Source organism: Amycolatopsis sp. NPDC089917, assembly GCF_040684635.1.
In the GTDB taxonomy this organism is placed as follows: Bacteria; Actinomycetota; Actinomycetes; order Mycobacteriales; family Pseudonocardiaceae; genus Amycolatopsis.
Genome location: NZ_JBFBGL010000004.1, coordinates 112,626 through 169,034, shown reverse-complemented (window position 1 = coordinate 169,034; position 56,409 = coordinate 112,626). Strand labels below are relative to the sequence as shown.

Sequence of the window (56,409 nt, the reverse complement as noted above, 5' to 3'; positions counted from 1 at the left end):
CACGGAGGCCTGGCATCTGCGGATGATGCTGATGTCGTGCCGCGTGATGTCGCGCGGCGTCGGCACGGTCCTGCTCAACCACATTATGGGGCTGGCTAAGGAGGACGGCGCGAAGCTGCGCGCGGACTTCGTCGAGACCGGGCGCAACCGGGTCATGTACGTGACCTACGCCTTCGCGGGGTTCTCCGAGATCTCGCGCGAGGACAACCGCCTCGTCCTGGAATCCGACCTGAGCACGATCCAGCCCCCACCGCCGTATCTGACGATGGAGCTGCGATGACCGCACCGATCACGGCGCGGCCCTGGCTGCCCGGCGGGATCCCGCCGGGCGGCGCGACCAGGCTGTTCTGCTTCCCGCACGCGGGAGCGAGCGCGGCCGTCTACCGGGAGTGGGTCACCGCGGCCGTCGGCGACCTGGTCGTCCTGCCGGTCCAGCTGCCCGGCCGGGCCGAACGCGGCCGCGAGACGCCGCACGCCGACGTCGAAAGCCTGGTCGAGGCGGCCATCGACGGCCTCGGCGACGCGCTGACCGGGGATTTCGCGTTCTTCGGGCACAGCGTCGGCGCCCTGACCGCGTACCTGCTCACCCGCAGGCTCGCCGAACGCGGCGCCACACTGCCGAAGCACCTGTTCGTGTCGGGAAGGGCGGCGCCGCAGCTGCCCGACACCCGGCTCCAGCTACGGGACCTGCCGGACGAGAAGCTCGCCGCCGAACTCCACGCCCTCGGCGGGCTGCCGGACGTCCTGCGGCGCGAACGGGAACTGCTGGCGATGTTCCTGCCGCTGATGCGGGCCGACCTGGCGGTCAACGAGACCTACCGGCACGTGCCGGGGGAGCGGTTGCCGGTTCCGCTGACCGTGTTCGGCGGAGATCGCGACCCGCGGGCCGATCTGGACGAACTCGCGGCGTGGCTCGAACTCGCCGCCGACTCGACGATGGTCACCTACCCGGGCGGGCACTTCTACCTCGAACAGCGCGTACCGGAGCTGCTCGCGGTGATCCAGCGGAAACTGCGCCGATGACCACGCAGTGGTTCTCGGCCTGGAAACAGCCGTCGGGCGCACTGGGCGAACGGCTTCGCCCCGGCCGGGACGCGCACGTGTGGCGGATCCCCCTCACTCGCGTGCTCGCCCCGGGCTCGGCCGACGTCTACGGCCTGCTCGGCGCGCTGTCGGAAGACGAGCTGCGCCGGGCGGCAGCCATCACGGTGGACGAGGAACGAGCCCGATTCCTGGCCTCACACGTCGCTTTGCGCGACATCCTCGCCTCCTACCCGGGCGTCGCCCCGTCGTCGTTGCGGTTCACGCGCGACGGCGATCGCCCGGCGCTGGCCGGTGAGACGGGGATCGAGTTCAGCCTGTCCCGCTCCGGTGCGCTGGCGCTGGTCGCGGTCACGTCCGGCGTCCGGGTCGGCGTGGACGTCGAAGAGGTCCGCGAGGTCGACCACGACGGCCTGGCCGCGCGGACGCTGCGTCCGGAGGAGGCGGCCGCCGTGCGCGAGCCGCTGACCTTCTTCCGATACTGGACCTGCAAGGAGGCCTATCTCAAGGTCGACGGCACCGGCCTCGCCGGATTGCCGGGCCCCTCGTTCACCCTCACCGGCGGCGACGTCGTCTTCGACGACCGTCCTGAGTGGACGATCACGGAACTGGACGCCGGCGCCGGCCACGCGGCCGCGCTGGCCGTCCCGGCGCGCCCGGTCACCGTGCGCGCCTTCGACTGGCTTCCCGGCAGGCGGCGCGCGGCCGGGGAGCACCGGAAAGGCGGAGTGAAATGAGCGACCCGAAAGCGGAGCTCGAAGCGTTCATCCAGACCACGGAGTTCAGCTGCCTCGGCGCTCGCGCGGCGTTGAAGAAGGGCTCGATCGTCCACGGCCACTACCCGGCGCTGGGGGACCCGGAGTCGGCGCGTGCCCACTACCGCGACATGCTCGGCTATGCCCGCGGCATCCGGTCCACCTTGTCGGACAAGAGTTTCCGCACGTTCGTGTCCACGTTCGAGGAACCCGGCGGGGTTCTCGACGAGGAAGAGTACGAACGCCTGCTGTGGCGCCATCTCCAGCTCATCCACGACATCGACAGCCGCACCTACGGCCTCGACGAGGGTGCCACCTCGGACCCCGGCGAACCTAACTTCGGCTTCCACGTCGCGGGTCATTCGTTCTTCGTCGTCGGCATGCACCCGGGCTCTTCCCGGGCGAGCCGCCGGTTCTCCCGGCCGGCGATCGCGTTCAACTCGCTGATGCAGTTCATGCTGCTGGGGGACAAGTTCTTCTCGATGCAGGACGCGATCCGCAAACGCGAGACGACGAACAACGGCTCGGTCAACCCGAGCTTCACCACCTACGAGTACCAGATGCCGTCCCGCCACTTCTCCGGGCGGATGACCGAAGAGGACTGGAAGTGCCCGTTCACCTCGCGGCACGAGCCTTCGTCGGTCAAGTACACCTCGGACGTGATGCAGCGCCCCACCGGCTGATCCCGGTCGCGCCGTCAGCCCCCGGCCGCTTCGGCGACCGGGGGCTTTTCGTTGTGCCAGGCAGTAATCGAATGGTCCGTGAAGGCCTCCTTGAGGGACCCAGAGTCCCTCAAGGAGGCCTTCACGGACCGGACCAGCGAGTCAGGCGAAGGCTTCGACGCGGCGCGGGACCGGGCGGCGGAGCAGCGCGGTGCGGGTCGCGCGCGGGATCCGCTGGTAGACCAGCTCCCGCAAAGTCGCGCGGCGGAACGTGTAACCGGCGTCGTCGTCCTCGCGGCGCAGCACCGAGAGGCTCGCGAGCCGGGAAAGGGTCCCTTCGATCTCGGCGGTGTCCCGGCCGCAGACCGCGGCGACGTCCTCCGCGGTGAACGCGTCCCCGGTGAGGCTGGCCGCCTTCAGGAGGGACTTCTCGGCGGCGGGCAGGTTGTCCAGCTGAGCGGCGAGCGTCCGGCGGACCAGCGGGGGCGTCATCGCCTGGCCCAGTCCCGGAAACGGGGTGGTCTTGCCGTGCACCCCCTGGGCGTACGCGTGCGCGAAGCGGGGGTTCCCGCCGATCCGGCCGATCAGTTCCTGCCTGCCGCGGATGAGCCGGGCGGTGCCGGGCAACAGCTTGTCGAGCAGTTTGCCGACGGCGTCGTCGGAAAGCGGGGCGAGACTGACCGTCGTCCCGCAGCGTTCGCCGCTTTCCGCCTCCAGCAGCCCGGGCCGGGCGGACGCGACGATCAGGACCGGCAGCCCCGCGCAGGCTTCCCCGAGCCTGTCGACGGTGTCGCGGGTTTCGAGATCGGCGCGGTGCAGATCGTCGGCCAGCACCACCAGCGGCCCGAAAGCGGTCAGTTCGCCGGCGGCGGCCCGGAGTGCCGAGTCGCCGCCCTCGGTCCGCAGCCGCGAGGCGGTCTGGGGAAGCAGTCCCGGGACGACGGCGAAGGCTTCGGCGACGTCGGCACCGGCGTCCAGCACCCGGATCCGGGGCTGCTCGGACAGGGTCTCGGCGAACTCGGCGAGCAGCCGCGTCTTGCCGATCCCGGGCTCGCCCAGCACCGTGACCCGGTGCGGGCGGCCGCCGCGCTCGACGAAACCGAGAAGATGGCTCAGCAGATCGAGATCGTGCTCACGGCCGACGAAGCTGCCCGGGTCGGCGGGCTCCGCGACCGGATGCTGGCGGACGGAAACCGCGTGCCACCAACCAGGTGAGTCCTCCGACGCCTCGTGCACCACGGTGGGCTCGGAGGCCTCGCGGACCGCGTCCGACACCCGGACCCGGCCTTCGGGCGCGCGCAGCGCCGAGCGGACACAGCGGTCGAGCACGGGGCCCGCCACCTGGCCGGGACCGGCGGCGGTGAACTCGACGAGGACATCGCCGCTGTCGACGCCGATCTGGGTGGCGATCCCGGCCGTGGCCAGCCGGTCGTGGATCCGCAACGCGGTCCGGGTCGCGTGGACGGCGTCGTCGTCATCGGTGCGGGGGAGACCGAACAGGGCCAGCACGACCGGTCCTGATTCGCCGGGCAGGTGCGCACCGGAGGCGAGAGCCTCTTCCTCGACGACGGTCCGCAGCCGCGCCTGCACCTCGACGGCCTCTTCGGGATCGTCGTCCGGGGTGGCGGCGAGGGCGACACCGATCGCGACGACCGGCTTCCGCTCACTCTCGACGGGCTCCGTGCGGGGCAGGGCGATCACAGGGGCGGGCGTGAACGACAGCGGCTCGGCCACCGGGGCGGGCGCGGCCGCCGGCTCGGGGGCGGGCCGCGGCGCCGGGTCCGGACGCCGGGTGAGCAGGGCTTCGTCGTGCTGGAGGATCGCGCGTTCCAGCTCGCGCAGCTCCTTGCCCGGCTCCAGGCCGAGGCCCTCGGCGAGGCTGGCCCGCGTCGCGCGGTAGACCTCGAGGGCGTCGACGTGGCGGCCGCAGCGGTAGAGCGCGGTCATCAGCTGGGCGTTGAGCCGCTCGCGGTTCGGGTTGGCCTCCGCCATCCCGCGCAGGTCGGTGAGCACCTCGTGGTGGTGGCCCCGGTCCAGTTCGAGCCCGAAGAGATCCTCGTGGACGGCGATCCGCTGGTCCTCCAGCGCGACCAGCTCGGGCCACACGACACCGGTCTCGGTGAGGTCGGCGAGCACCGGACCGCGCCACAGTGCGAGAGCGTCACGGTAGGCCGAGACGGCCTGCTCGACGTCGCCGCCCGCCTGCGCGGTGCGGCCTTCGGCGGCGAGCCGCCGGAAGCGGGACACGTCGACCTGGTCGCTGTCGACGCGCAGCAGGTAACCGGGGGCGTGAGTGAGCAGCATGGCCTGCTCGGCGGCGCCGGTGCGCTGGGCCAGCGTGGCGCGCAGTCCCGAAACGGCGTTCTGCACCATCTTGCGGGCGGTGGCGGGGATCTCGTCCGCCCAGATCGCCTGGAGCAGGGTGCTGGTGGCGATGACCTCGTTGTGGCGCAACAGGAGATAGGCGAGCACCGCCCGCTGGGTCGCCCCGCGCAGCACGACCGGACGTCCGTCGTGCACGACGTTGAAGGGGCCGAGGAGATCGAAACGCACGGGGTCACCACCTTGTTCGGGACTTGCGAAGACGATCTCCACCGTGGCCCCGGACCCCGCCTCCCGACAACGCTGTGGCGCGGATACTGGCTCGGTGCCAGTGGCACCCGAGAACGATGCCAGTTACCGCCCGATGTGTTGACTGTGGACGTCCCCACTGCTAGACGCGCGCGGCCCCTCACGCGTTTGGTCCTCTGAACGCGTGGGGTCAGGTGCGGTATTCGCCGGTCAGGATGCCCGCCGCGAGTTCCACGCGGGACGTGTACCCGGTCCGGGAGAACAGCCTGCTGAGCCTGCCTTCGACGCTCTTCTCGCTGGTTTCGAGGACGACCGCCAGCTGCCGGTTGGTGAGGCCTTCGGCGACCAGGATCGCCAGCAGCCGTTCGTTCTCGGCGGTCGTCTCCGTCCGGCCGGGCCCGGCCAAGCCGTTGTCGCGCAACAGTTTCCGTACCTTGCCGCGCCAGAACCAAGCGCCGACCTCGCCGAACAGTTCGTACGCCTCGGTCCACGACTGCTCCGGCCGGTGTCCGGCGAGGCCCGCGTGCAGGAGCGTCATCGCCGACTCGTATGGGACGTCCCGGCGTTCGCGGGCGATGGTCGCGGCGCGGCGGGCGGCGGCGGGCTCGCGGTGGACCACCGCACGGGCCAGGTGGTGGTTCTGGTGCGCGCGGGCGGTGTCGAGCTGGGTGGCGGTGCGCGCCGCGCGCCGGACCCAGTGCTCGCCTTCGCGCTGCTTGTTCCGCGCCAGCGCGGAGCGCGCGAGGTCGGCCCAGAGGTCTTCGGTGCCCAGGACGTAGCCGCCCGCGTCGGCGTTGCGCGCGGCCGAGTACAGCAAGGCGTCGGCGCCTTCGGTGTCGCCGAGCTTGCTGAGCACGGTGAACTCGGCGTGATCGATCGTGTGCCGCATCCCGGGCTGACGGCTGTCGGCGGCGAGCGCCCTGGCCCTGGCGAGCCAGCCCTGCGCGCCGAGGATCTGGATCGCGCACTGGGTCAGCAGGAAATGCAGTGGCCGCGCCGGATCGGTGCCGCCCAGCATCGTCCGGCGGGCCAGTTCCATCGCCTCAGGCCAGTCCCCGCCCAGGTAGTTCAGCGCGAACCGGTTCGCCACGGGCAGCTCGCTCACGACCAGGCCGGACTCGCTGATCCGCTGCCGTACTTGCCGGAGTTCGCCCAGCTGCAACAGCATTTCCACTTCGAACCGGCGCTGTTCGACCTCGTACTGCGGCAGATGCGCCGACCGCCACAGCTCCGGATGCGCCACGAGGGTGTGCAGCTGGGACGTGTCGCCGAGCACGACGCCGCAGGCCGCCAGGAACATCGTGCCGAAATCGGCGGTGATGTGGTTGCTGCCGGTCCACACCGCGCGTTCCCGTTCGAGCAGGTCGCGCGTTTCGATCCAGCGATGGCTCAGCAGCAGGGCGTACGCCCGGTTGATCACCATCAAGGCGGGATCGTCCGGCAACACCGGTGACGCGCCCGCGGCGATCTCGGCGAGCTCACCGAGATCCTTGCGGGCGGCGAGCCCGGAGATGAACACGGTCGACAGCTCCTGCGCCTGCGCCGGTTCGAGGTGGGCGAGGTGTTTGCAGAGCACCTGCCGCGCGCAGTCCCCGGCCTCGGCCGCGCGGTAGTGCAGGGCCTTGGCCGAGCTCAGCAGCATCAGCACGACCGTCCGCTCGGGTGGTTCGGTCACCCAGGACAACGTCGCGTGCAGCCAGCGTTCCGCCTTCGCCCCGTCGGTGAACAGGACGCGCTCGCCGTTCGCGAGGAGCTCGGCCGACGCGCGGCGCGTGTCGACCAGCGATCCGGCCTGGGTGATCCAGTCGAGCACCAGATCCGGATCGGAGACGGACGCTCTCCCCGACCACACGGCGTGGACCGCCTGTGCGGCCAGGCTGCGTGTGGCGTGCGGGCCGATGCCGGTCAGCAGGGCGTCCCGGACGGCGGGGACCCGGAAACGGTGCCCGCCGTCCCGGTCCCGCACCAGGACCCGTTCGGCGACGAGCCTGTCCAGCACCGCGCGGAGGTCGGCCTCCCGCCACCCGAGCGCGGTCGCGGCCAGCCCGGGGGCCGACGTGCCGAGCGGGCCGAGTGCCGCCATCGTCTCGGCCACCTCGCGCACGCCGCCGCCCGCCTCGGTCACCGCCCGCAGGAGCGGATGGTCCTCGGTGGCCACCGGCTGGTCGATCCGGTCGACGCGGTAGGCGGTGCGGTCGACGATCCGCAGGGCACCGGCGGACCGGTAGCCGTGTACGAGCGCGGTCAGCGCGGCGGGGTTGCCCCGGGCCGCGGTGTGCAGTTCGGTCACCAGGCCGTCGTTCGGCAGGGCGGAGACCAGTCCCGTCAGCAGCGACCGCGACTGGGCCCGTGAGAGCGGCCGGAGGAACCGCAGCTTCGCGTTCCCGCTCGCCCGCAGCCTGCCGAACGCGCCGAGCAGTGCGGGACTCCCGGACAGGTCGTCCCCCGCGCCGGTCCGCAGCGTCGCGACCACGCTGATCGACGTCTCGGCCGAACACCGGTGCAGGAGCGGGCTCACCAGCCGGGCCGTGTGCTCGTCGAGCCACTGCGCGTCGTCGACCAGGATCACCAGCGGGGTCTGCGTGCGCAGCAGGGCGAACACGGCCGTCGCGATCTTCGCGACGGTCTCCGGGGTCGGCATGGTCTCGCCCGCCCTGGCGAGCATGGCCAGCACGGATCGCCGCGCGGGCTCCTCCTCGGCCCGGTCCGCGCCGAGGAGGACGAGCAGCCGGAAGATCGCGCCGTAGGGGAGTGACCGGTCGAGTTCGGCCAGCCGCAGCACCAGCACCTTGGCCGACGGGGTGAGTTCTTCGGTGAGCCTGTCGAGCACCGTGCCGCGGCCGCAGCCTGGCTCGCCCGCGAGCACCGTCAGCGGGGTCGCGCCGGGTCCGGCGTCGTCCCTCAGGACCCTGACCTCCTCGGTACGGACATCGGCCCGCAGTCCCGTCCCGGCGCCCGGGTGCCTGGTGCTCATGCGCCCAGTTCACCAGGACGGAGCCCGGCTGGCCGTCACCCAACCGTATGAACCGTGCCGTCGATGCCGTCCCCGGCGACCAGTGACCGGTAATTCGTGCCGGGTACCGGCGGTTCTCCGGCCGTCGACAAACCGGCCGGTATGCTGAAAGCCCGCACGAGAAGGAGCCGGCCATGACACGAGCGACCACCAGGAAGGCCGAGGCGAGCGGCGAAGATCAGGCCGCCGTCCCGCGCCGTCTGTTGTCGCACGCCACGAAGCTCTTCGCCAAGAAGGGTTTCGACCGGACCTCCGTGCAGGAGATCGTCGAGGCGGCCGGGGTCACCAAGGGTGCGATGTATCACTACTTCGGCTCCAAGGACGACCTCCTTTACGAGATCTACGCCCGGGTGCTGCGCGCGCAGACCGAGCAATTGGAAAAGGTGGCTTCGAGTGAGGCGCCGCTGCGGGAGCGGCTGCGATCCGCCGCCTCCGACGTCGTCGTCAGCACGATCGACAACCTCGACGACAACACGATCTTCATGCAGTCCATGCATCAGCTCAGTGTGGAGAAGCAGAAGGCCGTCCGCGCGGAACGCCGCAAGTACCACGAGCGGTTCCGCACGCTGATCGAAGAAGGCCAGGCGTCCGGCGAGTTCCGCGCGGACAAACCGGCCGACGTGATCGTCGACTTCTTCTTCGGTTCGGTGCACCACCTCGGTTCCTGGTACCGGCGTGGCGGCGCGCTCTCGGCCCGCCAGATCGGCGACCACTTCGCCGATCTCCTGCTGGCCTCTCTGCGCCCCGAGTAGCGACGAGGGCTCAGCCCGGCGGCGCCGGCACCAGGCGTTCGACGAACAAGTCGCACCGGCGTTCGAGCACCGTTCCCACTTCCCAGCCAGAGGCGAAGGCGAGCAATCCCGCCGCCACCTCGCCGGCGGCTTCGGGAGGCCAGCCCTGGGCGGCCAGGCTCGACCGCAACGCCTCGGCGTAGTCGGAATAGGTGAAGCCGGGCAGGTCCGCGACGAGCGCCGTCGTCGTCCCGAGGTGCGAGTTCAACCCGCCGAACGACCGGCCGCAGCCGCATTCGGAATCGGGCGAGCTCTCGCCGTCGCCGCAGCACGGCGCGATCCAGAGCAGTTCGCCTTCGACGCAGTGGTCGAAGTCGTTCGCCCGCTCGCCCTGGGTCTGCGAGGTGGCCACGAGTAGTTTCATGATGACTCCCTGTTCGCTCTGATGTTCGAACAGGTTGTACCGGCGGGGTCCGACACTTTCCGGGGCGGACCCCGCCGGGTGGATCAGGCGGGCAGGTCGATCAGCGGCGCGAGGGCCGCGCGATGCCTGCCTGGAGTGCCCAAGGCGATCTCGTCGCTCTTCGCGCGCTTCAGGTACAGATGCGCGGGGTGCTCCCAGGTCATGCCGATGCCGCCGTGCAGCTGGATCGCCTCTTCGGCGGCGTGGACGGCGATGGGGGAGTTCCGGGCCTGTGCCACCGCGACGGCGATCGCGATGTCGTCACCGGTGGCCAGGCAGTCGGCGGCGTAGCGCGCGGTCGCCCTGGCGTTGACCAGATCCGTGTACAGGTTCGCCAGCCGGTGTTTCAGCGATTGGAAGGACCCGACCTGACGGCCGAACTGGTAGCGCTCCTTGAGATAGCGCACCGTTTCCGTCAACGCCCAGTCGGCGATCCCGAGCTGTTCCGAAGCGAGCAGCCCGGCGGCCGTCACGAGTGCCGAGTCCAGTGCGGACGCCGCCGTCGAGGAGTCCGCGACGCGCTTCGCGGCCACGTTCTCCAAGGTGACGTCGGCGATGCGCCGGGTCAGGTCCAGGGAGATCGCCTCGGTGATCGTCACGCCCGCCGAAGCCGCGTCGACCGTGTACAGGCCGGGACCGTCGGGACCCACCGCCGGGACGACGAGCAGTTCGGCCACCGAAGCGTCGACGACACTGCGGACCGCGCCGTCGAGCGTGCCGTCCGCGGCGGCGGTGACCGTCGAGGGGAACGCGGCGCCGGGCGCGGTCGACAGCGGTACGGCCAGCGCGCCGACGAGCGCGCCCGCGGCCAGTTTCCCGAGCCTTTCCGCCACTTCCGCCTGCGCAGTGTCGGTCGCCAGCAGGGCCGACGTCGCCAGGACGGCGCTGCCGAGATAGGGGACGGGGGCGACGCTGCGCCCGAGTTCCTCCATCACGACGGCGACCTCGCGCGCCGAGGCGCCATGCCCGCCGAGCGCCTCCGGGACGGCGAGACCGGCCGCGCCGAGGTCGGCGGCGAGCGTGCGCCACAACGACAGGTCGTACGGTTCCGCCGTCTCGGTCCTGGTGATCAGGGACGCCGCTTCCGCACGGTCGGAGAACAGGTCGCGGACGCTGGCCCGGAGGTCCTCTTCGACCTCGGAGTACAACAGGTCGCTCATCGGGGCAGGTCCTTCCAGGCGACGTCCTTGTCGATCCGCGGCTCGGACGGCAGCCCGAGCACGCGTTCGGCGATGATGTTGCGCAGGACCTCCGAGGTGCCGCCCTCGATCGAGTTCCCCTTCGCGCGCAGATAGCGGTACCCGGCTTCGCGGCCGAGGAAGTTCACGCCGTCGGGACGCCGCATCGTCCAGTCGTCGTAACGCAGGCCTTCGTCGCCGAGCAGCTCGATCTCCAGTCCGGACGCGGCCTGGTTCAGCTCCGAGAACGCGACCTTGACCGCGGAACCCTCGGGCCCCGGCGCGCCGGCGGCGAGTTGCTGCCGCAGCCGCGAACTCACCAGGCGCAGGCTCTCACCCTCCACCCACAGTTTCAGCAGCCTGTCGTGCAGTTCGGAGGTCCGCAGTTCCGGACGCTCCCGCCAGGCTTCCGTGACGACGCCGACCATCCCGCCGTCGCGCGGGAACTCGGTGCCGCCGATGGCGACCCGTTCGTTCATCAGCGTGGTCTGCGCGACCTTCCAGCCTTCGCCGACCGCGCCGAGGCGGTGCGCGTCGGGAATGCGGACCTCGCTGAGGAAGACCTCGTTGAACTCGGCCTCGCCGGTGATCTGGCGCAGCGGCCGGACCTCCACGCCCGGCGCGGTCATGTCGCACAGGAAGTACGTCATGCCGCGGTGTTTCGGCACATCGGGATCGGTGCGGGTGACCAGGATGGCCCACTGCGACTGGTGCGCGCCCGACGTCCAGACCTTCTGGCCGGTGACCACCCAGTCGTCGCCGTCGCGCACCGCGCGGGTGCCCAGCGCGGCGAGATCGGAGCCGGCGCCCGGCTCGCTGAACAGCTGGCACCACACCTCCCGTTCGGTCCACAGTGGACGCAGGAAGCGCTGGTGCTGTTCGGGCGTGCCGAAGGCGAGAATGGTCGGCGCGGCCATGCCGAGACCGATCCCGATCCGCCGTTTGTCGTTGTCCGGCGCGCCCGCCGCGGCGAGCTCTTTGTCCACGGCTGACTGGAGCGAACGCGGCGCGTTCAGGCCGCCGAGTCCCTCGGGGAAGTGGATCCACGCGAGCCCGGCGTCGAACCGCGCGTCGAGGAAGTCCTGGCGCGGCGTGCTTTCCGGCGGATACGCGGCCAGGAGCCCGGCCACGCGCTGCTTGAGGTCGTCGACCGTGGTCACTTCTTGGCCTCCCCGCGGTACTTCTTCAGTTCACGGTGCGCCAGCGAGCGCTTGTGCACCTCGTCCGGGCCGTCAGCGAGCCGCAGCGTCCGCACCTGCGCCCACATCTCGGCGACCGGGAAGTCCTGGCTGACCCCGCCCGCGCCGAACAGCTGCACGGCCTTGTCGAGGATCCATTCGACGGTGATCGGCGTGGAGATCTTGATCGCCTGGATCTCGGTGTGCGCGCCCTGGTTGCCGACGGTGTCCATCAGCCACGCGGTCTTGAGCACCAGCAGCCGCTGCTGCTCGATCTTGACCCGTGCCTCGGCGATCCAGTCCTGCACCACGCCCTGCTCGGCGATCGGCTTGCCGAAGGTCTCGCGCGAAAGCGCCCGGCGGCACATCAGTTCCAGCGCGCGTTCGGCCATGCCGATGGCGCGCATGCAGTGGTGGATCCGCCCCGGTCCGAGGCGGGCCTGCGCGATGGCGAACCCGTCGCCCTCGCCGGCGATGAGGTTCTCCGCCGGCACGCGGGCGTCCTCGAAGATCACTTCGGCGTGCCCGCCGTGGTCGCCGTCGGTGTAGCCGAACACGTGCATTCCGCGTTTCACGGTCATGCCGGGGGTGTCGCGGGGGACCAGGATCATGCTCTGCTGCTTGTGCGGCGGACCGTCCGGATCGGTCTTGCCCATCACGATGAAGATCTTGCAGTTCGGGTTCATCGCGCCGGAGATGTACCACTTGCGGCCGTTGATCACGTACTCGTCGCCGTCGCGGCGGATGCTGGTGGCGATGTTGCGCGCGTCGGAGGAGGCGACGTCGGGTTCGGTCATCGCGAACGCGGATCGGATCTCGCCGTCCAGCAACGGCCGCAGCCACTGCTTCTTCTGCTGGTCCGTGCCGAACATGGTGAGGACTTCCATGTTCCCGGTGTCCGGCGCCGCGCAGTTCAGCGCGGTCGGCGCGAGCCGCAGGCTGCGGCCGGTGATCTCGGCCAGCGGCGCGTACTGCAGGTTCGTCAGCCCCGCGCCGTGGTCACCGGGGAGGAAGAAGTTCCACAGCCCGCGCTCGCGGGCCTCGGCCTTGAGTTCCTCGACGATCGGCGGCTGCGACCATTCGCTGTCGCGTTCGGCCAGCTGAGTCTCGAAGACGGCCTCGGCCGGGTAGATGTGCGAATCCATGAATTCGAGGAGTTTTCCCCGCAGTTCCTTGGTTTTCGCGTCGAAGGCGAAGTCCATCCTTATGCCTCTTCCTTGTTTTCGGGGGCGCGCGGTCGACGAATGCGTAGCCAGGCCGCGGCTTTCAAAGGCTTCTCTCGTCCGTGATGAGGGCGGCCCGCCTCCACATTCGCGAGGCCTTCGGTCAAAGCGCGCGCCGCTTGGCCGTCTTTCGGATAAGTCATCGCACGTCCCTGTCAACCATCCTTGAGAGTCTCGATTCCGTGCGCGATCAGCGGGACGACGCCCGAGCCGATGCCGTCGAATCCGGCGCCGACGGTCTGACCCTTGCTGTAGCGGAGGTGGATGCCTTCCAAGATCACCGCGAGTTTGAAGAAGGCGAAGCTCACGTACCAGTCGAGCCGCGAGACGTCGCGGCCGGACCGCTCGGCGTACCGCGCGATGACCTCGTCGTTGCGCGGGTAGCCCGGCGCCGAACTGGCGTTGGACACGAACTGCAAGGAGACTTTGTCGCGTTCGGCGTAGGCGACCAGCAGCGCGAGGTCGGTCAGCGGGTCGCCGAGGGTGGACATCTCCCAATCCAGCACCGCGGTGATCCGGTCGTCCGCGTTCACCAGCACGTTGTCGAGCCGGTAATCGCCGTGGACGATCGACGGCCTGCCCGATTCCGGCACCGACGCCGCGAGCCGGTCGTGCAGTTCGTCGACGCCGGGCAGATCGCGGCTGCGGTTGCCGTCGAGCTGCTTCTTCCAGCGCCGCAACTGGCGTTCGAGGAAGCCTTCCGGACGGCCGAAGTCGCCGAGCCCCACCGATTCCGGATCGACGGCGTGCAACTCGACGAGGGTGTCGACGAGCTCGTCCGCGATCGCCTTCGTCCGGGCGGGGCCCAGCGCGGTCAGTTCGGTGTCCGAGCGGAAAGGCGTGCCCGCCACGAACTCCATCACGTAGAACCGCGAGCCGATGACGTCGGTGTCCTCGCACAGCAGCACCGTTTCCGGGACCGGGACGGCCGTGCCGCGCAGACCGGAGATCACCCGGAACTCGCGGCCCATGTCGTGCGCGGTCGGCAGGACGTGGCCCAGTGGCGGGCGACGGACCACCCAGCGGGACCGGCCGTCGCCCACGACGTAGGTGAGGTTGGACCGGCCCCCTTGCACGACCTCGCCGCTCAGGTCGCCCTGGACGAGCCCCGGCCGGTGCGTGTCCAGATGGGACTTGAGCCTGGCCAGGTCGAGGCCCGGCAGGTCGGACTGGTTCATGGTGCCTCCAGCAGCTCGCTTTCCGGTTACAGTACCGACCAGTCGGTATGTCGGGTAGTGGTGCCCCGGCGAGGTGCCGGAGGTCACCCGGTCAGGCGATCAGCCGGACGACCATCTCCGCGACGCACGCCGGTTTCGGCTCGCCGTCGATCTCGATCGTCCACCGCACGACGGCCTGCTTGCCGCCGGCGACGTCGGTGACCTCGACCAGTTCGGCGCCCGCCCGGATCTTCGAGCCCACCCTGACCGGCTGGGGGAACCGGACCTTGTTCAGGCCGTAGTTGATCCCCATCTTGAGCCCGTGGACCCGGTAGAGCTTGCCGACGAAGCCCGAAATGAGCGACAACGTCAGGAAACCGTGCGCGATCGGCGCCCCGAACGGGCCATCGGCGGCCTTCTCGACGTCGACGTGGATCCACTGGTGGTCGTCGGTGGCGTCGGCGAACAGGTTCACCCGTTCCTGGGTGAGCGTCAGCCAGTCGCTGTAGCCGAAGTGCTCGCCGACGGCGTTCTCGAACTCCTGCAGGGAGGCGAATTCGCGCATGGCTCAGTCCTTCGGTCCGCCGGCGACGTAGATGACCTGGCCGGAGATGAACCCGGCGCCGTCGCTCACCAGGAACGACGCGAGGTTGGCGATGTCGTCGGGGGTGCCGACGCGCTGCACCGGGATCTGCGACGCGGCCGCCGCCTTGAAGTCCTCGAACGTCATGCCGATCCGCTCGGCCGTCGCCGCGGTCATGTCGGTGGCGATGAAACCGGGGGCGATGGCGTTCGCGGTGACGTTGAACTTGCCGAGTTCGATCGCGAGCGTCTTGGTGAAGCCCTGCATGCCCGCCTTGGCCGCGGAGTAGTTGACCTGGCCGCGGTTGCCCAGCGCCGAGGTGCTGGACAGGTTGACGATGCGGCCCCACTTCTCCTGCGTCTGGTACTTCTGCACCTCGCGGGTCATCAGGAACGAGCCCTTCAGGTGCACGCCCAGCACCGAGTCCCAGTCCTGTTCGGTCATCTTGAACAGCAGGTTGTCGCGGGTGATGCCGGCGTTGTTGATCAGCACCGTCGGCGCGCCGAGTTCCTCGGCCACCCGGGTCACCGCCGCCTCGACCTGCGCGGCGTCGTTGACGTCCAGCGCGACGCCGACGGCCTTGCCGCCCTCGGCGACGATCGCTTCGGCACCCTGCTTGACGCCCGCCTCGTCGAGGTCCAGCAGACCGACGGCGAACCCGTCGGAAGCGAGCCGCTTGGCCACGGCCGCGCCGATGCCGCGGCCGGCGCCGGTGACGATCGCTACGCGGGAGGGATGTTCGGTCACGGGTGACTCCTCGTCGTCGAGTGGAAGTGACGCCGAGTCTGCCGTACTAAGCAGTTGCTTTGCAGGGTCTCCTCGTGTGACCGGGGTCACCCGTCAGCTGCTCAGCTGTAGACGGTCACCAGGTCGACGCCGTCCGCGACCGCCTTGCGCACCGCCGCGAAGACGGTGCCGACGATCATGGCCTCCTCCAACGGGAGTTCCCCCGCCGGATCTTCGCCGAGCGCGTCGAGCCTGGCGACGGCGTCCAGCAGTTCGGCGTTGTCCGCCCAGCCCACGCTCGGGTACTCGTCCCAGACGATGCCTTCGAGCGGCCTGTCCAGGAGGTGCTCGGCCAGGTCGGCACCGATCGCTTCGGCGACCAGCCCACCGAAGACCTCTTCGCGGAACCAGTCACCCCCGGAGGAGGAGTGCTCCACCATGTCGATCGGCTCCGAGAGCTCCCGTATGACCTGGACGACCTCGACAGCGGCCTCCTCGTCCACCTCGCCGCCACCCGCGATGATCAGGCGGGCGGCCGCCTCCGTCGAAGCGCGCAGCCGTTCTCCGAGCACGTTCAGCGAAAGCCCGTGGAATTCCAGTCCGTAACCCACCGCGACTCCCTCTACTGCTTGATGACACTGACGACGGCGTTGCCGCTGCTGTCGATCTTGGTCCCGATCGGGACGTAGTTCACGATGCCGGTCTTCTGCCCATTCCAGACCAGACCGCCGATCAGTTTACGGCCGTCCTGCTGAGGCGAGTTCCGCATCGCGTGCGCGATGTCGGTGAGGTACTCGGAGCTGCCCTGATCCATCTTGTTGGGGTTGTTGGTGCGATCCGATATGGGCCGCATGGCGCCGGTGTCGGGATCGAACCACTGGGTCCGGCCGTGCATCGGCCCGCCGACCAGCTTCGAACCCCCGCCCTTCGCCTCGATGACGTGCAGCTTGTTCCCGTCGAAGTACGCCACGTCGACCACGCCGGAGTTGTTGAACTTGACCGCGTTCGGCCACGGTTTGCCCTTGTTGGTCGTGTAGTCGTTCTTCGAGAGCGGATTCTTCTCCGAGGGGGTGTGCAGTTTCAGATCGTCCTTGCCGGTGGTCTTCTTGATGTAGTCGAGAGCACCGGCCTCGCCCATGTCCTCGGAACGGTTCTTCTTGGTCTTCCCCTTGGTGTCCTTCTTACCCGGCTTGCCGTTCTTGCCGATCTTGCCCTTGAACTTCTTGTACGCGTCGACCGCGGCATCCTTGAGGTTCCGGTTCACGACGCTGCCGGGCTTGAAGATCCGGCCTCGCTTGGCCTTCGAGCCGCTCGCGTTCGTCTTGTCGTTCTTGCCGTTCTTCCGGCCCCCGATCCCGCGGGTGCCGCCGCCACCGCTGTTCTTGCACGGGCCGAGGCCGAGGGGATCGCTCATCTCGAGCGGGTTGGGGACATAGGTGACCGGGTTCGGGGCCGGTTCCAGGCCGAGCGGGTCCGGGCTGAGATAGCGCCCGGTTTCCGGGTCGTAGTACCGGTAGACGTTGTAGTGCAGCCCGGTTTCGGCGTCGTGGAACTGGCCGGGGAACCGCAGAGGCGTGCCCGCGGCCACGCCTCCCGCGCCCCACAAGGTGCTCTGGTCCCGCCAGACCGGACGGCCGTCGGCGTCGATCAGTTCGAGCGGGCTGCCGACCCGGTCGGTGATCACCGTGGCGAACCGTACGGCGTCGCGGGACCGGTCGAACTGGGCGACCGGCCGGTCGTCCTCGGGATGATGTTCCCAGGTGGTCACCTCGTCGCCGGACCACTGCTCGACGATCATCGTGCCGTCCCAGACGAAGGTGACTTCTTCGGCGATCACGGGCGGCGCGCCGGGAGCGGGGGAGACGAGGTGCTGCTTGGCGATCCGCCTGCCCATCGGGTCGTAGCGGTACACCCAGAGCGAGCCGTCGGGGGTGGTCGCCGAAGTGAGCCTGTCGAGGGCGTTCCAAGTGAAGCGCCAGACCAGTTCCCGGCCCGTGAGGTCGCGGACGCGGCGGACGACCAGCCTGCCCTGTCCGTCGTATTCGTAGGCCGACGTGGACGTACCGAGGAGCCTCGTCCCCTGGTAATGCCGCTGGTCGGCGCCGGCGGTCACGATGTTGCCGCATCCGTCGTACCGGTAGTGCTCGAGCCTGCCCGGCCCGCTGACCTCGGTGATCCGGTCCTCGGCGTCGAGCTGGAACCGCACGGCGCCGGTCCCGTCCTCCACCGCGGCCAGCACGCCGTCCGGGCGGTACTCGAAGCGGCGCCTGCCGATCTCCTGCCCGGCGATCGTGGTGACCTGCTCGGTCAGCCGCCGCTCCTGGTCGTAGGCCTGGGCGAGGACCGGGCCGCCGTCCACCTGCCGCCGCACCTCGACACCGGAGTCGTGGTCGAAGGTGACCTCGTGCCCGCCCATCTCGAGCGCCGCCGGTTCGCCGTCGTCGGCGTGGCGCCACACGCTGTCGACCCCCGACGGCGTCCGGCGGGCCAGGGCGCCGGTCTCGTCGTCGTAGCGGAAGCCGAGCGTCCGCCCGTTCACCGTGTGGCTGACGACCCGGCCCCGGTCGTCCCGTTCGACGGAGACCGTCGCGTCCGGATTGGCCGCGGTGACGAGCCTGCCCACCGGGTCGTAGGCGAAGGTCGCGACCTCGGTCGGGGTGCGGCGCCACACCACGTTGCCGAGGACGTCGTAGCCGTACTCCACCGTCTCGCCCGCGCCGTTGACCGAGCGCACCAGCTGCCCCGCGGCGTCGTGCTCGTACCGGGTGATCCGGCCGTCGAAGTCGATCTCCTCGACCACGCGTCCCGCGGGATCGTGGACGTAACGCCAGGTCTGGCCGTTCGGATTGGTGACCGCGACCAGGCGGAGCTCGGTGTCGTAGCCGTAGGTCGTCCGCGCGCCGGTTCCGTCCACGGTGGCGGTGATCAGGTCGAAGGCGCCGTACTCCCGGCTCGCGGACTGGCCGAGCGCGCGGACGTGGCCGATCTCGTTGCCCTCGTTGTCGTACCGCCACTGTTCCCGCGCACCGGACGGCCCGGTACGGGACAGCATCTTGCCTTCGACGTTCCAGGCCAGCCGGGTGTGCCCGCCCGCCGCGTTCACCACCGTGTGCGGCCGGCCGAACAGGTCGAGCTCGGCCCGGGAATCGACGGCAGGCTCGCCGCCGGAGGACCCGGGGGCCCCGGCCGGAGTGGTGCCGGATTCGGCCTCCGGGGTCTCACCGGACACGCCGAGCTGCGCGGTCATCGGATCGGGAGCCGTGCCTGCCGGATACGTGCGGCGCCAGACGCGGCCGTCGGCCTCCACCTCGACGTCGAGAGCGCCGTCCGGGTGCCGCGTGGTGCGGACGCGGCTGCCGTCCGGCCGGATCACCGCCGTGAGTTCGCCGAGCTCGTCGTACTCGTAGCGGGTCGTCCGGCCGAGCGGGTCGGTGCGGGACAGCTGCCGGTCGTAGCGGTCCCAGGTGTAGGCGGTGACGTTGCCGAGCGGGTCGCGTTCGCTCAGCAGCTGATCGGCCGGGTTGAGCCGGAGTTCGCTGGTGTGGCCGAGGGAATCGGTGAACGCGGTGACCAGCCGCTCGCTGTCGTAGACGAACGATCCGTCGTAGAAGCCGCGGTCGCCGACGGTGCGGACGCAGCGTCCGGCGGCGTCGTAGATGTAGCGGTACCAGACCCCGTTGCGGTCCTGCCAGCCGGTCATCCGGCCGACGCCGTCGTAGTCGAACTGCTGGGGAAGGCCGGTGGAGTCGACGACTCCGGTGAGCCGCCCGAGACGGTCGTAGCGATACCGCACGGCGACCACCCGGGAGCCGGTGTCCTGGTCGGCCACGCGGACCTCGGTGACCCGGCCGTCGGCGGAGGTGAACTCGACCAGATACCCCACCGAATGGCGCAGCAGGAGCGGTGCCCCGAGGTCGTCGTATTCGACGTCGATGGTGTCGCCGCCGCTGCCTTCCGTGCGGATCAGCGGCAGCACGGCGCCGCCGCGGCCCGGCAGCGGGGCGAAGACCAGTGACGTGCCGGTCTGCGGGTCGGTCAGCCGGTAGCCGCGACCGGTGCGCAGAAGCGGGCGGCGCGGGCCTTCCAGCGGCAGCGTGGCCGCACCGGGTCCCGGCAGCGGGTAGACCAGCCGCATCCCGTCCGCGGAGAACCAAACGGCGTGCTCGTCGTCGAGTTCCAGCCGCTGGTCCAGCGTCGACGCCCAGGTCGTGCCGAACCAGAGACCGGCCCGGTACGACGAGGTGTGCGTGCGTTCCAGGATCAGGTCGAGGGTGTGGGGCAGCGTCAGGTCCCGCTGGACCAGCAGCACGTCCCCGGTGGCGACGTCGACCGGATCCGTCTTGCACTTCTTGTTCTTGGTCTCGACCGCGCCCTTGCGCGGCGGATTCGGCTTGTGCGGCGAACCGGACGACCCGGACGGGTTCGTGGAGCCATTGTCCGGCCCCTTCGTCACGGGCGGCGGACCGTTGGGGGTGGGATCGGGGGAACCGTGGGTACTCGACGGGCCGGTGCCACCACCGTTGCCGGACTGCGAGCCGCCGCCGGGCCCCTTGGCGCTGGACGCGCTGGTGCCTTCGTCGATGTCGGTCTTCTTGGCGGACTTCGTGCTGCCCGGCGTCAGCTTCTTGAGCGACTTCGCCGCGTCGGCGAACAGGTCGTCGGCGCGTTTGAGCAGCGGCATCAGGGCTTTGAGCGCTTTGACCAGTTTCTTGGTGAGACCGGCGATCTTGTTCGCCGTCTTGGTGACCGCGGCGACCACCTGGGGGACGACCCAGGTGAGCCCGATGCCGAGGGTGAACACCACCTGCAGCGCCCAGCTGACCAGGTGCCCGACCAGTTCGGCGATGATGTCGCGGACCAGCGTCCGTACCGCGGCCACGACCTCGCCCGCGGTCTGCACCCCGCTTCCCGCGCCCTCCGCGCCCTTTTGCGCCGCGGTGATCAGCGTCGCGGTGTCTTCGGCGCGCTTGCGGTAGTTGTCGCCCGCTTCGCCTTTCCAGCTCCCGGTGTCGGCCTTGACCATGGCCACGAGCTCGGTGCCGACGTCGCCGAGTTCCTTGGCGACGTTCTTCCAGGTCTCGGCCTGTGCCTTGACCTCGTCGGGGTTACCGGCCAGCGCGTCGAGCGCCTGCTTCAGCGGGCCCACGTGTTCCATCAGCCAGCCGACACCCGCCGAGAGGATCGCGCCGAACGGGTCCATCGCCATCGACAACGCGTCGAGCGCGGTGCCGACCGCCCCCATCGCGACCGAGGCCCAATCACCGCTCTCGATCGCGGATTTCAGATCGTTCGCCGACTCCAGCAACGGAATACCCGAAAACGACTGAGTCGAACTCTTGGTTTCCGCGACGAGCGGGTTCCCCACGGACCGTTCCCCCTCCCCATTTCACGGCACGGTCTTCCTTCCGGAGGCTATCCATGAAGCGAGACGGCCGACTTCGCCGGTTCGATCTATGCCCGAACGGGCACGCCGGATGACCCGAACGCTCAAAAAGTGGCGTCGCGCACCGTTCTCCGCAATTCCCGGCGCGTCCGGCGGGGTGCATTGTCCGAATATAGTCCATTGTAGACAGTGATGGAGGAATGGACGGAAAGTGCTTCATGCGCCGAAGAACTCACGTTTTGGCCGGTTCGCTCCTGGTGCCGTGCTCGGGGCGACCAGCGCGCAGGTCCGCGCACCCTCACCCTGCTCACCGTCGGCGCGGTGGACCGGGCCGACGCTGCTGGCCTGAAGTCCGTGAAGGCCTCCTTGAGGGACTCTGGGTCCCTCAAGGAGGCCTTCACGGACTGGAAACCCTATGCGCGGCGTGAGCAAAGGCGTGACTCGCGTGACGGGACGCCGCACTCACGAGCCCGGGCCGCGCCGCGTCTCTCTTGCAAGGTGTGAAAGTCGCGTGAGGGGGCCTTCACGGACCTGACCCGCGACCAGCGTCAGCCCGCGCGTCTGCCGAGGACCTCGGTGATCAGCTTCGGAAGCTCGCCACCGTGCCACGAACTCGGCGAGAACCGCTCCTGCGCGATCCCTTCCCAAGGTTCGCCGTCGTCCAGCGAGATGCCGTCCTCGCGGGGGACGAGAGTGCCGATCTCCTGCGCGGCGACACCTTCCGCGGCGAGGGTCTTCTTGGCGAGTTCGACGTCGTCCGGCCGCACGGCGACCACGAGCGTCCAATCGCCCCAGGCCTGCGCGAGCTCGAACCGGCCGAGTCCCGCCTGCGCGCAGACGTCGGCGGGCGCGTCGTCGAGCCGGATGTCGGTCATGATCCGCGCGCCGAGACCGTTGGCGCCGCAGAGGGTCCGTACGGTCGGGAAGAGCCCGTCGGACACGTCCATCGCCGCGCGCGCCAGTCCCGCCGTGGCGAGGGTCTTCCCGGCCGCCACCTGGGCGATCGGACGGCAAGCGCGGTCGCGGATCTCGGCGACGAGATGTCCGGGCAGCCGTGCTTGCTTTTCGACGAGCAAGGCGTACGCCCAGAGATAGCCCGGCGAACCGACCAGCAGCAGACGATCGCCCGCCTCGGCGCCCGCGCGCCCGAGCCTGCTCCCGGGAACGCAGCGGCCGATCGCGGTCGCGGTGAGCTGCCGGACCGGACCGTCCCGGAGATCACCGCCGACGACCTTGGTCCCGTGTGTCGCCGCGCACTCGTCCACGCCGTCGAGCAGCCGCCGGAACTCGCCCGCCGTGGTCGTCTTCGGCAGCGTGTAGTTGACGACCAGCCCGAGCGGGGTGGCGCCGGCCGCCGCGAGATCGGACAGGTTGATCGTCGCCAGCAGCCAGCCCGCGTGGTACGGATCCATCTCGCCCAGGATGGTGACCAGCGGGGTGGGGCAGCTGTCGGTCGTGGCGACCAATTCGCCGCGAAGCCCTTCCTCGGCGTCGAGGACCGCGCAGTCGTCACCGAAACCGCGGACGCCGCCGTAACGCGGCCGCAGGATGTGCTCCAGGATCGCGCGCTCGCCGAGCTCGCCCAGGTGGACGTCGTCGCCGACGGGCGAGAGTTCAGTTACGACCGACATGGTCCGCCAATCGGGACGGGGCGACGGTGTGGTCGCTGGAGTAGTTGTTCGGCATGGCGCCGTAGGGCTGATCGCTGCCGGTGGAGGCGAACAGCATCAGATTGCAGATCCGCGTGCCGGGATGCAGGAGCACCGGATGCCGTAGATGGTTGACGATCTCCAGGGTCAGCACGGCGCCTTTCTCGCTGCCGAAGCCGGGGCTGACCTGACCGCAGAGGACGACGCTGATGCCGAGCCGCGCGTAGTCGCTCGTTCCGTCGACGAGCCCGGCGAGTTTCTCCGAAAGCCCGATTTTCTCCAGTGTCGGCGCGAGAACGACCTCGCCGGGCTCGACGCGCAGCCTGCCTTCGGCGTCGAGTTCCTTCGGCCGCAGTTCCGGATACGTGCTCCGGTCGGCGATGTCGACGGTGCCGGTCGATTCGAGCGCGAACGCCTCACGCCCGAGCCGCAGGCTGATCGCGGCGGGGCGGACAAGGGCGGGGTCGAACGGAGAGAGGGAGAGTTCCCCGTTCCGGTGCGCGCGCCTGATCGCCCGGTCGGTCAGGATCCCGCGGCGCAGCGCGGGCCGGATCAGGGGCATGGTGCCACCGCTTTCGCGACGGCACCGACGAGGACGCGGAAATCGGTCTCGGTCAGTTCGCCGTTGGGCTGGTCGTCGGTCTGGCCGGGTTCGCAGTACACGACGGTGGTGCTGCTGCGATGCGGGCCCTGGACCACCACCGTCGCGGTCAGGCCCGCCGCGATCGGCCGGACGGTGTGCACGACGGCGGTGTCGCACGAATAGACGTCGCCACGCCGGACGTGCGGGGTGGCGACCACCGCGAGCCGGGCTCGGCCGTCCGCGAGCAACGCGGCGGGATTCGCCGGATCGGCGCCGTAGCGGTACCGGTCGTGTTCCTTGCCGCCTTCGGTCGTTTCGCGGTACTCGACCATGTGCAGGCCTTCGCCCGCGACGATGGCCGAAGCGAATTCCCAGCGGTGGCTGTGCGGATTGGATTCACCTCGGGACGGTTCCTCGGATTCCGGCCAGACGTGGAGCCGGATCCGGTAGTCGGCCGAGGCGTGGAGGACCATTTTGGCGAATCCGTTGGGATGCCAGTAGGAACGCTTGGCCGCGGCGCGCACGGCCTCGTCGTCGCCGAGGATTTCTTCGAGCCACGCGAGAAAAACGCCCGGGGCGTCCTGGACCCGGTGCGCAACCGTGCGCAGCCAGGTCAGATCCGCGTCGCCGTCCGGAGCGGCGGCGAGGGTCGAGGGCGGGGAGTCGATCATGGAGTTCCTGGAGGACTGAGCGGGGGAGCGGCGGCCGCGAGGGCGGCCGCGCGGAGGGCGGTGACGGCGTCGAGCGTCTGCCAGATCGGGAGATCGCCGCTGCCCCAGACCCACAGTCCCTGTTCGGCGTCATAGCGCTCCCAAAGGGTTCCGAGCGCGCGGTTGAGCCGGGGGAGTGGCAGGTGAGGGGCGGTCGCGAGCGCTTGCACGACCCAGGCGGCGGTGAAGTGACGGATGATGATCCGGGTCGTTCCTTCACCGTCGGGCCGGGGCCTTTCCAGGTCCTCGGCCACGCCGTCGTCCGAGTGCGATCGCTCGATGAGCCATTGTGTGGCTTCGTCGGCCGCTTCCCGGACGTCGTTGCGATCTTCGCGGCTGAGCAGGACGTCCCGCAGAGCGACGACCGACCGCGCGGTGTGGACCACCGAGGCCTCCGGGGCGACGAGGCCGGCCTCGTTCTTCTCGGGCCACAGGCGTGAGCCGTCGAAGTCGAGCCGGGCCGCCAGGAGGGCGTCGATCAGCCGGTCGGTCAGCGGGGCGTCCGGCCGCAGCCGGACCGCCGTGTGCAACACGGCGGACAACAGGTACGGGCGGGTGCGGCTGTACGGGTCGAGCGACCCTTCGAGCCGTTCCAGCCCTTCGTCGGCGGACATGGTGCTGGTGCGGAAAAGGGCGTCGACCACGGACGCGGTGGTCTCCGGTCGTTTGCCGCCCGCACGGCCGCGCCAGTCTTGGGCCGACTGCAGCCGGTAGAGATCTTCGGCGAGGGTGTGTAGGTCGATGTAGGGATCGCCTACCACCAGCATCGTGTTGATCCCGTACGCGGTGCTCAGCGCCTTGGGGCCGGTGTTCTTCTGCAGGTTGTGCCGCCAGCCGAGCGGTTTGCCGTCGGCGTCGCGGATCAGGTGCTCGGTGAGTTTGGCCCCGACGGTGTGGAAGACCCGCAGGAGCGAACGAGAGGTGTCGACGACGCCCGCGTCGCCGACGGACGGCGGGGCGTGCTCCTGGGGTGACCGGGCCTTCTCCACCAGCTTGAACAGCTTGTTCGCGGCGCGGAAGTGGTCGTCGAGCTGGCGGGCGTTGTGCGCCGACGGCAGGTACTTCGCGGTCTCCCACTGGGTCAGGTTCGCCCTGGTGACACCGATGATCCGGGCGGTCTCCGCCTGCGTTTCGCCCGCGGCTTTGCGCAGCCGCCGCAGCTCACGGCCGACATCCGACGCGGTAACGGTTTCCGCATCAGGGCTTACCGGCCGGCCGCCGTCCGATGTAGGCTTCATGTAGGCACTAGACACGGGCTTACCTACCTCTGGTAGGCAATGTAGGGCGGTGACTGAACGTGCACACAACGGCGAGAGTACAGCAAGCGAATCGGACCGTGCTGGCGCGTGGGTCAACGTCGTGTCACAACGTGCGAAAGACCGCGAAGGACCCTGTTGTGCCAGGTCCGAGGGTGCGTGACCCGCCCGGTGAGCCGGGCCGGTGCGACCCGGGCCCGATCGGAAAGTGGATGCTGTCAGCCATCTGATCGTGACGCTGAGCATCCGATTCGGTTCGAGCCGTCTGCGGGCCACACGAATGCCGGAGTAGGCGTCGTGTGTGCCGACCCGAGTCCGCGCTTCGCAGTATCGGGGGTGAACTTCATGTCCCACCACGAGAACCACACGGCAACACCCCGATCTTGGTTCGATCGGCTTCTCGAGCGCTTCCACGAATGGCTGTTCGCGGCCGGGGAAGACTCCCGCGCGGCCGCACGCGGCTGGCAGGTGACCCGGGTCCCGGGGAGCAGGCGCCACGTCTACCGCGATCCCCGCTGGGACACCGTGCACGCGTGCGAACCGTGCGGGGGCACGGGGTGGTGGCCCTACGAGGACGCCGTTTGCCCGGACTGCGCCGGTGACGGCGTCGTCCACGCCATTCCCGCGGCGGCGCTGGCCGCCGAGCACACCGCCGGACGGACAGGAGGAAGGTCATGAGCCGCTGGCAGGAACCCCAGGCGATCGCCGAACTGGCCAGGGAGGTCACGGTGGTCAGAAGGCCCAATCCGTTCGCCGCCCTCTATCACTGGCGCTACGAAATCGGTGCGCTGCTCGTCCTCCCGTACGCGTTGTTCACGCTTTTCCAGGCCGTCGGCCCGATCTGGGGCGCGGTCGTGCTGTTCGGCGTCGGGAACTGGCTGTTCTACTGGAAATCGGCGCGGCGATTCCTCCGCGACCGGCTCCGCTCGATCGTCGTGCAGCACCGGCTGCGGACCGGGTTCGCCCGGGCGCGGGTGTGCACGCTCGACGGCAAGCTGCCGGTGATCCTGTGGACCAAACCGCGGGGTGACGAGGTCGACGTGACCGTGTTCTGCCCTGCAGGGGTCGGTTACGAGCGCATCGAGCAGCGGCGGGCACTGCTCGCCGCGGCGTGCTTCGCCACCGACGTCCACGTGTACCGCCATCACAAGCGCGCCAACGTGGTGCATCTTTCGGTCTGCACCGCTCGGTTGCGCAAGGACGCCGACGAGGACGACGTCGTGCCCGCGCCACGATATGCCGGGCAGACGGACGGTGCCGTCATGCCCGTCCAGGACATGTCGCGCGGGTTCCTCGTCTGACGCGGCGAAGGGCCGTGTCTCGTCAGGCCGGGCCGTCGGGATCGCCGGCGGCCCGGGCCGGGATGAGCAGCGACGCCAGCGCGATCAGCCCGGTCAGCGCCATCGCGCGTTCGACCAGCCCCAGCGGGATCGCCTGCCACCACGGCCTGCCGCCGTTCATCGACACCACGATCGCCCCGAGGATCACGCCGAACCAGGCCAGCGCCGCGACCGCGAGCACCCGGGTCACCGCGCGGCGCGCGGGAGAGGCGGGGAAGACGGCTTTCGCGGCGAACCACACGGCCAGCGGCAGGCAGACGAAGGCCACGACGCTCGCGATCCGGTGCACGGTGCCGCCGGTGCTCGGCCCGATCGCCCAGTTGTTCTTGGGGAACGCCACGATCACCACCAGGCTCAGCGTCCAGAGCGCGCAGAAGACCGACGCCGCGGAGAGCGCGGGCAGGTGCTTGCGGCGGATCAGGGCGCCGAAGCCGATCGCCGAACCGATGGCGACCAGCAGGACGGCGACGTCGAAGATCCACTTGTTCTCGCTCAGCGCGTACTCGCTGATGGTGCGGCGGACCGGGCTGATGTCGCTGGTGGCGGGGAGGACCTGCAGCAGCAGGATCAGCAGCGCTCCGCCGGCGACCGAGCCCACGGCGGCCAGCAGGGCCAGCGGTGATCTGGCGGTGACCTCGGACGTCGTCATGGTGGAAAGGTAACCGCCCAACCTGAAGGTTTTCTTAGGTCCTCCTGTCGGAATCGACAGGAAAGTCCCATTCTACGGTGTCCGTCCGCGGTGATCGTTCCGGCACTTTCGGTGAGATCGTTGGGCCGAAAGGGGTGCAGGCGACTTGTGGCGGGTCCCTCGGACGGGGTCTCGGGTCTAGTGTCTCGCTACCGGTGACCTCACCCGGTCACCGGACTGTCCAAGGAGGTCAGTCTGTGGGGTATTCACCAAACCGGCGAAGAGCGGGATGGACGGCGGCGACACTGGTGCTCGCCGGCACCTTCGTGGCCCTTCCGTCGGCCACGACGGCGGGGGCCGCGGACAACGTGGTGCGCGCCAATCAGGCCGTGCCGCGGTCCTGTTTCGCCGCGTTGCAGAAGCCGGGCACGTCGGGCGCCGACCGCCGTGAGTTCACGTCCACAGTAGACGGTCTGCTGCAGGCGCGGCTCGCGCCCCGGGGTGGCGCCGAGGGCGACTGGGACCTCGCGGTCTTCGATCAGGCGACCGGTGGCGTGATCGCCGCGTCCGCCGCGTTGCGCAGTCACGAACTCGCCGAAGGATTCGTCAAGAAGGGCCAGAAGCTGGTCGTGCAGGCCTGCCGGTACGACGGGCAGACGCGCGACGCGTTACTGGGGGTCGACTTCCTCGCGCTCACGCCGCAGGGGACACCGACCGGCGCCGCGCCCGCGCCGCAGCGCGCCGAACTGGTCCGGGTCGAGACCCCGGCCAAACAGGACAAGGACAAACTCCTCCGGCTCGGGCTGGACGTCACCGAGAAGGCCGACGCGACCGGCGTCGAGGTCGTCCTCGCCAACGACGCCGACCGCAAGACGCTGGCGGACAACGGCTTCAAGTCGAAGGTGGTCGACGCCGACCTCTCGGCGCGATCCATCCAGAACGCCAAGACCGACCGCGAATACGCCGCGAAGACGCCGGGCTCCACCCTGCCGTCCGGGCGCACGAGCTACCGGCACCTCTACGACTACCAGTTCGAGATCAAGGAACTGGCCCGCAAGAACCCCAAGCTCGTCACGGCGTTCACGCTGCCGCAGCCGACCTGGGAAGGCCGTGACGTCGTCGGTCTCGAGATCGCGACCGACGTCAAGAACATCAAGGACGGCAAACCCGTCAACTTCACCATGGGCGTGCACCACGCCCGGGAGTGGCCGGCGGGCGAGCACGCCATGGAATGGGCCCTCGAACTGGTCAAGGGCTACACCGGCAACAACCCCGAAATCCGCGGCCTGGTCGGCCGGACGCGCAACATCGTCGTGCCGATCGTCAACGCCGACGGCTTCGAAATCTCCCGCGAGGCCGAGCCCAAGGGCGACTTCTCGCGCTTCGACTACGAGATGAAGCGCAAGAACTGCAACGTCAACGACTCGCCGAAGGAATTCGCGACCGGCGTCTGCAAGGCCAACCCCGGCGGCCGTGAACGCGGCACCGACCCGAACCGCAACTACGCGGGCTTCTGGGGCGGCGCGGGCGCTTCGACCCTGTGGCGCAGCGACACGTTCCGCGGCTCCGGCCCGTTCTCCGAGCCCGAGACGCAGAACATCCGCTCGATCGTCTCCAACCGCCAGGTGACCAACCTGATCACGCTGCACACCTTCTCGAACCTGGTGCTGCGTGTCCCGGGTGTCGCCGCCGTCCGCCCGCCGCTCGACGAACCGGCGTACAAGGCGCTCGGCGACAAGATGGCCTCGCGCAACGGGTACACCAGCCAGCCGTCGTGGGCGCTCTACGACACGACCGGCTCGACCGAGGACTGGTCGTACTGGGCCACCGGTGGCTGGGGCTTCACGTTCGAGATCGGCAACACCGAGTTCCACCCGCCGTTCCAGGCCGGTGTCGTCGCCGAGTACACCGGCGTCGCTCCCGCCGCCGGCGCGGGCAAGGGCGGCAACCGGGCGGCCTTCATCGACATGCTGGCCAACGCCGCCGACCCGGCGGCGCACTCGACGCTGATCGGCACGGCGCCGAAGGACTACCAGCTGAAGCTGCACAAGACCTTCCAGACGCCGACCGCCCCGGTGGTGCAGCCCGACGGCTCGACCAAGCCGCCGATCTACGTCACCGACGACCTGAACTCGTCGCTGTCCTCGACCGGTGGCCGGTTCGCGTGGTCGATCAACCCGTCGACCCGCCCCTACGTCGCGGGCCGCTACGGCCGCGAACCGCAGGGCCCGGCGCAGGCCGGCATCGCGGTGACCAACCCGCCGGGCGTCCCCGCGATCAACACGAATTACCCGGCGAACCCGACGTCGGAGAGCTTCACGTTCCACGTCGACGGGCTGCCGAAGGTGGACAACGGGAAGTTCAGCGTCGACCTCAAGTGGGCCAGCCAGGACACCGACTGGGACCTGTACGTCTTCGACTCCGCGGGCAACATGGTGTCGTCGTCGGCGAACGGTTCGACCACGGAAGAGCACGCGATCCTGTACGACCCGCCCGCCGGGGACTACAAGGCCGTGGTGGTCAGCTACGCGCAGGCGAACCCGTCCACTGTGGACGACTGGACCGGCGGCGTGTCGTTCCAGTCGCCGATCCCGCCGACCTACGGTCCCAAGGAGGCGTACCAGCTGACCTGTACGTCGCCGAAGGGCAAGCTCGTCGGGCTCGCGGACGTCTACATCGACCGCGGCCAGACGGTCGACGTCGGTGAGGTCTGCACCCGTTCCGCGCGCGCCAACAAGGAGCGCTCGGGCCGGTAGTTCTTTTCAGTACGGGAAGGCCCCTTCCTCGCGCCAGGCGCGAGGAAGGGGCCTTCCCGCGTGTCTCAGCCGGAGCCGACCACCCGGTCCCGCACCACCCGCATCGTCGCCGAGTCCACAGTGGACGGCTCCGCCGCCAGCCAGCCGCCGAGCTCGTGCAGGAACTGCTCCGGTGTCATCGGCGGAGCGGGGGAGGGATCCTCGGGATCCGTGGTGATCTCGCCGGTCCGGCTCGGGTACACGATCATCGCCCCGCGCAACGCGACGCCCGGGAGCATCCGCCGGTACTCGGCGAGGCTTTCTTCGAGCCTGCTCCCGCCGCCCCGGAAGGCGCGGCCGTTGCGCAGCAGCCGGTCGTCGTCCCCGGTTTCGTAGTGCCCGGGCAGCCACAGCTTCGATTCGACGAGCACGAGCCGCTTGCCGCACAGCACCGCGTGGTCGACGTCGGCGAACACCGAGTCCGGCCACGAGAGGCCGTGGAAGATCCGCGCGCCGGGCAGCCGGGTCAGGTAGCGCTCCAGCAGGTCGGCGGTGAGGCGTTCGGCGAGCTCGTCGGTCTCGGTGCCGGGGGTGCCGAACACGCGCTTCCCGCCGAACTCGGCGGCGAACCGGTTCTTGGCGCGGGACGCGGCGAGGTAGCCGCGCGCGAGCCGCTGCACCAGCAGGGCCGTCCCGGCGGTCAGGATCAGCCAGATGATCAGCGTGGGCGCCGAGAAGCCGACGCCGGTCAGCACCGGCAACAGCACCAGCACCATCCCGCCGACCGCCGCCACGACCGGGGTGTGCCCGGGCCCGCGCCGCCGCCCGTGGCGCACGCGCCCGTCCTGTGCGGCGAATTCCCACCATTCGAGGTCTTCCGGGTCGATCACGACCCGCTCGGGCTCGTAGCCCGGTTCTTCGCCGAAGCGGCGCCTCGGCCGAGGCCGGATCGGCACGCGCACGGAGCGCCCGTCGGCGTCGTAGCCCGCGCGCCGCATCGGATCGCTGAGCGTGTCGTAGGCCTCGCGGACCAGCTGGAACGTGAGCGCGGAGCCCCCGGTGTCCGGGTGATGCGACTTCGCCAGGCGCCGGTACGCGGTCTTGATCTCGTTGACCGAGGCGGCCTTGCCCACGCCGAGCACCTCGTAATAGTCGACATCGGGCACGGGCGGTTCACCTCCAATGGGCCGGGCCGCAACACTATTCGGCCGCCGCCGGGCTCCCGCAACCACCTCCGCGGCGCGTCGGGGTGAAGTCGCGGGCATACTGTTTCGCTTGTGGCGGAACGAGGTCCGCCTCCGATGCGTCGTGGATATCGTGGAGATCGACAGCGTTCGAGGAAGGATTGCGGTGGGAGAACCGGTCACGGGCACGGCCGCGGGGGTACCGTTCACCGTCTTGCCGCCATCGACCGAGGTCAGCGGCCCCGCGCCGGTGGTCGTCGCGTGGCACCTGATCGACGCGCCGCGCACCGACGCGGCCTTCGCGGCCGCGTTGCCGCTGGCCGGGGTGCCGGCATGGCGCGTGTACCTGGGAATGCCGTTGTGCGGCGCGAGAATGGTCGACGGCAGCATGGACGCCATCGTCGAGCGGGCTCAGCGTGACGCCATGCTCGCGTACGTCGACCCGTTCGTCCGGCAGGCGGCGCTGGAGTTCCCCGCGGCGCTGGCCGAACTGCGCGAACGATTCGGCTTCGACACCTCCCGGACGGCCGTCGTCGGCGGCTCCCTGGGTGGCGCCGTGGCGCTGACGGTCCTGGCCACGCGGGAGATCCCGGTCCGCGCGGCGGCCCTGATCAACCCCGCCGTGCGGGCGCGTTCGGTGGTCGGCCTGATCGAAGGAATGCTGGAACGGCCGTACCCGTGGAACGACGAGGCGGAGCAGGCGGCGGATCAGCTCGACTTCGTCGCACGATCGGGTGAAATCTCGGCCAGGGAGAAGCAGGTTCCGCTGCTGGTGGTCAGTGGTGAAGAGGATTTCCCCGCGTTCCGCACGGATGCCGACGAGCTCGTCGGCGCGCTGCGCGGCCAGTACGCCGCGCCCGGCGACATCCTGCTGAAGCGCGTTCCCGGCCTCGCGCATCCGCTGGCCGAGGACCCGGGCATCGAGCCGGCGCCGCAACTGCCCATCGCGAAGCTGGTCGACGACGCGGTCACCGAATGGCTGGGGACACGCCTGGCCTGACGCGGGTCAGCAGCCGGGTGGCGGGACCGATCGGGGCGGGCCGAATTCCAGGCGTTGCTTGTCGGTCTTCGGGATCACGAACGCGACGCCGGTCGAGGTCCGCCAATTCGCCGGGAGGAAGACGTACTGGCCACCGGACTGGAGCAGCAGCTTCAGCCCGGTGTACCGGTACTTGTAGGCGGCTTCGGGATCGGCGCACTTCACCTGCCGGACGCCGTTCGCGGTGAGGTTGAGGCTTTCCGCGCTGTACAGGGTCGCGGCCGGTCTGGTCGGGATCACCCCGGCGGCCTCGTAGGCGCGGCTCGTGCCGAGGGCTCCCGAGTAGTCGCCGACGGCCCAGAAGAGGCCGATGCTCACCAGGACGTAGCCGGTCACCAGCTCCGCCAGGCTCGTCCGGGTGCCGCCTGTCCGGCGCGAGGTCCACTGCCGCCACGAGAACAGCGTCATCAGGACACCGAGCGCGAAGCCGAGCCCGGGAACGCCGGGGTGGTCGCGAAAGGGCTCCGGGTCGAGCGCGATCGCGATTGTCGAGACCAGCAGTGCGAGGCCGAGGACGCCGGCGACCGGGCAGCAGATCTGCAGCAGCCGGGCCCAGCGAGCCTCTCCGAGGAGGATCTTCAAAAACCGGTTCAGCACCAGGAAGAGCAGGATCGAGCCCGCCCCGCCGGTCAGCGGCGGGAGCACTCCGTCGACGCCCCGCCCGAAGATCTCGTCCGGTGTCTGGCCGAGCAGGGTGTAGTGCACGCGGAAGTAGCCGAAGTACGTCTGCGTCTCGACGAGCCCGAAGTAGTAGAGCAACGCGGTGAGCAGGGTCGTGTTGGCCAGCGCGGCGCCGACCAGCCGGAGCGCGTGCGACGTGCCCGCCGCGGGTTCGGCCACCGGAGGCGCGGGCGCGCGAAGGCCCCGTCGGAGTGGCCTCGTGCTCATCCGCTCGTGGTTTCGCTCGGCTTCCCGCTTTCCGGCTTCGAAGGCGACGGGCTTTCCTCCGTGGTCTCGGTTTCGCACAACCTGGCCTGGACCGTGATCGTCTTGCCGGGGTAGACCGGATTCGGGCCGATACTGCGGACGCAGTGGCCCTTGCCCTTGATCACGACCGAGACGCCGCACCGCCGCGGGGTTCCGCAGAGATCGTCGAGATTCTGCTGGATCGCGCTCTGGGCGGTGTCCGGGTCGGTGCCGAGCAGATCGCTGTTGTACTTGATCGGGCTGCCGGGGACGACAGGCGGACGCGGTTCCTCGGTCTGGCCACCGCGATCGGTGCCCGGTCCCGGGGTGGTCCCGTCGGTCGAGGCCGCGTCGGAGGACGCCGTCGGCGCGGTCTCCGTCGTCACCCCGCTGTCCGTGGTCGGATCGGCCGGGGTCGTGTCGCGGGGAGTCGATGCTCCTCCGCAAGCCGCCGCGAAGCCGAGAGCGGCGATCGCCGTCACCGCGCTGAACAGCCGTTTCATGGACCTCACCGTCCTGGGGAAAACGTCCTTTCTCGGTGAGGACGCGGAACAGTGCCCCCCTGATACGTCCCGGCTTGCTCCGTTCGGGGGTATTCCGGGTGATTCCGCCCTTTCGGGCAATTCCGGGTGGACGGGAGCGCGACAACTTTGCGGACCGGCCTTCCGACACGCCCGAAATTATGTTAAGAAACTTTACTAACTAACAGGGAGGCGCGTTTTGAGTTCATCCCCGCGGCCGGGGCTCGAGCGGAAGATCGGGCCGCTCCAGGCGACCGCCATCAACATGACCCAGATGTGCGGGATCGGCCCGTTCGTCACCATCCCGGCGATGGTGGCGACCCTCGGCGGTCCGCAGGCCATGTTCGGCTGGCTCATCGGCGCGATCATCGCGCTGGCCGACGGCCTGATCTGGGCCGAGCTCGGCGCCGCCCTCCCGGGCGCCGGCGGCACCTACGTCTACCTGCGCGAAGCGTTCGGCTTCCGGACCGGCAGGCTCATGCCGTTCCTGTTCGCCTGGAGCGCGGTGCTGTTCATCCCGCTGATCATGTCCACCGGCATCATCGGTCTCGTCCAGTACCTCGGGTACCTGATCCCCGGGGTCGCCGACGACGGCGGGACGACCGCGCTCGGCAAGGTCATCGGTCTCGGCGTCATCGCGCTGATCGTGCTGGCGCTGTTCCGCCGGATCGGCGAGATCGGGAAGCTGACCACCGTCCTGTTCGCGATCATGCTGTTCGCCGCGCTTTCGGTGATCGTCGCGGCCTTCACGCACTTCGACGGCGCGCAAGCGTTCGCCTTCACGCCGGGCGCGTTCTCGTTCGGCGGCGGCGCGTTCTGGGCCGGGCTCGGCGCGGGCCTGATCATCGCCATCTACGACTACCTCGGCTACAACACCAGCGCCTATCTCGGCGGCGAGGTGCGCGACCCGGGCCGGACGCTGCCGCGGTCGATCATCTTCTCGATCCTCGGCATCATGAGCCTGTACTTCCTGCTGCAGCTCGGCGTGCTCGGCTCGATCCCGCTGGAGGAACTGAAGAGCGCCACGTCGGTCGCCTCCACCGTGCTGGAACAGGCGTGGGGCACGGGCACGGCCAAGGTCATCACCGTGTTCATCGTGATCGCCGCGATCGGCTCGGTGTTCGCCGGTCTGCTCGGCGGCTCGCGGGTCCCGTTCGAGGCCGCGCGCGACAAGGTGTTCCTGCCGGTGTTCGCCAAACTGCACCCGAAGCTCAACCTGCCGACGGCCGGGGTGCTGACGATGGGGGCCATCGCCGCGGCCGGCTCGCTGTTCACGCTGACCGAGGTGATCAACGCGGCGGTGACGGTGCTCGTGCTGATCCAGTCGCTCGCGCAGGTCGCGGCGATCGTCGTGCTGCGGCGACGGCGCCCGGAACTGAACCGGCCGTACCGGCAGTGGCTCTATCCGATCCCGACGATCATCGCGCTGCTCGGCTGGGTCTACATCTACGTGTCGGCCACCTGGCTCTCGATCGGGCTTTCGGTGGGGTGGATAGCGCTCGGCGTGGCGGCGTTCCTCGCCTACGCGAAGGCGGAGCACGTGTGGCCGTTCGGGCCCAAGGGAATCCAGGAATCGTTCGCGGGGGCGACAGAGGGGAACGGGAAGTGACGGGGGAAGAACTGATCCTCGGGATCGACTTCGGCGGGACGAAGGTCGCGATCGGGCTGGCGGACAGAGCCGGGAGCCTGCTGGTCACCCGGCGGCTCGACACCGACGCGCAGGCGGGCGCCGAACAGGTGGTGAGCCGCGCGCTCGCCGCCGCGCGAAAACTGCTCGCCGACGAAGGCGCCGCCGACGATCTCGCCGCGATCGGCGTCGTCAGTCCCGGCATCGTGCTGGAGGACCGCATCCTGCTGGCCCCCAACGTGCCGGGCTGGGAGGAACTGCGGCTGCGCGAACTCGTCGCCGACGAGTTCGGCGGCGTGCCGATCGAGGTGGGCACCGACGCCAAGGCGGCGGCGCTCGCGGAATGGCGATGGGGGGCGCTGGCGGACACCGATCCGGCGGTGTTCCTCTCGCTCGGGACCGGGATCGCCGCGGCGGTCCTGGTCGGCGGCCGGCTGCTGGCCGGCGCGAATGGCGCTGCGGGAGAGATCGGGTACAACCTCCTCTCGCCGCAGGACACCGACGGGTTCGCCAGCGGAGCGGCGCCGCTGGAGGAAGCCGTCGGTGGGCGTGGGCTGGGCGGCCGGGCGAGTGTGCTGCTCGGCCGCCCGGTAACCGCGGGCGAGCTGTTCGGCCTCGCCAGGGAGAACGAGCAGGCCAAGGAGCTGGTCGGCGCGGCGCTCGACGAGCTGTCGATGCACGTCGCGAACCTCGCGATCGCGCTCGACCCGCAGCGCGTCGCCGTCGGCGGGGGACTGGTGCGCTCGGCCGACATCCTGCTGCCCGCGCTGCGTGAGCGGCTGGCCAGGGCCGTGCCGTTCCCGCCCGAACTGGTGTCGGCGAAGTTCGACCAGGACGCGTCCCTGCTGGGCGCGATCGCGATCGCGCTGGACGCGTAACGAGATCACCGACCGAAGCCGCCGGGCGTTCGCTAGATCCGATCTAGCGAACGCCCGGCGGCTTTCTCGCGCCCAGGGGGTGAGGCGAGAGGAGGTCGGTCATGAAGGACAGCCCGCTGCGGGTCGCGGTGATCATCGGCAGCACCCGCGAAGGTCGGCTGGGGGACGCCGTCGGCAAGTGGTTCACCGGCCGCGCGGAAGGCCGGGACGACCTCGTCGTCGAAGTCCTCGACCTGATCGGCTTCGACCTGCCGACCACGCTGCCCGAGCCGCCGGCACCCGACATGAAGCGGTTCGCGAGGCTGGTCGACGACGCGGAGGCGTTCGTCGTCGTCACCCCCGAGTACAACCGCAGTTTCCCGGCGTCGCTCAAGCAGGCCATCGACTGCGCTTACGACGAGTGGCGCGCGAAGCCGGTCGGATTCGTCTCCTACGGCTACCGGTCGCAAGGCCTCTACGCCGTCGAACAGCTGCGCTCGATCTTCACCGAGCTGCACACCGTGACCATGCGGGACACCGTCGCCTTCAACCTCCTCGACGGCACCTTCGCCCGTGACGGCACCCCCATCGACGCCGACGGCCAGGAACAAGCCGTGACCACCCTGCTCGACGAGCTCGTCTGGTGGGGCCTCGCCCTGCGCGACGCGCGTGCCGCGCGCCCCTACGTCTGCTGAAAGTTTCTGAAAGGAAAAGGAAAATGAGTGAACTGGCCATCGAAGCCTCGGGGCTGGTCAAGGTCTTCGGGGAGAACCGGGCGGTCGACGGGATCGACTTGAAGGTCCCCGCCGGCACCGTGTACGGCGTCCTCGGCCCGAACGGCGCCGGCAAGACCACCGCGGTGAAGATGCTCGCGACCCTGCTCCGCCCCAACGGCGGCGAAGCGCGCATCTTCGGCAAGGACGTCGTCCGCGACGCCGACGCGGTCCGGTCCATGGTGAGCCTGACCGGGCAGTACGCCTCCGTCGACGAGGACCTGACAGGGACCGAGAACCTGGTCCTGATCGGCAGGCTGACCGGGCACCGCAAACCGGCGGCTCGCGCGCGGGCCGAGGAACTGCTGGGGGCGTTCGGCCTGACCGAGGCCGCGGGGCGGCAGGTGAAGAACTACTCCGGGGGGATGCGGCGGCGGATCGACATCGCCGCGAGCATCCTCAACACCCCGGACGTGCTCTTCCTCGACGAGCCGACGACCGGGCTCGATCCCCGCAGCCGCAACCAGGTCTGGGACATCGTCCGCGCGATCGTGCAGCACGGCACCACCGTCCTGCTGACCACGCAGTACCTCGACGAGGCCGACCAGCTGGCGTCGCGGATCGCCGTCATCGACCACGGCAAGGTGATCGCCGAAGGCACCAAGGGACAGCTGAAGGCTTCGGTCGGCGCGGGTGCCATCCACGTCCGGCTGCGCGAGGCCGACCAGCGGCCGGAAGCGGAAGCGCTGCTCGTCCGCACCCTGGAAGCGCAGGTCCTGCTCGAACCGGATCCCGTCGCGCTGACCGCCCGCCTTTCGGGCGAGAGCACCGAACAGGGCGCCGCCGAGCACGCCGCGCGCGCCCTGGCCGAACTCGCCCGCGCGGGCATCGTCGTCGACACCTTCTCCCTCGGCCAGCCGAGCCTCGACGAGGTCTTCCTGGCTCTCACCGACCGCACCGCCACGCCTGAGGAGAGTGCAGCTTGAGCACCACGGCAGTCAAAGAAAACGAACCCGTTCTCGCGGCACCGAAGGCGGAGGATCTCGCCGCCGTCCTGATCGCGAAGAACCGCCCTCGGCGCCCCAGCGCGCTGTCTGCTTCGGTCACCTTCGGGTGGCGCGCGATGCTGAAGATCAAGCACGTGCCCGAGCAGCTGTTCGACGTCACGGCGTTCCCGATCATGATGACGCTGATGTTCACCTACCTGTTCGGCGGCGCGCTGTCCGGCTCGCCGACGCAGTACCTGCAGTTCGTGCTGCCGGGCATCATGGCGAGCAGCATCCTGATGATCACCATGTACACCGGAATTTCGGTCAACACCGACATCGAGAAGGGCGTCTTCGACCGGTTCCGCACGCTGCCGATCTGGCGGCCGTCGGCGATGGTCGGCTACCTGCTCGGCGACATGCTGCGCTACCTCATCGCGGCGCTGGTGATCCTCGGCGTCGGGCTGATCATGGGCTTCCGGCCCGGCGGGGGAGTCGGTGGCGTGGCCGCCGCGATCCTCCTGCTGCTGGCGTTCTCGTTCGCGTTCTCGTGGATCTGGACGATGTTCGGCCTGTTGCTGCGCAGTGAGAAGTCGGTGATGGGCGTCAGCATGATGGTGCTGTTCCCCTTGACCTTCCTCAGCAACATCTACGTCAACCCGGAAACGATGCCGGGCTGGCTGCAGGCGTTCGTCGACGTCAACCCGGTCACCCACGTGGTCGCGGCGGTCCGCTCGATGATGGACGGCGACTGGGACGGCGGCGAGATCACCTGGGTGCTGATCGCGGGCGGCGTCACCCTCGCGGTCTTCGGCACGCTGACCATGCGGCTCTACAACCGTAAATGAGCTGGGGGTGACAAGGTCCCTTGGCGGCTACAGCCGCCAAGGGACCTTGTCGTCCGGCGCGTAACGGCACGAAGACCCGGTGGTGACCGACGCGCGCAGATGCGCGGCCAGCGCCGGGTGTTGCTCGTCGAGTTTGCGCAGGGTGTCCCGGATCCGGGCGGTCACCGTCTTGCGGGCGCGTTCGGCCTCGTCGCCGAGCCGCCGGGTGCGGCCGCCGAGCCCGGCGGCGGACCTCAGTTCCGCGAGCAGCGCGTCCCGTTCGCGGTCCACCGCGGCGGCGCGGGAGTCCTGGCCCAGTTCCGTCGCGGTGTCGATCAGTTCGTCGAGTTCGTCCAGCCGCGCGCGGTACCGGGCTTTCGCCTCGTCGTCGAGGACGGCGTCCCCGCCGAGGCTCTTGGCGGCGACGACCACCTCGCCGCCTTCGGGATCGAGCAGCCGCACGGCGGTCACCTCCGAACCAGGCCTCCCGAGCAGGAAATGCAGATCCCGTAAGCCTTTCGAGTCCGGAAGGTGCGCGGTGACGCCGTCGTAGTGCAAGGTCCACACGGCATCGTCGCGCCGGAACTCGGCCGTGGGGGAGGGCGGCGCCTGCGCGCTGTTCCGGATTTCCGCGACCCGCGCCACGACGTGAGGCATGCCGATCGCGTTCGCTTCTCTGTCCACTTCGGACAGAAGTGTCGCCGCTTCGGCGGAGTCTTCTTCGAGATTCCTGCCCAGCAAGGCTTTCGCCAGCCAGGACTTCGCTTCTACCGCCCACGGCGTGGACTGCATCCGGTCCGCCGAGAGGGCCGCGACTCGCAGCTTCTCGACCGCGTCGTTCCAGCGCTGCTGGGCCAGATCGAGCCTGCCGAGCCACAGATCGACGGGACCGGAGACCTCGCAGCCGTAGAGCGAGACCACCCATTCACCGCTGTGCGGTGCGAGCAGCGCGCGGGCGGTTTCGCACCGGTCGGGATCGCCCGACAGCGCGGCCGCCTGTGCCTGACAGCGCAGCCACAGCGGCTCCAGTTCGCGGGGGAACGGCCTCGCCTCGGCCGCGAGATCGGCGAGCCGCACGGCCTCCGCGACGTCTTCCCGTTGCGCGGCGGTGATCGCCTCCAGCAGCCGGCCGTGACCGTAGCCGCTGCGCGCGATCTCCCGGTGCAGCCCGGCGAGATCATCGAAACGGCCTTGCAGGCACCAGCGCGCCCACTGCTGCAACTGGTGCAGATTGCCGAAGTGGGGATGCTCGTGGGCCTCGTCGCCGTGCACCGCCTGCCGGAGGAACGCCTCGGCCTCGGCGAACCGGCCCTGGAGGGTGGCGATGATGCTCTGGTCGATCGTCGACGCCAGATACGAACTCGGCACCTGGTTGTCGCTCGCCATCGCGATGAAGTCCCGGTACTGCTCCAGATAGCGCGGGTCGCCCTGCTCCAGCAGAGCGACCCAGCGGAACGACGACGCGAAATGCTCCAGCTCCGGGTTCGCCGTGCGGCGGCCGACCGCGATCAGTTCCTCGGTGAGCCGTTGCCGTTCCACCGCGGTGCCCGGTCCCCAGATCGCGTCGTGCCGGGCCCACAACCCGAACAGCAGCGCGGAATCGTCGTGGTCGTCGCGGGCGGTCATCATGATCCGCGCGGTGAGTTCCTGCGTCATCCGGTCGACGGAGATGTCGTCGCCGGGTTTCCCGCCGCAGAGCCGTTGGTGCGCCTCGATGAGCAGGGCGGTGGTCTCTTCGACCCGCAGTCCCTTGTGATCGGCCCGGATGAGGGTCAGCGCGAGCCGGGCGAGCAGATCGTCTTCGTCGAGTTCGTGGACGAGCGCGGCCGCGGCGACGAGGACCTCACGGCCCTCGTCGGAGTCCTGGTGGCGGGTGAGGTGCGCGCCGAGTTCGAGCGCGATGACCGCGCGGCGGCGGCGATCCTCGACGATCTCCATCGCGCGCCGGTAGTGGGTGGTCGTCTCGTCGATCGCCATCCGGCCGGTGGCGTCGATCGCGGCGGCCAGCAGGAGATCGGCGGCCCGGTCCGGATCCAGTTCCGGCCCGGCGAGGAGCGCGTGGCGGGCTAGGTCCGCGGCGAACAGCCTGTCCGGTGACGTCGGGGCTTCGCGGACCGTCGCGATGACGGCGGCGTGCTGCTTCCGCCTGTCCGCTTCTGACAGGCTCGCGTACAGCGTCTCGCGGACGAGGTCGTGGGCGAAGGCGAACCGGCCCCGCCCCCGCACCACGGCCAGCCGGGCGGCGACGGCCTGATCGAGCAGCCTGTCCACCTGGGGCACGGGCGCCGCCGCCACCCCCGCGAGCAGCCTGCGGTGGAACTCCCGGCCGAGGACGGACGCGGTGGTCAGCAGATCGAGGACGGGTTGGGGGAGCAGGGAAAGCCGCCGTTGCAGCGCGTCGGCCACCCCGGGCGCGATGGTCTCGGCGGAACCTCCGCTGTGCCAGAGCCGCGCGGTCTGCTCGACGAAGAACGGATTGCCGCCGGTGCGGCGGTGGACCTCGGTGACCAGCGCGCTGTCCGGTTCCGCGCCCGCGGTCCTGGCCATGAGCGTGCCGACCTCTTCCGGTTCGAGCCCGGTGAGAGTCAGCGAAGTGGCCTTCGCGAGTAAAGGCAGCATGAGCGAGCGAAGCGGGTGATCGGCCGTCTCGACCTCGACGTCCCGGTACGTGCCGATCAGCAGCAGCCGTTCGAACCAGGTGTGCCGTGCGGCGAACTCGAGCAGCCGCAGCGACGCGGCGTCGGCCCAGTGCAGATCGTCGAGCACCACCACGATCGGCTGGTCCTGGGAGGCGGCCACCAGCACGCTCGTCACCGCGTCGTACAGCCGGAACCCGTCCGCCGCGCCGTCGCCGCGGGTCTCGCCGAGCAGGACGTCCAGTTCACTGTCCGCCATCGCGGCCCAGCGGCCCTGCCCGACGGCGCGGCGCAGCCCGCGCACCACCTGCGTCCACGGCCAGTAGCCCGGCGCGCTCGACGAATCCCAGCAGGACCCGTTGAGCACCAGGGCGCCGAGACGCTTAGCCTCTTCGGCGGCGCCGGTGACCAGCGTGGTCTTGCCGATCCCGGCCTCGCCGGTGACCAGCACCAGCCCGCCGTGGCTTTCCGCGGCACGGGCGATCTCCGCGCGGAGCACACCCGCGGGATGGTCTCGTCCGATGAGCGAGGGTGACATGTCCGAATCCTCCCAGGAGGGTCCGACAATCTCACGGCGCCCGCCGGATGTCAGGCGTTGTCTCCTGTCCGTTGTGACCCACCGTGACCGACGTCTCCCGGCCATCGGGAACCCGCCGCGGTCCGAATCCGACTTTCTGGACGTGACGAATCGAGTGGGACGGCGGGTGAACAGCCGTCGAAATTCGTGCCCGGCCGGGCGAAGCAGGCCTGTTGTGCCAGGTCAGGTGGCCAGTGGCTGGAGTAGGGTGCGGGGTATGGGGAGCATTCGCTCGCGCGTGCTGGCGTGGATCGGCCGCCGCTACCTCGCGCGTCAGCAGAAAAACGGCTTCGACCTGGCCAAGATGTCGATCATCCCGGACAACGCGCTGATGCCGCTCAAACGCGACGGCCTCGACCCGGTGCCCGAGCTGGGCCGGATCCGCGCGGACGAGCCGATCAGCAAGCTGGACCTGCCGTTCGGGATGAACGCCTGGCTGGTCACCGGCTACGACGAGGCCAAGGCCGTGCTCGGCAAGGTGACCGAGTTCAGCAGCGACTTCACGAACCTGGTCGGGAACGCGGGCGTGACCGAGGACCAGAACCCCGGCGGGCTCGGTTTCGCCGATCCGCCGGTGCACACCAGGCTGCGGCGTCTGCTCACGCCGGAGTTCACCATGCGGCGGCTGTCCCGGCTGGCGCCGCGAATCGACGAGATCGTCGCCGACCAGCTCGACGCGATGGCGAAGGTGGACGGACCCGTCGACCTGTGGGAGGCCTTCGCCCTGCCGATCCCGTCGCTCACGATCTGCGAGCTGCTGGGCGTCCCGTACGAGGACCGCGACGACTTCCAGCGCCTGAGCACCGCGCGCTTCGACCTCTTCGGCGGCGCGGGAGCGTCACTCGGCGCGATGACGGAGTCACTGTCCTATCTGGACGACATCGTCAAGAAGCAGCGGGCGAACCCGGGCGACGGTCTCCTCGGCATGCTCATCAAGGAGCACGGCGACGAGATCGACGACCGCGAACTGGCGGGCCTCGCCGACGGCGTGCTCACCGGCGGGCTGGAGACCACGGCGAGCATGCTCGCCCTCGGCGCGCTCGTGCTGCTGAAGGACCGTGCGCTGTTCGACACCGTCCGCGGTGACGACGACGCCGTCCACAAGTTCGTCGAGGAACTGCTGCGCTACCTGACCGTCGTGCAGATGGCCTTCCCGCGTTTCGCCAAAGAGGACATGGAGATCGCCGGCGTCCGGATCTCGAAGGGCGACATCGTCCTGTGCTCGCTCAGCGTCGCGAACCGCGACGGCGTCCTGGGCGAGGACATGGAGAAGTTCGACGCGACCCGCGAGCCGACGTCGCACCTCGCCTTCGGCTGGGGCATCCACCGGTGCATCGGCGCGGAACTGGCCAGGATGGAACTGCGCACCGCGTATCCCGCGCTGGTCCGCAGGTTCCCGGAGATGCGGCTGGCGATCGAACCGGACGAGGTGGGCTTCCGGAGGGTCTCGATCGTCTACGGCGTCGACGCGCTTCCCGTGCTGCTGGACTGAGTCTCAGGCGACTCCTCTCGGCCGGAACTGGATGCTGATCCGTGGTCCGACGGGTTTGGCGGTCTTGGGGATGGCGTGTTCCCAGGTGCGCTGGCAGCTGCCGCCCATGACGATGAGGTCGCCGTGGCCGAGGGCGTGCCGGACGGTCTCGCCTCCGCCGCGCGGGCGCAGCGCCAGCTGCCGGGCGGCGCCGACCGAGACGATCGCGACCATGGTGTCCTCGGTGCGCGAGCGGCCGGTGTCGTCGCCGTGCCAGGCGACGCTGTCGCGCCCGTCCCGGTAGAAGCACAGACCGGAGGTCACGAACGGCTCGCCGAGCTCGTCCGCGTAATGCGCCGAGAGCGTCTCGCGCGCCTCGGTGAGGATCGGGTGGGGGAGCGGCATGCCCTCGCGGTAGTAGCTCAGCAGCCGGGGGACGGCGACGACGCGGTCGTACATCTGCCGTCGTTCGGCGTGCCAGGGCACGTCTTCGGCGAGCCGGGTGAACAGTTCGTCGGCGCCCGCGAGCCAGCCGGGCAGCACGTCGATCCAGGCACCCCGGGTCAGCTCTGTGCGCCGCAATCCGCCGAGCGAGCCGAGCCCGAGGGCGGCGCACTCGTCGAAGAGCGAGGCTTGAAGCGCGGGTGTCATGGCAACCGAACCTACCCCGGTTCCGATCATTTGTCGAACGGGTGTTCGAGTGAGATAAATGACCTGCGTCCGGCGGCGACACGGGGCACGATGTCCGCATGATCGACACAGTCAGATCCGCGGACGGGACGCCGATCGCGTTCGAACGACGCGGCGCCGGGCCGGTGGTGGTGATCGTCGCGGGTGCCGCCAACGACCGGCGCGGTGACGAGCCGCTGGTCGCGGAGCTGGCGGCCGAGTTCTCCGTGGTGACCTACGACCGCCGGGGTCGAGGCGACAGCGGGGACACCGCGCCGTACGCGGTCGAGCGCGAGATCGAAGACCTCGCCGCCGTCGTCGCCGCGGCGGACGAGCCGGTGATCGTGCACGGCATCTCCTCCGGCGGTGCGCTGGCACTGCTCGCCGCGGCGGCAGGAGTGCCGATGGCGCGGCTTTCGGTCTTCGAATCGCCGTATCGCGGAGAAACCGAAGAAGTCGCCGAGGGGTACGCCGACGAGATGCGCGAGCTGATCGCCTCGGATCGCTGGGACGACGCCGTCGCCCTGTTCATGATGTCCGCGGTCGGTTCCCCGGCGGAAGCCGTCGCCGAGGCCAAGGCCACGCCGGTGTGGGCCGAACTCCGGTCGTTCGCGCCCACGCTCGTCTACGACGCCTTCGTGATGGGCGACGCGAAGGTCCCGGACGAACTGGCGTCGATCGCGACGCCCGTCCTCGTGGTGAACAGCAACGGCAGTACGGACTGGCTGAAGGCCGCCGCTGCCGCCACCGCGAAGGTGGTTCCGGGAGCGAGGCAGGTCGAACTGGACGGCGAGTTCCACAGTGTCCCGCCGGAGCGGCTCGTCCCGGAACTCAGCGCGTTCTACCGGGATCCTCGGTGAGCCTGAGGTAGGCCGCGCCGCGCGGGGAGATCCGGTAGCCGACTTCGAGGCTGTGGGTCAGGCCGAGACCCTTGAGCTTGCGGATGTCGACCTTCAACGGCTCCTTCTCTCGGCCGAGGAGGTCGGCGAGTTCCTGCGCCCGGCGGCCGGGGTTGTCGGCGATGACCCGCAAGGTCTCGTGCGTCCACGGACGGCGTCTGTCCATCTTGGACAAACGTTTGCGGATGGCGTCGACGTCCTTTTCGGACAGTGCGGTCTCCGCGCTGAGTGCCCGCCGGGGATCGGGTCCGATATAGAGCAGGCGGATACGGTACACGGGGGCGTCCGCCGGGCCGCGCAAGATCCCGCGGACCGCGTTCGCGGACTCCGCCCCGGAACGGCGTGCGTCGGCGTCGGTGATGGTGGCGGGATCGACGATCTCGACCGAGTCGACCTCGATCACCCCGGCTTCCAGGCGCATGACGTCGCCCGGACGGACGTTCTGCTTCGGCCAGCGCCGGTAGACCAGGTCGATCGTCCCGGCCGCCAGTCCTTCGAGGACCGTCATGGAGAGGATCACCGTCATTACCCAATCAGCGGGACGTCGGGGCGTCAACGTCTTGTCCGATGACGGTTCGTGCTCGTACAGTCGCAGCCTGGTCCTGGTCTGGACCATCACCGCCGCCCTGAGTGCGCAGGAGGCAGGATGCGGAGACGACTTCGGACCGCCGGGGTGGTCGCGGCGGCCGCTCTCGGCCTGGTGGCGTCGGCGATGCCGGCGAACGCCCAGGTCGGAACCGGGCCGTGGACGGCGGAGAACCCCTCGTTCACCGTCCAGGAGCGAGGATGCGGCAAGGTCGACGGGCTGAATTTCGAGCTGACCTGCTCCACCGGGAGCGGTGACCAGCGGGCGGAACGGCGCTACGCGACCTACACCGGCGGGACCCGGCAGTTCGAGGGCTCGTTCCGGATCACCAGCATGGCGGGCACCCGGATCAGCCTGAAACAGACCTTCCGTGACGCACCGACCGCCGGGCCGTACTTCATGCTCGCGGTCGAACGCGGCGGCCGGCTCTACGCCGTCCACGGCGGGGAGACCCTGGGGAGCGGGGCGACCGTCGGGACTTCGGCGCGGGTCAACACCGTGCACCAGGTGGGGAGCACGCACAAGGTGTACATCAACGGTTCGCTGAAGCAGACGGTGAGCAGTAGCAGCGGCAGCTACTACGACAAGTTCGGCTCCTATCGGACGGCCAGTGGCGCCGGGCCGGTCAAGGTGACCTGGAGCGGGATCAAGTTCTGGCGCAAGTGAAGCGGCGTCACGGACCTCGGCGCCAGGCGTCGAGGTCCGTCCACGCTTCGAGGGTCCGCCGGCTTTCGAACCGGCGGCGTTCCCCGCTGACCGGATCGGTGAACTCGAGGACTTTCGCCAGCAGCTGCAAGGGTTCGGTGAAGTCGTCGAGCGGGGTTTCGGTCAGCTCGGGGTAGAAGTCGTCGCCGAGAATCGGCAATCCCAGGCCGCTCATGTGCAGTCTGAGCTGATGGGTGCGGCCGGTCGCCGGGAGCAGACGGTAGCGGCCGAGGCCGTCGCGGTGCTCGATCAGCTCGACGCGGGTTTCGGCGTTGGGCGGCCCGTCGACCTCTTGCGCGGCGATGACCCCGCGTTCCTTGACGATGCGGCTGCTGATCGCGCGCGGCATCGCGATATCCGGATCGTGGCGCGCGATCGCCTCGTATTCCTTGTGTACCAAGCGATCCCGGAACATCGTCTGATACTTGCCGCGGACCTCGGGGGTGATCACGAACAGGATGAGCCCGGCGGTCACCCGGTCGAGCCGGTGCGCGGGGCTGAGTCGCGGGAGATCGAGTTCACGGCGGAGACGGACCAGCGCGGTCTGCAGAATGTGCCGTCCGCGCGGGATCGTCGCGAGGAAATGCGGCTTGTCGGCGATCAGGAAATGCTCGTCGCGGTGGACGACGGAGACCTCGAACGGGACGTCGACCTCGTCGGGAAGGTCGCGATGGAACCAGATGAACGAGTCCGGCACGAACGGTGAATCGACACCCAGCGGCCCGTCCAGCCCGACGATGCGCTCTTCACGGAGCATCTCCTCGATCCGCTCGGGCGTGACCCGGGGGAGCCGCTCGACGAGGTGCTCCCGCAGCGTCGTCCACGGTCCCTCGGCGGGCATCTTGAGCCTCGCGGGGTCGAGCCCGTGACGGGGCGGGAGCGGCGGGCGGAGCTTGCGTCTCATCACCACGCACTTTAGCCGCGGCGGCTCTTCCGGCCTGGTCGTGGGCCGCCGGTCGGGCAGGTGGAGGGTGTCCCGAAAGTGGCTTTCAGGACATCAGACGTCGCGAAAGTGGCTTTCGCGACGCCCTCTGCCGAGTTATCCACAGTGGGGCTGGTGTGGCGAGTTGTCCACAGGTTGGGCGGAAGGTACTGGCGACCGGGGACGGGAACGCCGACGATCAAGGGGTGAAAGCCGGAGATGGGGCTCGTGATCACGAGCGGCTCTACCAGCACAGTCGTGGCGGCGTGATCACGGTCGCCCGATTGATGGAACTCGGCGTCCCGTCGAGGACCTGCTATCGGCGTTGCCGCCCTGGAAAACAGTGGCGACGGCTGCTGCCGGGTGTCTTGCTGCTGAATTCCGGCGAGCCGACGCGACGGCAACTGGTCGACGCCGCTCTTCTGTACGCCGGGCCGGACGCGGTGGTGACGGGAGCGATCGCGTGCCGTCGCCAAGGTTTGAGCATGCTCCCGAGTGATGTATTCCGTGTCCACCTCCTCGTGCCTCTCGAACGCAAGGTCGGCAGTTCCGGGCACGTGATCATCGAACGCACTACCCGGCTGCCGCAGGCGATCGTGTTTGACGGGGTACCGCTGGCGCCCTTGGTCCGATCGGTTCTCGACGAGTGCCGCCGGCTCGGCTCACGGCAGGAGGTTTCGGCTCTGCTTGCCGAGGCGGTGCAGCGGGGTGTGAGCCTTCCGGAGCTGTTCGCCGAACTCGACGAAGGGAGCAGTCGCGGTACTGCGATCCCGCGCGAGGCCTTGCGTCGCATCGCCGGCGGAGCACGGTCGGCCGCGGAGGTCGACGCGATGAGAGTGTGGCGTACGAGTGGTTTGCCGGAGCCGCGATGGAATCACGAACTGCGGGACGAAAACGGTGAGTACATCGCGACCGCCGACGGATACTTCGTGGCGGTGAATTTGGCTTGGGAGATCGATTCGTACGATTTCCACTTCGGCAAACAGCACTACGCCGCGACTGTGGCGAGGAACGCCAGGTACGCCGCCGCCGGTATCACTGTCCTCCAGACCTTGCCCAGCCGACTGCGGACGGAGCCGAAGCGCGTGGTCGCCGAACTGGTGGCCGCGTATCGTGCCGCTGAGGCCCGCACGCGCCGTGCGGCCTGAGCCGCTGTGGAGAGCCGCGCTTCTGTGTCGCGAAAGCCACTTTCGCGACGTCTGATGTCCCGAAAGTGGCTTTCGCGACACGGTCACCGCAACACCGACGAGGCAAACCCCAGTGCGAGCAGGAGCCCGCACGCGAAGCGGGGTCAGGCGCCGGCCTGGTCGCGATACCGCGCCAGATACCGCTCCGTCACCTCGGCCTCCGCGATCGCGGTCGCCTCGGCGCGCGTCCGCCGCCCGATGCCCGGCGGGAAGCCGTTCTTGGCGAGCCGGTGCTCGATGCTCTCCTCCATGTAGGCCATCGAGTAGAAGTACGCCACGAGCGCGGCCATCAGCACGATCGCGAGCCGCAGGGGGAGCGGGCCGGGCAGGAGCAGCCACACCGCGCAGAGCGGGGCGATCATCACCGTGCTGCGGGCGACGTGCCGCCAGCGCCAGCTTCCGGTGGTCGCGTCGTGGAGAATCCAGTCGTGGTAGCGCTCGGGCAGCCTGCCGCCGAGTGAGTACCACAGCCAGCGGAACACATCCGGGCGCTTGCGGGGCATCGGGCGACTCCTTCCGTCGATGTCCGTCACAGTACACTAATGATTAGCACGCTAATCTTTAGTGTCGCGCACGCCACGGCTAGGATTCGCGGCATGAACTCGGAAGGGCCGGAGATGAAGTCGATCGATCTGGGCGAGGATCCGCTCGCGCTGGAGCGTCAGGTGTGTTTCGCGCTGTCGGTCGCGTCGCGCAGCGTCATCGCCATCTACCGCCCACTGCTCGAACCCCACGGACTCACCCATCCGCAGTACCTGGTCATGCTGGCGCTGTGGGAGCGGGGCCCGCAGGCGGTGAAGGACCTGAGCGCCGCTCTGCGCGCCGAGCCCGCGACGCTGTCACCACTGCTCAAAAGGCTGGAGACGATCGGGTACGTCACCCGCAGGCGCAGCGCCGAGGACGAACGGCTGCTGACGGTCGAGCTGACGGAATCGGGTCGTGCCCTGCGCGCGGAGGCGGAAAAGATCCCGTACCGCGTCGTCGAAAAGCTCGGCATGGAGGTTTCCGAGCTGGAGGCGCTGCACAAGGCACTGACGCGGGTCATCGAAGCCACGGCTTGACCGACCCGAAACCGTGGTGTGACGAAATGAGAGTGTGAAGCCGGCCCGGGGTGGGTAATTCCCGTCACGCCAACTCAAAGTGACAGGAAGCTGAGGGACCGTGACCACCTCGACCCCCGCGCCCACGGAAGCAGGTCTGGATCTCATGACCAGGCTGAACGCCTATCTGGAGGACGTGGCAGCGGCACTGGGTATACGGATGGACGCGTGCACGGCCGACCTCGTCGATCCCGTCACCGCCCGGTTGAGGCTGAACTGGCGCCTTCCCGGCTTCCCCGAACGCGACGTCGACCTGATATGGCACGAAGAGCACGGCTGGTCCGCCGCCGTCGCGACGCACTCCGGCGACGACCACCACGTCGTCGTCGCCTACCTCGGAGGCCGGACGGTGGCGTCACAGCCCCGTCTGGTGGCCCGGTTCGCCGAGACCCTGCGCACCGGGAACCACCAGGACTGCTGGCCGGGCGCGCCCACGTTGCGCACCGCGGGCGGACCGTCCGCGCTGGCCAAGGAACTGTCCGGCTGGGCCTGAAAGGTCAGGGGCTGACGGTCAGCTTGCCGAGGATGCGGGAGGCGACGGCGTCCAGATTGTCGTCGACGAAGAAGTGCCCGCCCCGGTACACCGCCGTTTCGAAGGTGCCGGTGGTGTGCTCACGCCAGTTTTCGACGTCCGGAACGTCGATGACGGGGTCCGCGTCTCCGGCGAGCGCCACGACGGGGCAGCTCACGTCGGGACCGGGCCGGTAGCGGTAGGTCTCGACGGCCTTGTAGTCGCCGCGCAGCGCGGGCAACGCGAGCGCGCGGATGTCCGGGTCGTCGAAGATCGACGCGTCCGTACCGCCGAGCCTGCTGACTTCGGCGAGGAACGTGTCGTCGTCGGCGAGATGGTGCGCCCTCTCCTTGAACACGTCCGGGCCGCGGCGGGCCGACACGAACAGCGCCGCGGGAACGAGTCCGCGCGCTTCGAGGCGCCGTGCGAGCTCGAACGCGACGATGGCGCCCATGCTGTGGCCGAAGAGGGCGAACGGCTTCGGCAGCGCGGCGACGACGTCCACCAGCTGATCGGCAAGGACGTGCAGATCGTCGATGACCGGCTCGGCCATGCGGTCCTGTCGTCCCGGGTACTGGACGGTGTGCACCTCGACGGTGGGCGAGAGAGCGGCCGAAAGCTGCCGGTACGCGCTCGCCGAGCCGCCGGCGTGCGGGAAGGCGACGAGCCGCATCCCGGCCGCGGGCGCCGGGTGGAAGCACCGTGTCCAACTGCGGAAAGCCTGCCCTGCCATCGAAAATCCCCCATTCCGCGCGGGAACGGCCCGCACGACACCCGAATGTACGGGGAATTCGCGGGAAGAGTCCATGGGTGTGCGGGGTTGTTCACGCCGGGTCCTGGTGTGAAAACTGGACATCGGCCCGAATCCCGGGCCCGGGCGGAAGGGAGCGAGTGTGGCGGAGGAGCTGAAGATCAGGGTCGGTGCCGGGCTGGGGACCGGGACGGCGCCCGAGGAGTTCGGTGCCGCTGTGGATCTGCTGGAGCGGGCGGGCGTCGATTCGCTCTGGCTGCCCGAGGCGGTGTATTCGCCCAGGATCGACCCGGTCGTCGGGGTGACGCACGCTCTCGCCCGCACCTCGAACCTGAAGGTCGGCACCGGCGTGCTGGTGCTGCCCGGCCGTGACCCGGTGCTCGTCGCCAAACAACTCGCCTCACTCGCCGCGCTCGCGCCGAAAAGGGTGCTCCCGGTCTTCGGCCTGAAGCCCGCCCGCGAAGCCGAACTCCCGCTTTTCCCGGTGCCGCAAGGCCGTCGCGCGGCGGTGTTCGACGAGTCGTTGCTCCTGATCAAAGCGTTGCTGGAACAGGAAGAAGTGACCTTCGAGGGCGAGTTCTTCCGCGTCGAGGGCGTGGGCCTGGGCATGCGCCCGGTGAAGCGGCTCGACCTCTGGCTCGGCGGGAAGGCGCCCGGCGCGCTGCGGCGGGTCGGCAGGCTCGCGGACGGCTGGCTGGCCAGCTTCCTCACCCCGGAGGAGGCGCGGGCCGGCCGCGAGGCGATCCAGAAGGCCGCAGCCGAGGCGGACCGGGAAGTCGAGGCCGACCACTTCGGGATCAGCCTGATCGTCGCCGAGGACGGGATCCCGGACGCGCTCGCGGCTTCGATCGCGGCACGGTCCGACGCGGATCCGTCCCGGCTGATCGCGGGCAGCTGGCGCGCCGCCCGCGATCTGGTCGCCGAGTACATCGACGCCGGGCTGAGCAAGTTCGTGCTGTACCCGGCCGGACCGGAGCCGATCGAGCGGTTCGTCGAGAACTTCGCCGAGCACGCCGTCCCGCTGCAGAACTAGTCGAACTTCAGCTCTTCGGTCCGCCGCGGCATCAGCAGCAGCGCGCCCACGCTGAGCACGGCGACCACCAGCATCGCCAGGAAGACGTGGTGCGTGGCGCCCGCGAGGGCGTCCCGCACGAACGACGTCGTCGGTGTCTCCGGACCGTCGCCGCCCAGGACGACGCTGGTCGCGTCGACACCGGACGGCAGGCCGGAGACCCCGGCGGGCGGACTGGCGAACCGGCTCGCCAGGGTGGCGTTCGCGATCGCGCCGAACATCGCCACCCCGACCGCGCTGCCCAGCGAGCGGCTGAACATGTTGGTCGCGGTGACGACACCGCGCCGTTCCCAGCCGATGGTGGACTGCACGGCGATCAGCGTCGGGCTCGACGTCAGGCCCAGCCCCAGCCCGAGGACGAACGCCGCCGCGGCCGCCAGCCAGATCGACGACCCCGCCGCCAGGAACACCGTCAGCCCGGCGCCCGCGATGACGGCACCGCTGCCGATCAGCGCGGTGTCCCGGAACCCGATCCGCATGTAGATCCGGCCCGCCAGCGACGCCGAGATCGGCCAGCCGACGGTCAGCGCCGCCAGCGCGAACCCGGCGACGAGCGCGCCGGTGCCGAGCACTCCCTGGGAGAACGTCGGCAGGTACGAGGTGAGCCCCATCAGCAGCATGCCGACGACGACGGCGACCAGGTTCCCGCCGATCAGCGTCCGTTTGGTGAAGATCCACAGCGGCAGCACCGGCTCTTCGGCCTTGCGTTCCACGAACACGAACGCCGTCAGCAGCACCACCGCGCCCGCGAAGATCACCAGGCTCGGCGCGGACGCCCAGCCCCAGGCGACCCCGCCTTCGAGCAGGCCGAGGATCAGCAGCGAGCAGCCGAGGGTGAGCAGCGTGGCGCCGAGGTAGTCGATCCGGTGCGAACGGCGTTCGACGCGCTCGCGGAAGTTCCGGAACAGCATCCACGCCGCCAGCGCGCCGAGCGGCAGGTTGATGAAGAAGATCCAGCGCCAGTCGAGGTACTCGGCGAACACGCCGCCCAGCGTCGGCCCGACCACCGACGAGATGGCCCAGACGCTGGCGAGATAGCCCTGCACCCTGGCGCGTTCCTCGACCGTGTACATGTCGCCGACCATGGTCAGCGCGATCGGCTGGATGGCACCCGCGCCGATGCCCTGCACGGCGCGGGCGGCGATCAGTACCGGCATGCTCCAGGCCGCGCCGCACAGCACCGAGCCCAGCAGGAAGGCCGCGATCCCGAAGAACATCACCGGCCGCCTGCCGAGCACGTCGGCGAACTTGCCGTACAGCGGAACGGTGACCGCCTGGGTCAGCAGGTAGATCGAGAACAACCAGGGGAACTGCGAGAACCCGCCCAGGTCGGCGACCACCGAGGGCACCGCCGTCGCGATGATGGTCGAGTCCAGGGCGATCAGGCCGGAACACAGCATCACGGCGATCAGGACGGGACCGCGTTCCGAACGGAAACCGACCCCTTCCTTCGCGGCGACCGGGGCCGGGGTGGTCATCTGCGGGGCTCTCCTCGGGCTCATGAAGGGCGTCAACTGTTTCGCATGGGTAAGCATTCCACGGAGACACCCGGTCATGGGACCGATTTTTTCCGTGAGGTATCCCGCAAAATGGATCGGATGAGCACCTGGATCCGCCCGATCGACCGTGGCTGGGTTGTCCGCGACACCGTCCCGGGGCCCGACGTCGACGAGTTCGCCGACCCGGACCGGGTCGCCACCGCGCTCGCCGGCGCGCGCGGGGACAGCCTGCTGGCGGTCCAGCATCCGGCCAGGACCCCGGCCGCGCTGGCGGGAGGCCTCTCGATGGAGGAGGCGTTGCCGCAGGCCAGAGCGACTTTCGAGCGGATCCGGGAGCAGCATTACCGCCCGGTCGCCTCGGTCGTCGCGCCGTATCGCATCGACGGGCCGGACGGCGTCGCGCTGGGCGTGCTGTGCCTCGTCGACCCCGCGGCGGTGCGGGCCGACGGCGTGACCCGCGTCCGGCACACCGAGGACGTCTATCCGGACGTCGTCGCGGAGCGGGCCGCGATGCTCGCGGGGCTCGGTGTCGCCACGAGCGCCGCCATGCTGGTCCCCGCTACCGGTGGCCGTGCGCTGACCGCGCTGATCGAACGGATCTGCCGGGGGCGGGCGCCCACCCTGTCCACAGTGGACGGCGCGGGCCGCAAGCACGAGCTGTGGCTCGCCGGTCCTGGCGACGGCCAGGACGCACTGCTGGCGACCCTCGACGAGCTGGACCTGCTGGTCGCGGACGGCAATCACCGCGTCGCGGCCGCCGCGGCGTCGGGGCGGGGCGCGTTGCTGGCGCTGGTCACCGGGGGACCGGGGCTGCGGATCGGGCCCATCCACCGGGTGCTCGCGGGCACCGGTCTCGACGCGACGACGCTGGTCCGGCGTTGGACGGAGGCGGGGTTCGAGGTGCACCCCGGTCCGCCTAGGCCGCCCGTCGAAGCGGGGGAGGTGACCGTGCTGGCGGGGGCGCGGGCCTTCCGGGTCGTGCTCGGCAAGGCGGGCGGCGACCACGCCGTGGTCGAGCAGGAGCTGCTGAGCGGGGTGCTCGGCGTCGATCCGGAAGGGCCGGGCGTGCGTCCGTTGCTGCCGGGAGCCCCGGTGCCCGAGGACGCGGACGCGGTGTTGTTGCTGGCCCCGGTCCCGTACGCGGAAGTGCTCGCCGTCCACGCGGCCGGGCTGCGGATGCCCAGGAAGGCCACGTATTTCACGCCGAAACCGCGCAGCGGGCTCCTCCTGGCCGAGCTTTAGCGCCGCGCTTTTGTCGGTGGTCCGGCTTAGGATCACGTCGTGGAATTGCCCGTGATGCCACCCGTGAAGCCGATGCTGGCCAAGGCCGTGCACGAACTGCCGCGCACGCCGGGGCTGCTGTACGAGCCGAAGTGGGACGGCTTCCGCTGCGTGGTGTTCCGCGACGGCGACGAGGTCGTGCTGGGCTCGCGCAACGACAGGCCGCTGACGAGATACTTCCCCGAACTGGTCGAGCTGCTCAAGGAGGCGCTGCCCGAGCGCTGCGTGATCGACGGCGAGATCGTGCTGGTCACCGAGGGTGGACTCGATTTCGAGGCGCTTCAGTTACGTCTGCACCCGGCGGCGTCCCGGGTGAACAAGCTCGCCGCCGAGACGCCGACCAGTTTCGTGGTGTTCGACCTGCTGGCCCTGGACGACCGGGACTTGACGCCGGAGCCGTTCGGGGAGCGGCGGAAGCTGCTCGAAAGCGTCATCGACACGAAGTTCGCCCGGGTGCACCTCACCCCGCTGTCCGAGGACCCCGACGTCGCCCAGGACTGGTTCACCCGGTTCGAGGGCGCGGGCTTCGACGGCGTGATGGCCAAACCCGCCGACGCGCCCTACGAGCAGGACAAACGCGTGATGTGGAAGGTCAAGCACCAGCGGACCGCGGATTGCGTCGTCGCTGGGTTCCGGTGGCACAAGGATGGCGCCGGCGTCGGATCGCTGCTGCTCGGGCTCTACAACGACGAGGGCGTCCTGCACCACGTGGGCGTGGCCAGCAGTTTCACCGCCGCGAGAAGGCGTGAGCTGGTGGACGAGCTCGCGCCGCTGCGGGAGAACGCGCTGGAGAACCATCCCTGGCGCGAGTGGGCCGAGGCCCACGAAGAGGCGGGCGGCCGGATGCCGGGCGCGGGCAGCCGGTGGGCGCCGCAGAAGGATCTGAGCTGGGAGCCGGTCCGCATCGAATGGGTCGCCGAAGTCCGCTACGAGCACGTCGAGGGCACGCGGTTCCGCCACGGCGGCAGGCTCGTGCGTTTCCGGCCGGACCGCGAACCGGCCTCGTGCACGTACGCGCAGCTCGAAGAGGTCCCGCCCGCCGAGCTGGCCACGCTGTTCACCGAGCTGGGGGAGACATGAAGTCGGAACCGGTCACGCTGGACCTGGACGGCGTCGAGTTCACGGTGTCCAATCCGGGCAAGGTCTACTTCCCGGAGAACGGCGAGACCAAACTGGACCTGGTCGAGTACTACCGCGCCGTTTCGAAGCCGCTGCTGGCGCAACTCGGCGACAGGCCGCTGCTGCTGGAACGCTATCCCGACGGCGCGGGCGGGAAGTCGTGGTTCCAGAAGCGGGTCCCGAAGAACGCGCCCGGCTGGCTGACCACGACGGTGGTGTCCACTCCGAACGGGACCACGTCGGACGCGCTCGTGGCGAAGGACCTCGCGCACGTCATCTGGGCGGTGAACCAGGGCTGCCTCGGGTTCCACGTGTGGCCGAACCGGGCCGACGCGCCGGACATCAGCGACCAGTTGCGCGTCGACCTCGACCCGTCGCCGGGCATCGGGTTCCCCGAACTGCGGCACGGTGCCGTCCTGACGAAGGCGCTGCTCGAAGAACTGGGCATCACCGCGCAGATCAAGACTTCCGGTTCACGCGGCTTGCATCTTTACGTTCCGCTGGAACCGAAGTGGGACGCCTACGAGGTCCGCGCGGCCGCCGTCGCGCTCGCCCGTGAACTCGAGCGCCGTCATCCGGAAGAGATGACGGCGCAGTGGTGGAAGGAAGAACGCGGCTCTCGCGTGTTCGTCGACTTCAACCAGAACGCGCCGCACAAGACGGTGTTCGGCGCGTGGTGTGTGCGGCCGCGCGTCGGCGGGCAGGTGTCGACGCCGATCGGCTGGGACGAACTGGAGACCGTCGAGCCGGACAAACTGACACTGTCCACTGTGCCCGCTCGCTTCGCCGAACGCGGAGACCCTTGGGAGAGAACGAAACCGCAGTCGATCGAGCCGTTGCTGGAAATGTCCCGAAAGGACATGGCGAACGGGCTCATGGACGCGCCCTGGCCGCCCGTGTACCCGAAGATGCCGAACGAGCCGCCTCGCGTGGCGCCCAGCCGGGCGAAGAGGGACTAAGGGCGTCCGCCCGCCGCAAGGGGCATTCAGTCCTCTGAACGCGGGGTCAGAGCGGCAGGTCGAAGGCGAGCTGGGTGTTCACGGCGGGCTCGGCCTCGCGGGTGGAGCGGTGGCCCGGCAGGGTCGCGGCGCAGCGCGGGCACGGAGCGACGTCGCTGGTGGTGAGATCCACCGGTGTCCACATCCGGGATTCCTTGTCCCCGCAGGCGGAACGCCGGTAGCGGAGGTCTTCGGAGCGGG

The 56,409-nt window shown here is 69.8% G+C and carries 51 protein-coding genes (2 of these 51 running past the window's edge); 24 read left to right on the top strand and 27 right to left on the bottom strand.

Translation table 11 applies throughout. The annotated features are described in order from the left end of the window. The 4 genes in view from AB0N89_RS05345 to gntA are tightly spaced (each overlapping or abutting the next) and all read left to right on the top strand, a layout consistent with a single transcriptional unit that may run on beyond the window. Nucleotides 1–280 carry the final stretch of an HAD-IIIC family phosphatase gene (locus AB0N89_RS05345; RefSeq protein ID WP_364200427.1) on the top strand. Its footprint begins 779 nt before the window's first position, so 280 of the gene's 1,059 nt are visible here — the last part of the coding sequence; its start codon lies beyond the left edge, outside the window; the stop codon is at nt 278–280. Then, nucleotides 277–1,023, top strand: a complete 747-nt coding sequence (locus AB0N89_RS05340; protein WP_364200425.1) for a thioesterase domain-containing protein — start codon at nt 277–279, stop codon at nt 1,021–1,023. Before AB0N89_RS05345 ends, AB0N89_RS05340 begins: the two co-directional genes overlap by 4 nt. Continuing rightward, entirely contained in the window at nt 1,020–1,778 is a 759-nt protein-coding gene (locus AB0N89_RS05335) for a 4'-phosphopantetheinyl transferase superfamily protein (protein ID WP_364200423.1), read from the top strand. The genes AB0N89_RS05340 and AB0N89_RS05335 overlap by 4 nt, the downstream gene beginning before the upstream one ends. Next, nucleotides 1,775–2,479, top strand: coding sequence for a guanitoxin biosynthesis heme-dependent pre-guanitoxin N-hydroxylase GntA (gene gntA / locus AB0N89_RS05330; protein ID WP_005152883.1), 705 nt, complete (start codon nt 1,775–1,777; stop codon nt 2,477–2,479). The genes AB0N89_RS05335 and gntA overlap by 4 nt, the downstream gene beginning before the upstream one ends. Before the next feature lie 141 nt (nt 2,480–2,620). Here gntA and AB0N89_RS05325 read toward each other — a convergent pair whose 3' ends face one another. Both AB0N89_RS05325 and AB0N89_RS05320 read right to left on the bottom strand, forming a co-directional pair. Continuing rightward, nucleotides 2,621–5,011, bottom strand: coding sequence for a BTAD domain-containing putative transcriptional regulator (locus AB0N89_RS05325; protein ID WP_364200421.1), 2,391 nt, complete (start codon nt 5,009–5,011; stop codon nt 2,621–2,623). A gap of 208 nt (nt 5,012–5,219) precedes the next feature. After that, nucleotides 5,220–8,003, bottom strand: coding sequence for an AAA family ATPase (locus AB0N89_RS05320; RefSeq protein ID WP_364200419.1), 2,784 nt, complete (start codon nt 8,001–8,003; stop codon nt 5,220–5,222). Between the two features lie 173 nt (nt 8,004–8,176). Here AB0N89_RS05320 and AB0N89_RS05315 point away from each other — a divergent pair, with 173 nt between their 5' ends. Then, nucleotides 8,177–8,794, top strand: a complete 618-nt coding sequence (locus tag AB0N89_RS05315) for a TetR/AcrR family transcriptional regulator (protein WP_093937470.1) — start codon at nt 8,177–8,179, stop codon at nt 8,792–8,794. 10 nt (nt 8,795–8,804) lie between these two features. Here the strand turns inward: AB0N89_RS05315 and AB0N89_RS05310 are convergent, their stop codons facing one another. The 13 genes from AB0N89_RS05310 to AB0N89_RS05250 form a co-directional block, all read right to left on the bottom strand. After that, nucleotides 8,805–9,197, bottom strand: a complete 393-nt coding sequence (locus AB0N89_RS05310; protein ID WP_364200417.1) for a hypothetical protein — start codon at nt 9,195–9,197, stop codon at nt 8,805–8,807. Between the two features lie 83 nt (nt 9,198–9,280). Further along, nucleotides 9,281–10,396, bottom strand: coding sequence for an acyl-CoA dehydrogenase family protein (locus tag AB0N89_RS05305; protein WP_364200415.1), 1,116 nt, complete (start codon nt 10,394–10,396; stop codon nt 9,281–9,283). Next, nucleotides 10,393–11,574 carry an acyl-CoA dehydrogenase family protein gene (locus AB0N89_RS05300; RefSeq protein WP_364200414.1) on the bottom strand — a complete coding sequence of 394 codons (1,182 nt, stop codon included), beginning with the start codon at nt 11,572–11,574 and terminating at the stop codon, nt 10,393–10,395. The genes AB0N89_RS05305 and AB0N89_RS05300 overlap by 4 nt, the downstream gene beginning before the upstream one ends. Beyond that, on the bottom strand, nt 11,571–12,794 hold the full coding sequence (locus AB0N89_RS05295; RefSeq protein WP_364200412.1) for an acyl-CoA dehydrogenase family protein: 1,224 nt from the start codon (nt 12,792–12,794) through the stop codon (nt 11,571–11,573). Before AB0N89_RS05295 ends, AB0N89_RS05300 begins: the two co-directional genes overlap by 4 nt. A gap of 176 nt (nt 12,795–12,970) precedes the next feature. After that, nucleotides 12,971–13,993 (bottom strand): phosphotransferase family protein, encoded by a 1,023-nt coding sequence (locus AB0N89_RS05290; RefSeq protein WP_364200410.1) that lies wholly within the window; start codon nt 13,991–13,993, stop codon nt 12,971–12,973. Between the two features lie 91 nt (nt 13,994–14,084). Beyond that, nucleotides 14,085–14,537, bottom strand: coding sequence for a MaoC family dehydratase (locus tag AB0N89_RS05285; RefSeq protein ID WP_364200408.1), 453 nt, complete (start codon nt 14,535–14,537; stop codon nt 14,085–14,087). Nucleotides 14,538–14,540: 3 nt separating this feature from the next. Continuing rightward, a complete protein-coding gene (gene fabG / locus AB0N89_RS05280) occupies nt 14,541–15,302 on the bottom strand; it encodes a 3-oxoacyl-ACP reductase FabG (protein ID WP_364200407.1) in 762 nt (253 codons plus the stop codon). Nucleotides 15,303–15,403: 101 nt separating this feature from the next. Further along, a complete protein-coding gene (locus AB0N89_RS05275; protein WP_364200405.1) occupies nt 15,404–15,892 on the bottom strand; it encodes a hypothetical protein in 489 nt (162 codons plus the stop codon). An 11-nt stretch (nt 15,893–15,903) separates the two neighbouring features. Next, a complete protein-coding gene (locus AB0N89_RS05270) occupies nt 15,904–20,646 on the bottom strand; it encodes an RHS repeat-associated core domain-containing protein (protein WP_364200403.1) in 4,743 nt (1,580 codons plus the stop codon). Between the two features lie 566 nt (nt 20,647–21,212). Next, nucleotides 21,213–22,295, bottom strand: coding sequence for a thiamine-phosphate kinase (locus AB0N89_RS05265; RefSeq protein ID WP_364200401.1), 1,083 nt, complete (start codon nt 22,293–22,295; stop codon nt 21,213–21,215). Further along, on the bottom strand, nt 22,279–22,875 hold the full coding sequence (dcd, locus tag AB0N89_RS05260) for a dCTP deaminase (RefSeq protein WP_364200399.1): 597 nt from the start codon (nt 22,873–22,875) through the stop codon (nt 22,279–22,281). Before dcd ends, AB0N89_RS05265 begins: the two co-directional genes overlap by 17 nt. Next, nucleotides 22,866–23,567, bottom strand: coding sequence for a hypothetical protein (locus AB0N89_RS05255; RefSeq protein ID WP_364200397.1), 702 nt, complete (start codon nt 23,565–23,567; stop codon nt 22,866–22,868). The genes dcd and AB0N89_RS05255 overlap by 10 nt, the downstream gene beginning before the upstream one ends. After that, on the bottom strand, nt 23,564–24,844 hold the full coding sequence (locus tag AB0N89_RS05250) for a helix-turn-helix transcriptional regulator (protein WP_364200395.1): 1,281 nt from the start codon (nt 24,842–24,844) through the stop codon (nt 23,564–23,566). The genes AB0N89_RS05255 and AB0N89_RS05250 overlap by 4 nt, the downstream gene beginning before the upstream one ends. A gap of 363 nt (nt 24,845–25,207) precedes the next feature. Between AB0N89_RS05250 and AB0N89_RS05245 the strand changes: the two genes are divergently transcribed. After that, nucleotides 25,208–25,540: a hypothetical protein gene (locus AB0N89_RS05245; protein WP_364200393.1), complete on the top strand. Its 333-nt coding sequence runs from the start codon at nt 25,208–25,210 to the stop codon at nt 25,538–25,540. Beyond that, nucleotides 25,537–26,163 (top strand): hypothetical protein, encoded by a 627-nt coding sequence (locus AB0N89_RS05240; RefSeq protein ID WP_364200391.1) that lies wholly within the window; start codon nt 25,537–25,539, stop codon nt 26,161–26,163. The genes AB0N89_RS05245 and AB0N89_RS05240 overlap by 4 nt, the downstream gene beginning before the upstream one ends. A 22-nt stretch (nt 26,164–26,185) precedes the next feature. On the opposite strand, the gene AB0N89_RS05235 is transcribed toward AB0N89_RS05240, so the two are convergent. Continuing rightward, complete coding sequence (locus AB0N89_RS05235) at nt 26,186–26,851, bottom strand: DUF998 domain-containing protein (RefSeq protein ID WP_364200389.1); 666 nt, start codon at nt 26,849–26,851, stop codon at nt 26,186–26,188. Between the two features lie 236 nt (nt 26,852–27,087). On the opposite strand from AB0N89_RS05235, the gene AB0N89_RS05230 reads away from it, so the two are divergent. Then, complete coding sequence (locus AB0N89_RS05230; protein ID WP_364200387.1) at nt 27,088–29,586, top strand: M14 family zinc carboxypeptidase; 2,499 nt, start codon at nt 27,088–27,090, stop codon at nt 29,584–29,586. Nucleotides 29,587–29,651: 65 nt separating this feature from the next. On the opposite strand, the gene AB0N89_RS05225 is transcribed toward AB0N89_RS05230, so the two are convergent. Beyond that, a complete protein-coding gene (locus tag AB0N89_RS05225) occupies nt 29,652–30,731 on the bottom strand; it encodes a DnaJ domain-containing protein (protein ID WP_364200385.1) in 1,080 nt (359 codons plus the stop codon). Nucleotides 30,732–30,882: 151 nt separating this feature from the next. Here AB0N89_RS05225 and AB0N89_RS05220 point away from each other — a divergent pair, with 151 nt between their 5' ends. Beyond that, entirely contained in the window at nt 30,883–31,749 is an 867-nt protein-coding gene (locus AB0N89_RS05220; RefSeq protein WP_364200383.1) for a prolyl oligopeptidase family serine peptidase, read from the top strand. 6 nt (nt 31,750–31,755) lie between these two features. Here AB0N89_RS05220 and AB0N89_RS05215 read toward each other — a convergent pair whose 3' ends face one another. Continuing rightward, a complete protein-coding gene (locus tag AB0N89_RS05215; protein ID WP_364200381.1) occupies nt 31,756–32,676 on the bottom strand; it encodes a hypothetical protein in 921 nt (306 codons plus the stop codon). Next, nucleotides 32,673–33,197, bottom strand: a complete 525-nt coding sequence (locus AB0N89_RS05210; RefSeq protein ID WP_364200379.1) for a hypothetical protein — start codon at nt 33,195–33,197, stop codon at nt 32,673–32,675. The genes AB0N89_RS05215 and AB0N89_RS05210 overlap by 4 nt, the downstream gene beginning before the upstream one ends. Nucleotides 33,198–33,414: 217 nt before the next feature. On the opposite strand from AB0N89_RS05210, the gene AB0N89_RS05205 reads away from it, so the two are divergent. The 5 genes from AB0N89_RS05205 to AB0N89_RS05185 all read left to right on the top strand — a co-directional run bounded on the left by AB0N89_RS05205 (nt 33,415) and on the right by AB0N89_RS05185 (nt 38,246). Next, nucleotides 33,415–34,824, top strand: coding sequence for an APC family permease (locus AB0N89_RS05205; RefSeq protein WP_364200377.1), 1,410 nt, complete (start codon nt 33,415–33,417; stop codon nt 34,822–34,824). Continuing rightward, a complete protein-coding gene (locus AB0N89_RS05200) occupies nt 34,821–35,720 on the top strand; it encodes an ROK family protein (RefSeq protein WP_364200375.1) in 900 nt (299 codons plus the stop codon). Before AB0N89_RS05205 ends, AB0N89_RS05200 begins: the two co-directional genes overlap by 4 nt. Nucleotides 35,721–35,821: 101 nt before the next feature. After that, nucleotides 35,822–36,394, top strand: a complete 573-nt coding sequence (locus tag AB0N89_RS05195; RefSeq protein ID WP_364200373.1) for an NAD(P)H-dependent oxidoreductase — start codon at nt 35,822–35,824, stop codon at nt 36,392–36,394. A gap of 23 nt (nt 36,395–36,417) precedes the next feature. Then, the gene (locus AB0N89_RS05190; RefSeq protein WP_364200371.1) at nt 36,418–37,398 is read left to right on the top strand and encodes an ATP-binding cassette domain-containing protein; all 981 of its coding nucleotides are present in this window, start codon (nt 36,418–36,420) and stop codon (nt 37,396–37,398) included. Further along, nucleotides 37,395–38,246: an ABC transporter permease gene (locus tag AB0N89_RS05185; RefSeq protein ID WP_364200369.1), complete on the top strand. Its 852-nt coding sequence runs from the start codon at nt 37,395–37,397 to the stop codon at nt 38,244–38,246. The genes AB0N89_RS05190 and AB0N89_RS05185 overlap by 4 nt, the downstream gene beginning before the upstream one ends. Before the next feature lie 27 nt (nt 38,247–38,273). Here AB0N89_RS05185 and AB0N89_RS05180 read toward each other — a convergent pair whose 3' ends face one another. Further along, a complete protein-coding gene (locus AB0N89_RS05180; protein ID WP_364200368.1) occupies nt 38,274–41,399 on the bottom strand; it encodes an AAA family ATPase in 3,126 nt (1,041 codons plus the stop codon). Nucleotides 41,400–41,655: 256 nt separating this feature from the next. Between AB0N89_RS05180 and AB0N89_RS05175 the strand changes: the two genes are divergently transcribed. Next, on the top strand, nt 41,656–42,930 hold the full coding sequence (locus AB0N89_RS05175; protein WP_364200366.1) for a cytochrome P450: 1,275 nt from the start codon (nt 41,656–41,658) through the stop codon (nt 42,928–42,930). A gap of 3 nt (nt 42,931–42,933) precedes the next feature. On the opposite strand, the gene AB0N89_RS05170 is transcribed toward AB0N89_RS05175, so the two are convergent. Beyond that, nucleotides 42,934–43,560, bottom strand: a complete 627-nt coding sequence (locus AB0N89_RS05170) for an alpha-ketoglutarate-dependent dioxygenase AlkB (RefSeq protein WP_364200364.1) — start codon at nt 43,558–43,560, stop codon at nt 42,934–42,936. A 98-nt stretch (nt 43,561–43,658) separates the two neighbouring features. Between AB0N89_RS05170 and AB0N89_RS05165 the strand changes: the two genes are divergently transcribed. Next, nucleotides 43,659–44,438, top strand: a complete 780-nt coding sequence (locus tag AB0N89_RS05165; RefSeq protein WP_364200362.1) for an alpha/beta fold hydrolase — start codon at nt 43,659–43,661, stop codon at nt 44,436–44,438. On the opposite strand, the gene AB0N89_RS05160 is transcribed toward AB0N89_RS05165, so the two are convergent. Next, nucleotides 44,410–44,985, bottom strand: coding sequence for a hypothetical protein (locus AB0N89_RS05160; RefSeq protein ID WP_364200360.1), 576 nt, complete (start codon nt 44,983–44,985; stop codon nt 44,410–44,412). The two genes, AB0N89_RS05165 and AB0N89_RS05160, sit on opposite strands and share 29 nt — an antisense overlap. A 138-nt stretch (nt 44,986–45,123) precedes the next feature. On the opposite strand from AB0N89_RS05160, the gene AB0N89_RS05155 reads away from it, so the two are divergent. Continuing rightward, nucleotides 45,124–45,729 (top strand): hypothetical protein, encoded by a 606-nt coding sequence (locus AB0N89_RS05155; protein ID WP_364200358.1) that lies wholly within the window; start codon nt 45,124–45,126, stop codon nt 45,727–45,729. A gap of 7 nt (nt 45,730–45,736) precedes the next feature. Here the strand turns inward: AB0N89_RS05155 and AB0N89_RS05150 are convergent, their stop codons facing one another. Continuing rightward, entirely contained in the window at nt 45,737–46,672 is a 936-nt protein-coding gene (locus AB0N89_RS05150; RefSeq protein WP_364200357.1) for a pseudouridine synthase, read from the bottom strand. Nucleotides 46,673–46,956: 284 nt separating this feature from the next. Here AB0N89_RS05150 and AB0N89_RS05145 point away from each other — a divergent pair, with 284 nt between their 5' ends. Continuing rightward, nucleotides 46,957–47,838, top strand: a complete 882-nt coding sequence (locus tag AB0N89_RS05145) for a hypothetical protein (protein ID WP_364200355.1) — start codon at nt 46,957–46,959, stop codon at nt 47,836–47,838. Nucleotides 47,839–47,981: 143 nt separating this feature from the next. Here AB0N89_RS05145 and AB0N89_RS05140 read toward each other — a convergent pair whose 3' ends face one another. Next, nucleotides 47,982–48,380 (bottom strand): DUF5313 domain-containing protein, encoded by a 399-nt coding sequence (locus AB0N89_RS05140; RefSeq protein WP_364200353.1) that lies wholly within the window; start codon nt 48,378–48,380, stop codon nt 47,982–47,984. 114 nt (nt 48,381–48,494) lie between these two features. Here AB0N89_RS05140 and AB0N89_RS05135 point away from each other — a divergent pair, with 114 nt between their 5' ends. Both AB0N89_RS05135 and AB0N89_RS05130 read left to right on the top strand, forming a co-directional pair. Next, the gene (locus AB0N89_RS05135; protein ID WP_364200467.1) at nt 48,495–48,938 is read left to right on the top strand and encodes a MarR family transcriptional regulator; all 444 of its coding nucleotides are present in this window, start codon (nt 48,495–48,497) and stop codon (nt 48,936–48,938) included. Nucleotides 48,939–49,038: 100 nt separating this feature from the next. Continuing rightward, nucleotides 49,039–49,470, top strand: a complete 432-nt coding sequence (locus AB0N89_RS05130) for a DUF6292 family protein (RefSeq protein ID WP_364200351.1) — start codon at nt 49,039–49,041, stop codon at nt 49,468–49,470. Nucleotides 49,471–49,474: 4 nt separating this feature from the next. On the opposite strand, the gene AB0N89_RS05125 is transcribed toward AB0N89_RS05130, so the two are convergent. Next, complete coding sequence (locus AB0N89_RS05125) at nt 49,475–50,221, bottom strand: alpha/beta fold hydrolase (RefSeq protein ID WP_364200349.1); 747 nt, start codon at nt 50,219–50,221, stop codon at nt 49,475–49,477. Between the two features lie 160 nt (nt 50,222–50,381). On the opposite strand from AB0N89_RS05125, the gene AB0N89_RS05120 reads away from it, so the two are divergent. Further along, a complete protein-coding gene (locus AB0N89_RS05120) occupies nt 50,382–51,272 on the top strand; it encodes a TIGR03854 family LLM class F420-dependent oxidoreductase (protein WP_364200347.1) in 891 nt (296 codons plus the stop codon). Here AB0N89_RS05120 and AB0N89_RS05115 read toward each other — a convergent pair. Further along, entirely contained in the window at nt 51,269–52,789 is a 1,521-nt protein-coding gene (locus AB0N89_RS05115) for an MDR family MFS transporter (protein ID WP_364200345.1), read from the bottom strand. The genes AB0N89_RS05120 and AB0N89_RS05115 overlap by 4 nt on opposite strands. 111 nt (nt 52,790–52,900) lie before the next feature. On the opposite strand from AB0N89_RS05115, the gene AB0N89_RS05110 reads away from it, so the two are divergent. From AB0N89_RS05110 to ligD, 3 genes are read left to right on the top strand one after another with little or no spacing between them, the layout of a single operon-like run. Continuing rightward, nucleotides 52,901–54,052, top strand: coding sequence for a DUF1015 family protein (locus AB0N89_RS05110; RefSeq protein WP_364200343.1), 1,152 nt, complete (start codon nt 52,901–52,903; stop codon nt 54,050–54,052). Between the two features lie 39 nt (nt 54,053–54,091). After that, nucleotides 54,092–55,171 (top strand): ATP-dependent DNA ligase, encoded by a 1,080-nt coding sequence (locus tag AB0N89_RS05105; protein ID WP_364200341.1) that lies wholly within the window; start codon nt 54,092–54,094, stop codon nt 55,169–55,171. After that, nucleotides 55,168–56,169: a non-homologous end-joining DNA ligase gene (gene ligD / locus AB0N89_RS05100; protein WP_364200339.1), complete on the top strand. Its 1,002-nt coding sequence runs from the start codon at nt 55,168–55,170 to the stop codon at nt 56,167–56,169. The genes AB0N89_RS05105 and ligD overlap by 4 nt, the downstream gene beginning before the upstream one ends. A gap of 46 nt (nt 56,170–56,215) precedes the next feature. On the opposite strand, the gene AB0N89_RS05095 is transcribed toward ligD, so the two are convergent. Then, nucleotides 56,216–56,409: the 3' portion of a hypothetical protein gene (locus AB0N89_RS05095; protein WP_364200337.1), read on the bottom strand. It continues 73 nt past the right edge of the window; only the last 194 of its 267 coding nucleotides appear in the window; its start codon lies beyond the right edge, outside the window — the gene reads right to left on this strand; the stop codon is at nt 56,216–56,218.

Bases quoted from the DNA above. Each gene is read 5' to 3' on its own strand.
- AB0N89_RS05165 (WP_364200362.1), top strand. From the start codon at position 43,659: ATGATCGACACAGTCAGATCCGCGGACGGGACGCCGATCGCGTTCGAA.
- AB0N89_RS05155 (WP_364200358.1), top strand. From the start codon at position 45,124: ATGCGGAGACGACTTCGGACCGCCGGGGTGGTCGCGGCGGCCGCTCTC.
- AB0N89_RS05240 (WP_364200391.1), top strand. From the start codon at position 25,537: ATGAGCCGCTGGCAGGAACCCCAGGCGATCGCCGAACTGGCCAGGGAG.
- AB0N89_RS05290 (WP_364200410.1), bottom strand. From the start codon at position 13,993: ATGAACCAGTCCGACCTGCCGGGCCTCGACCTGGCCAGGCTCAAGTCC.
- AB0N89_RS05110 (WP_364200343.1), top strand. From the start codon at position 52,901: ATGGATCGGATGAGCACCTGGATCCGCCCGATCGACCGTGGCTGGGTT.
- AB0N89_RS05140 (WP_364200353.1), bottom strand. From the start codon at position 48,380: ATGCCCCGCAAGCGCCCGGATGTGTTCCGCTGGCTGTGGTACTCACTC.
- AB0N89_RS05135 (WP_364200467.1), top strand. From the start codon at position 48,495: ATGAAGTCGATCGATCTGGGCGAGGATCCGCTCGCGCTGGAGCGTCAG.
- AB0N89_RS05160 (WP_364200360.1), bottom strand. From the start codon at position 44,985: ATGACGGTCCTCGAAGGACTGGCGGCCGGGACGATCGACCTGGTCTAC.
- AB0N89_RS05295 (WP_364200412.1), bottom strand. From the start codon at position 12,794: ATGGACTTCGCCTTCGACGCGAAAACCAAGGAACTGCGGGGAAAACTC.
- AB0N89_RS05215 (WP_364200381.1), bottom strand. From the start codon at position 32,676: ATGAGCACGAGGCCACTCCGACGGGGCCTTCGCGCGCCCGCGCCTCCG.
- AB0N89_RS05340 (WP_364200425.1), top strand. From the start codon at position 277: ATGACCGCACCGATCACGGCGCGGCCCTGGCTGCCCGGCGGGATCCCG.
- AB0N89_RS05320 (WP_364200419.1), bottom strand. From the start codon at position 8,003: ATGAGCACCAGGCACCCGGGCGCCGGGACGGGACTGCGGGCCGATGTC.
- AB0N89_RS05315 (WP_093937470.1), top strand. From the start codon at position 8,177: ATGACACGAGCGACCACCAGGAAGGCCGAGGCGAGCGGCGAAGATCAG.
- AB0N89_RS05125 (WP_364200349.1), bottom strand. From the start codon at position 50,221: ATGGCAGGGCAGGCTTTCCGCAGTTGGACACGGTGCTTCCACCCGGCG.
- AB0N89_RS05285 (WP_364200408.1), bottom strand. From the start codon at position 14,537: ATGCGCGAATTCGCCTCCCTGCAGGAGTTCGAGAACGCCGTCGGCGAG.
- AB0N89_RS05305 (WP_364200415.1), bottom strand. From the start codon at position 10,396: ATGAGCGACCTGTTGTACTCCGAGGTCGAAGAGGACCTCCGGGCCAGC.
- AB0N89_RS05190 (WP_364200371.1), top strand. From the start codon at position 36,418: ATGAGTGAACTGGCCATCGAAGCCTCGGGGCTGGTCAAGGTCTTCGGG.
- AB0N89_RS05250 (WP_364200395.1), bottom strand. From the start codon at position 24,844: ATGAAGCCTACATCGGACGGCGGCCGGCCGGTAAGCCCTGATGCGGAA.
- ligD (WP_364200339.1), top strand. From the start codon at position 55,168: ATGAAGTCGGAACCGGTCACGCTGGACCTGGACGGCGTCGAGTTCACG.
- AB0N89_RS05235 (WP_364200389.1), bottom strand. From the start codon at position 26,851: ATGACGACGTCCGAGGTCACCGCCAGATCACCGCTGGCCCTGCTGGCC.
- AB0N89_RS05255 (WP_364200397.1), bottom strand. From the start codon at position 23,567: ATGATCGACTCCCCGCCCTCGACCCTCGCCGCCGCTCCGGACGGCGAC.
- AB0N89_RS05150 (WP_364200357.1), bottom strand. From the start codon at position 46,672: ATGAGACGCAAGCTCCGCCCGCCGCTCCCGCCCCGTCACGGGCTCGAC.
- gntA (WP_005152883.1), top strand. From the start codon at position 1,775: ATGAGCGACCCGAAAGCGGAGCTCGAAGCGTTCATCCAGACCACGGAG.
- AB0N89_RS05245 (WP_364200393.1), top strand. From the start codon at position 25,208: ATGTCCCACCACGAGAACCACACGGCAACACCCCGATCTTGGTTCGAT.
- AB0N89_RS05310 (WP_364200417.1), bottom strand. From the start codon at position 9,197: ATGAAACTACTCGTGGCCACCTCGCAGACCCAGGGCGAGCGGGCGAAC.
- AB0N89_RS05175 (WP_364200366.1), top strand. From the start codon at position 41,656: ATGGGGAGCATTCGCTCGCGCGTGCTGGCGTGGATCGGCCGCCGCTAC.
- AB0N89_RS05170 (WP_364200364.1), bottom strand. From the start codon at position 43,560: ATGACACCCGCGCTTCAAGCCTCGCTCTTCGACGAGTGCGCCGCCCTC.
- AB0N89_RS05195 (WP_364200373.1), top strand. From the start codon at position 35,822: ATGAAGGACAGCCCGCTGCGGGTCGCGGTGATCATCGGCAGCACCCGC.
- AB0N89_RS05265 (WP_364200401.1), bottom strand. From the start codon at position 22,295: ATGTCGGTCGTAACTGAACTCTCGCCCGTCGGCGACGACGTCCACCTG.
- AB0N89_RS05335 (WP_364200423.1), top strand. From the start codon at position 1,020: ATGACCACGCAGTGGTTCTCGGCCTGGAAACAGCCGTCGGGCGCACTG.
- AB0N89_RS05210 (WP_364200379.1), bottom strand. From the start codon at position 33,197: ATGAAACGGCTGTTCAGCGCGGTGACGGCGATCGCCGCTCTCGGCTTC.
- AB0N89_RS05180 (WP_364200368.1), bottom strand. From the start codon at position 41,399: ATGTCACCCTCGCTCATCGGACGAGACCATCCCGCGGGTGTGCTCCGC.
- AB0N89_RS05115 (WP_364200345.1), bottom strand. From the start codon at position 52,789: ATGACCACCCCGGCCCCGGTCGCCGCGAAGGAAGGGGTCGGTTTCCGT.
- dcd (WP_364200399.1), bottom strand. From the start codon at position 22,875: ATGCCCCTGATCCGGCCCGCGCTGCGCCGCGGGATCCTGACCGACCGG.